The sequence below is a fragment of the Telluria sp. PB2R4 genome (assembly GCF_059685695.1).
This window is the reverse complement of sequence record NZ_JCASIC010000012.1, coordinates 1-54698: the sequence shown is the minus strand read 5'-3', so window position 1 is coordinate 54698 and position 54698 is coordinate 1. Positions and strand designations below refer to the sequence as shown.

Below are 54698 nucleotides of genomic sequence, written 5' to 3'. Positions count from 1 at the left end.
GCGTAGTTGGCCTGGCCGCGCGCTCCCTGCTGCGCGCTGACCGAAGCGATGTTCACGATGCGCCCCCAGCCCTGCGCGACCATCGGTTCGATGGCATGGCGCGCCATATTGAAAGCGCCGTCGAGGTTGACGCCCATGACTGCGTGCCAGTCATCCACGGCCATCTCGCGCAGGGTGCGGTCACGCGTCAGTCCGGCGTTATTGACCAGCACGTCGATGCGGCCGGTATGGGCCAGCAGCCGCTGCACGGCGCGTGCCGCCCCGTCGAAGTCGGCCACGTCGGCCTCGAGGGCGATGAAGTCCATGCCCTCGCGGCGCTGGCTGGCCAGCCATTCGCGATGCTGGTGGTTGGAAGGCGAAAAAGTGGCGGCGACGGTAAAGCCGTCGAGGTGCAGGCGGCGGCACAAGGCCGTGCCTAGTCCGCCCATGCCCCCGGTGATGAGGGCGACGCGTTTGCTCATGAAAGAATCCCCTGGACTTGGTTGTCGGCATCTCTCGGGGACAGTCCATGCCGGACCGTCCCCGCGGACGCGATCTACCGAGTGTAGGGAAACAGCCCCTGCAACTTTTTGACCGAAATCAAGCCAGAATGGGGGCGGACACCGTCAAGCGATGAGCTGGGGACGGCTGGCCGGGTCGAAATCGGCCCAATCGCCATCGACGATGTTGCCCTCGGCACGCTCGATATGGTGGGCGCCGAGCCGGCGCAGCACGTCGACCGCGCGCTCGGCCATGCCGGCGTCGTCGAAGGCCACGGCCACCAGCATGCCGGCTTCGCGCGGCGGCACCCGGTTTTCGTTGCTGCCTTCTTCGGATTCGCCGCGTTCCTTCATCTTCGAAAAACTGAACAGCGAGCCGACGTGGCCGCCGACCAGGCCGCCGACGACCATGCCCAGCGGCCCGGTGACCGGTGCGGTGGCCGCGCCAATCACGGCGCCGACCGCGCCGCCGGTGGCGACGCCCTGCACGACGCCCTCCGGCGTCTCCTTGGCGCCGGGGGACTGCAGATGGTCGCCGCCGATCGGGGTCTGGTCGTGCTGGCCCGGTTGGCTCAGGTAAAAGCCGCTGATGCGGCCGGCGTCGAAACCGGCATCGGCGAGCGCATGGCGCGCGCGGTCGACGTCATCCTGAAGCTGAAAACGCCCTGCAATAATAGTGGACATATGGATCTCTCCTGGATCGTGGTAACCCAACTATGCCCGCCGCCCGCGTATTGCTCTGTACGGACACGCACGCAGGCCGTCAGCGCCACTGCCCGTAGACCACCTGCGTACCGAAGGGTTCGTCGAACACGGGCTGGGGCTGCGCCGCCCAGTTGCGCGGATCGATGCGGAAGTATTTCAGGAACTCCTCGTACAGGTCGGGGTGGCGCGCGGCCAGCTCCCAGGGCTGCTCGAAGAAGCTTTCGGTGGCGACCGCGAAGAACTCGGCCGGGCTGCTGGCGCCGTAATGGTCGAGCACGCCCCGCTGTCCCCACATCGCGTCGCGCCGCAGCTCGGCGAAATTGCGCGACAGGACTTCCGACCAGCTGCGGTAGCGCGCGCTGCTGCCCAGGTAGGGGGCGCCATTGGTGCTGCCCGATTCGCTGTCGAGCTGGTGGGCAAACTCGTGCAGCACGACGTTCTGTCGGTCCGGCGCTCCGGCTGGCGAGGCATCGCTGTCTGCGCGCCGCACATGGTCCCAGGACAGGATGACGCGGCCGTCGCCCCAGGATTCGCCCAGCAGGTCCTGGCGCTGCTCGGTGACGACGCCGGCGGCGTCGACCTCGCGCCGCGGCACCAGGAAGGCGCCGGGATAGACCAGCACCGCATGCAGCGAAGGATAGAGAATGGCGGGCGCGGCACCGCCGGCGCGTCCCAGCACCAGCATGCAGGCCTGGGCCGCGATGGTGACGCGCATCTCGTCGGTCACCTCGAGGCCGGCGCAGCCGACAAAGCTCTTCTCGTGCAGGAACTGCTGGACCAGGCGCTGCAGGCGCTGCCGCTCCCCGGCGTCCATGCCGGCATACTGGGCCAGGTTGCGCTCCAGGATGGCGACCAGGGGCGGCGCCAGCGGGCGTGCCAGCGCGCGCCGCAGCCGCCACCGCGGCAGCAGCCAGGCCGCCAGCACTCCGGCCGCTACCAGGCCGGCGATGATGCCTTCCATGTCAGGCTTTCTGCGAAGAGGCGATCCAGTCCAGCACGTCGTCGGCGCCGCCGATCAGCCTGCCGCCGACGAATACCTGCGGCCAGGTCAGGCGGCCGGTCAGGCCGCGCAGCACGCTCGTCGTGATCTTCTGGTCTTCCGAAATCTCGGTGAACACGATCCCATTCTCGCTCAAGGCAGACTTGGCGCGCGCACAATGCGGGCAGCCGGGCCGCGAGAACACCACGACCGGCTCGGGAATCTTCGCATCCGGGTTGATGTAGCTCAGCATTGTATCGGCGTCGGAAACCTCGAACGGGTCGCCTTCGCGCTGGGGCTCGATGAAGATTTTGTCGATCACGCCGTCTTTGACCAGCATCGAGTAGCGCCACGAGCGCTTGCCGAAACCGAGCTCGCGCTTGTCGACCAGCATGCCCATACCCTCCGTGAAGTCGCCGTTGCCGTCCGGGATGACGGTGATGTTGGCGGCATCCTGCCCGGTCTTCCACTGGTTCATCACAAAGGCGTCGTTGACGGAAATGCAGAGGATGTCGTCGACACCGTTCTCGCGCAGTACCGGGGCCAGCTCGTTATAGCGCGGCAGGTGGGTCGAGGAGCAGGTGGGGGTGAATGCGCCCGGCAGCGAGAACACGATCACGGTCTTGCCCTTGAACAGCTCGTCCGTGCTGATGTCGCGCCACTCGTCGTCGGGGCGGGCCTTGAAGCTCACGCGCGGAACAGGTCTGCCCTGCAGGGACGCCGCGGTGGGTAATGAAACACTGGTTGGCATCGGTCTTCCTTTCCATGAAGCGGCAGCCTGGGCCGCGTTGGAAGGAAGTAGGGATTATTGACCGGATTTCAACGCATCGAGCTCAAATAATTGTTCAGCTGAAAAAAGAATAGCCGCGCTAGGCGCGGCTCGAATGACGACAGCGATCGTCGGACCGGCTTCACCGCGGGTCTCTGCCGCGGCGCGCCGGGGGCGCTATGAAGCGCGTTACTTGGCAGTCTGGCCCGGCGGCGGGCCGAACAGGGCTGCGACCAGCGGATCGCGGGTGACCGGGCTGCGGTTCACGCGGATCGCATAGTGGGTGTCGTCCGCCAGGATGTGGAAGTGGCGGCCGCTGCCGGCCATGTTCTGCTCGCGCAGGCCCGGACGCTCCTTGCGCGGGGCGGCGCCTTCGCGCTTCGGCTGGCAGATCGCGGCCAGGAAGGCCTTGACGCGGTCCTGGTCAGGGCAGATCTGGTACACGGCCTTGCCCAGGTAGGTGGCGGTGCCTTCGATGTAGCGGGCCAGTTCGATGACGCCGGCTTCGCGCAGGTCGCGGATGTACTTGCGCGCGCCCGACGGCGAGAATTTCAGGAACCAGGCGATTTCGTCGGCCAGCATTTCGTGGGTCGAGAGTTCGTTGATCAGCTTCTGCATGTTTTCGATCCGCCGCTGCGTGGCCGAGGTCGAACGGACACGTTCGATCGGCGCCAGCGAGATCGGCGCGCGCTCGGTCGGTTGTGGAGGAACGCGTTCGATCAGCGCAGAGTTGCTGGAAGTGTGCACCGCGCCGATGTCGCCTTGCACCGCGTTGTGATGGGTCGTTGCATGCATATTAGTGAGCTCCGTTATAGAGTGAGACTGTGTGGTCCGGGTCGCTGTGTGTCGTTTGACACCCTGACAACACCACGGGTTCCGCTTAACTGGCCTCAAGATTGCCTGCGTCAGCACTTACGGTCTGTGCGCCATCCAACATTCGGAATTATTCCAGCAAGCACTTTTGACATGCTCGCTTGCAAGATATGCGCAGTGGTGCATGTTTTGGCAGCAATAAAAAGACGCACCACAATGGTGCATGCACTGGTGATCTGTGGCTTTTTTACTACTGTTGTAAATTTGCACACGACCAGTTTGATGGGTGCGGTACCGCACCGAGACCGTGGAACTCGCACTGTTATTCTTTATCCAACAAACGTGTCAACGCATTCGATGTCAACAACCCTTCAACTTATGGGAGTTACCTGTGAATAACACGAAGAAGATCGCCCTGGCTGCGGTCATGCTCTGCGCGGCTGGCACCACCATGGCCCAAGAAATCAACCCGTCGTGGTATGTGCAGCCGAACCTTATCTACGCGAAGCCGGACGACCGCTTCGGGCTGGACAAGAAAGACTGGGGTGGCGGCCTGAAGTTCGGCAAGGCCGTGTCGCCGATGTGGGACATCCAGTTCGGTGGCAGCCAGATTCGCGCAGAAGACGGACCTGCCGAGTATCGCCAGACCCTGCTGGGCGTGGACGGCCTGCTGATGCTCTCGCGCGAGCGCTTCCGTCCCTTCGTGCTCCTCGGTGCCGGCGTCGGGCGCGACAAGGTGCAAAACCCGTTGCGCAACGTAGAAAAGAATTCACCCTACCTCACCGCCGGTCTCGGTTTCCAGGCTTCCCTGAGCCCGCAATGGTCGCTGCAGGCCGATTTCCGCGCGGTGCGCAGCTTCCTGCGTGACGACGAGCTGTTCGGCTTCAAGCGTGCCAACAACAAATACCTGACCATCGGCCTGAACTATGCGTTCAACCCGCCGCCACCGCCGCCGGCACCGCCGGCGCCGCCACCGGTCGTGGAACCGCCGCCGCCAGCTCCGGAGCCGGTCGCGCCGCCGCAGCCACGCTTCGAGAAAGTCACCCTGGAAGCCACCAAGCTGTTCAACTTCGACAAGGCCGACCTCATCATGCCGTCGCCGAAGCTGGACGAAATCGCCGCCGCGCTGCAGGCCGATCCGAGCATTACCGACGTCGACATCACCGGCTACACCGACCGCCTGGGCTCGGAAAAGTACAACCTCAAGCTGTCCGAGCGCCGCGCCAACTCGGTGCGCGACTACCTGGTCAGCAAGGGCGTGGACGCCAACCGCCTGAAGGCCTACGGCAAGGGCGAGGCCAACCCGCTGGTCCAGTGCAGCGAGAAGAACCGCAAGGCGCTGATCGACTGCCTGGAGCCGAACCGCCGCGTCGAGGTCGAGCAGATCACCGTCGAGACGCGTGTTCAGTAAGCGCCGGCATCCCATGCCCCACTGCCCGGCCGCCCAGCGCGGCCGGATCGGCGGTGCATGAGGTTACCGTGTAGATCGGAGGGGGCTGCGGCCCCCTTTACATTTGGAGAATGAAACATGGCTGTCAAAGATTGGCTCCCGTATTCGCGCCGGCTGGCGCACGTGATGCGCTGTGCGGTGTCGGAATGGCTGGATCACCGCGCATCCAGCAAGGGCGCCGCGCTCGCCTTCTATACCCTGTTTTCGCTGGCGCCGGTCCTGGTGCTGGTGATCGCCGTTGCCGGCTTCTTCTACGGCGCCGAGGCCGCCCAGGGGCAGTTGATGTCGCAGCTGCGCGGCCTGGTCGGCGCCCAGGGCGCCGAGACGATCCAGGCGATCCTGGCCGGCGCCCAGAACAAGGAAACCGGGCGCATCGCGACCATCGTCGCCACCGTGCTGCTCCTGATCGGCGCCACCAGCGTGTTTGCCGAGCTGAAGGACAGCCTGGACGAGATCTGGGACGTACCGGCGCCGAAGAATGCCGGTGTCTGGAACGTGATCCGCACCCGCCTGCTGTCCTTCGGCCTGATCCTGGTGCTCGGCTTCCTGCTGATGGTGTCGCTGGTGGTCAGCGCCGCATTGGCGGTGGTCGAGACCTATATCGGCGGCATGTGGAAGGAAGCGGCCGTGATCATGGGCTGGGTCGCCTGGGCCGTCAGCTTCCTGGTCATCGCCACGCTGTTCGGGGTGATCTACAAACTGCTGCCGCGCATCAAGCTGTCCTGGCGCGACGTCACCATCGGCGCGCTCGGCACGGCGGCCTTGTTCACCCTCGGGAAATTCGGCATCGGCCTGTACATCGGCAACAGCGGCGCCGCCGACAGCTTCGGCGCCGCCGGCTCGCTGATCGCCCTGCTGCTGTGGGTGTACTACTCGGCGCAGATCTTCTTCCTGGGGGCCGAGTTCGCCCGCCAGTACGCGCTCAAGATGGGAAGTCTGAAACACAAGCCGGCGCATGAGACCGGGGACAAGAAGGCCGTGAACGCAAAGTAAACTGCAGGGTGTGCGGCCCCGCCGCACCCCCGTTCACCATCTCAACCACCCTACTCACCGAGTAGTTCAGCCAGCACTTCCATCCCTTCGACCCGCTCGGCCACCACCTTCAGCACCACCACCACCGGCACGCCGAGCAGCAGTCCCCAGGTCCCCCACAGCCAGCCCCAGAACAGCAGGCTCACGAACACGGCTGCCGGGTTCATCTTGGCGATGCGGCCGGTCATCCAGGTCGTGACGACCATGCCGACCAGGGTCGCGATCCCGAGCGACGCCCCGGCCACCAGGATGACCATGCGCAGCGACTCGAACTGGAAGAAAGCCACCGCGCCGGTCGCGATGGTGATCAGGAGCGGGCCGAAGTACGGCACGACGTGGGCCACGCCGGCAAAGGCGGCCCAGGCGCCGGCGTTCTCGAGCCCGATGGCGCGCAGCGCCGCCCAGGTCAGCAGCGCCAGCAGGACGTTGGTCACCAGCAGCATGAACATGTAGTTCTGGATCGCGTTGTTCATGTCGTCCAGGATATGGACGGTCACTTTCTTACGTGTCAGCGAGGGACCGGTGAGCTTGACCAGCTTGCGTTTGAAGGTGTCTCCGGCGAGCAGCAGGAAAAACACCAGGAATACCACCATGGTCGCCTGCGACAGGAAGGTCGCCAGGCTGACCGAGCCGGCCAGCACCCAATCCATCACGCGGATGTTGGAGGCGGCGGCGGCCGGCACCGGCGGCACGGACTGGGTGCGCTTCTGGATCGCGCGGCGCTGTTCGCCGCCGGTGGCGTCGGAGGCAGCGCGCTCGATCTCGGCGGCGGCCGCCTGCACCTGCTGGATGGTCGAGCGCTCGCCGCTGCTGTTGGTCAGGATCTTGGTGACCTTGGTCGTCAGCGTCGGCAGTTCGTCGATGATGTTGAAGAATTCGTCTTGCAGGCGGTACAGGGTGCCGCCCATCGCGCCCATGATCAGCACGGTGACGAGCGTGGCGCCGATGACGCGCTTGATGCGCCAGCGTTCGAGCCAGCGTACGACCGGGTTGAGGGTATAGGCGATGAAGATGCCGAGCAGGAGCGGCACCAGGAACTTCTGCGCCCACTGGAGCGCGAAGATGCAGGCAACAGTGGCGAGGATGCCGAGCGAAAGTCCGCGGGCATTGACGTGGATTGGCAGCCGCAGGCCGCCCACGTGCATGGTGAGATCGTCGCCAGCCTGGCTTGGCTCGGCGCCCGGCTCCACCGCCGGTGGTTCGACACCGGAGCTGGTGGAGGCTGGCGCCGCCGGGGCGGCATTGTGAGGCGCGCTGCCAGCGCGGGTACCCTTCTCTGCAGCAGGTTCAACAGGTTCGGATGGTGCAAGCTGCATGGATCGTGCCTTGACAATGGAGCCGGGCCGCCCCGGCAAGGGGGATTACTTGACGCGGATGTCGTTCTTCACCGAGCTTACACCTTTCACACCGCGTGCGATTTCAACGGCACGCTGTGCGTCGCCAGGCTGGGCCACGAAGCCCGACAGCTGGACGTCGCCCTTGAAGGTTTCGACGTTGATTTCGGTGGCCTTGACGGTCGGGTCGGCAGCGAAGGCTGCTTTCACCTTGCCGGTGATCACGGTGTCGTCGACGTACTCGCCTGCGCTGGCGCGGTCAGGCGTCGAGGCGCAGCCGACAGCGGTGACAGCGACGACGGCGGTGAAGGCGGCGGTAACGAGGCGTTGTGCGATTTTCATGGTAGCTCCTTAACAAAAATAAACTGCGTAAAACTGCGATGGTGGAACAACAAGGTAGCCCATGCGGGCAAGGGGCGGTACCGGCACGCCGGCCCGCAATTCAATTCAAATCAATTATTTCCCGAACGCGGTCTTGGCGGTGTTCACGCACTGGTCCTTGACCGCACCGGCATAGGCGTCGCACTTCTCGATCGCGACACGGTATTCGGCGGCGAGCTTGTCGGCGCGCGCATCCTGGCGCGCTTCGATGCTCTTGCGGTCGGCCTTGGCATCGGCCTGTGCGGCGATCAGGGTGGCCTTGGCCTGCTCCAGGCAGACGTCGCGATCATTGCCGGTGACGGCGGCGCAGCGCACCTTGTCGCGGTCAAAATTGGCCGACGCGATGCGCATGCGGGCCTGGGTATAGGCCGACAAGGTATTCTTGTAGGCCGCCTCGGCTTCTTCCTCGACGCGCACCCGCGCCGCGCGGGCTTCGGCCATGCACAGGTCATGCGGATTGCCGGCGATCTGGTCGCAGCGGGCGCGGGCCGCCTTGTAATTCGTTTCGGCCGTGCCCCGGGCCTGTGCAAAGACCGCCTTTGCGTCCGGCATGACCTGGGCATGTCCCGATCCAGCCCAGGCGAGCGCGGCGCCGACGAGCAGGAATGCATGGGATGTTTTCATTTTTTATTCTCCATTTGTCAACACGCTAATGACGTTTTACACGTGTGCTGCCGAGCTTTCTGTTCGGTGCCGAACACAGCAGCGGAGCTGCAACAATCGCGCCGGATTTGCATCGACACCCGGGTTTAAATACATGGAGCAAAGACCGTTAGGCAACGCACAGACCCGCCATACGGCTGTGGCTAAGCTTGACTCACATTTTTGTCAGGAGAACAACATGAAAGCAACCCGTACCCTTGCTGCTGCTGCACTGGCAACCACAGCCCTCCTCACCGGCTGCGCCAGCACGTCGTCGGATCCATACGCATCCAACAACGGCTACAACAGCGGCTATAACAATGTGTCGATGGGCTATGGCACGATCGAGTCGATCCAGGTGACCCAGGGCGCCAACCGCACCAGCGGCGCCGGCGCAATCCTTGGCGGCGTGGTCGGCGCACTGGCCGGCAACCAGGTCGGCAGCGGCAGCGGACGTACCGCGGCCACCGTGGCCGGCGGCGTGGCAGGCGCGGCAATCGGCAACAACGTCGAGCGCAACCGCCAGGCCGGCAGCGGAGAGATGTACCAGATCAATGTGCGCATGGATAACGGCGAATACCGCGCCGTGAACCAGGACAGCGTCTACGACCTGCGCGTGGGCAACCGCGTGCGCATCGTGGACGGCCGCGTCTACCGCTACTGATCACGCTGTCGGATCCGACCGGCGACGTCTTCCGGTCGGCCCGACTGCGGCACTTCCTACCGTAACGCCGGAGGACACCATGCGAACCTTCCCTACCGTACTGCGTGCGGCCTGCGCCTGCCTGCTCGGCAGCGCCCTGCTCGCCCACGCCCAAACGCAGCCCCGGACCAGCAGCGACGCCCTCGTCGAGCCTGCCGCCGCCAGTAAACAGGCACGCGAGATCGCCCAGGGCGACCCGGCGCGGTGGTACCGCGAAGATGCGACCCGACAGGCTCAGTTGCGCACACTGCACAAGGAGATGGGTGCGGCATTGCAGGAAGCAAAGAACGCCTGCAAGAAGGCGCCGGCCGCCGAGCGCAGCGCCTGCCTGCAGGAAGCGCGCACGGTCTACCAGCAGGACATGGCGCAGGCCAAGGCACGGCTGGACGGGCAGATGCCCTGAGTTGATCTACACTGGTCATGTAGACGGCTCGTCACCCGGTCCCTCGCTGGGTCCGGTGTACGGCCGTTGGTCGAACACAGGACCGCCCTCCCCCCGATAACACACGCACGCTCTGCGCCGACGCGCGCTTTGACGCATCCAGTCCAGCGAAAAAAAACGGCGCGCAATCGATGATTGCGACGCCGTTCAAGCCCCACCATATTCAGTTTGACTTTGCTCCGGCTGTACCCGCCGAATGTGTCGGGTGAATCACTGGCGCTGGTGACGGCGCTTGTTCAGGTACCAGCCGGCCACACCGAGCAGGATGGCGGCAGCGCCCACCGGCTTGCCCAGCCGGCGCTGGCGAATGAAGTTGTAGGCCGCCATGCCATAAGGCATCAGCATGGAGACGCTGGTGCCGGTCGGCCGCAACAGGGCGTCGGCGCGCGAACGCAGTGCCCAGGTGGCGTGGTCGATCGCACCGTGCAGCATGACGTCAGGCCGCGCCGCGTGACGGATGTGCGCCCGCGCATGCGCCACGCTGCTACGGAAAAACTCGCCTTCACGCAGCAGTTCCTGTTTGCGCCGCACCGGATCGATGCTGTGCTTGTGGCCGGCCAGTCCGGTGGTTCCCTCTTGATTGTGCATGTTTCCCCTCCTTCGTGTCGCTGCCTAGAGCAGCATGTCGCGGTCGTTCTTGAGTTCCTTCATGGTCGCAGGGAACGAAAGCTTGTTCTGCTTGAGCAGTGCCAGTCCTTTCGCCACCAGGACGCCCGTAATGACCAGGAACACGACGAACAGGATCAGCAGGATCTTCCAGCCCATGTCGTCCCATGCCAGCGCGACGATGGTCGCGGTGCCATAGGCGATGGCGAACCAGATGGCCAGGATGGCGGCGCCGAACAGTGCCACCAGTTCGATTAGGTGGTTGCGCACGTCGGACAGTTCGAGCGCGGCCAGTTCGACACGCGACACGACCAGTCCGAACAGGCTCTTCATCAGGCTGGAGATCCCGCCCATGAGGCCGGGGTTATGCACGACGTTGTCGTCATTCTGCATGTCGGTCCCCGGCCGCACTTACGGCTTACGGCTCAGGAGGACGCCGAGCAGCACGCCGATGCCGGCAGCGACTGCCAGCGTACGGTAGGGGTTGTCCCTCACGTAGACATCGGCGTCGTGCGCCAGTTCCTTGCTGCGCTCGATGGCCTGGCCCTGGTATTGGCTGGCGCGGCCCAGCGCACGGTCGAGCATGTCCATGCCGCGGTTGCGCAGTTCCTCGGCCTTGTCGCCCGTCAGCGCGGCGGCGGCGGTCAGCATCGACTGGGCGTCGCGCACCAGGGCCTTGACGTCTCCCGAGGCTTCCGACGCGTTGCGGTCGAACTCGTAGCCATGGGCTTGGGATTTGTAGTTGCTGCGGGTGGTGTCTAGCATGTTCTGCTCCGTTGTTATTGATGGGTGATTAATGTGTAAACGGCGGTGGAACCGGCGGCGAAGCCGGCCTCAGGCCAGCAGGTCGCGCATGTCGTCGGCGTGCTCTTCTTCGACGGACATGATGTCGACCAGCAAGGCGCGGGTGGTCGGGTCCTTGTCGCCTATCGCCAGGATCATTTGACGGTAGGACTCGATCGCCACGCGTTCGGCGATCAGGTCGGCGCGGATCATCGCCTGCACGTCGTCGGAATCATCGTACTCGGCATGGCTGCGCGCGGTCAGCGTGGCCGGGTTGAAGTTCGGCGAACCGTTGAGCTGCACGATGCGCTCGGCGATGCGGTCGGCGTGATCCTGCTCCTGCTGGGCGTGTTCGAGGAACTCGGCCTTGATGTGGCCGGTGTTCGGGCCACTCACGGTGTAGTAGTGCCGCTTGTAACGCAGGATACACAGCAGTTCGGTGGCCAGCGCGTCGTTGAGCATCGCGATGACCGCCTCGCGGTCGGCCTGGTAACCCTCGGTGACGGCGCCGTCGTCGAGGTTGGCCGCCGCCCGGCGGATGGCCCCGACGTCGAAGCCATGCGCGAGGTGTTTCGATTCTTCCATGACTCAATTCCCCTAATTCAAAAGCCAGCTCAGCGCCCCGCGGTACGCGGCGGGATTTGCGCGTTCTCGTTCGACAGCACGATCTCGACACGGCGGTTGAGCTGGCGGTTGGACGCCGTATCGTTCGCGGCAACCGGGAAGGCCTCACCGTACGCCTTCATGGCGATGCGGTCGCGCGGCACACCCATGCTACCCAGCGCCGAGGCCACGGCTTCGGCACGGCGCTGCGACAGCTCCTGGTTATACGATGAGCTGCCGGTACTATCCGTAAACCCTTCGACCAGCACGGTACGGTTCGGGTTCTGTGCCATGACGTCGGCCAGTTTGCGCAAGGTCGACATACCGTTCGGCGTCAGCGTAGCCTGGTCGGTGGCGAACAGCACGTCACCAATCGTCACGATATAGCCGCGCTCGGTCTTGACGGCCTGCAGCTCGACCAGCAGCGCTTCGAGCACGGCGGCGCGCTGGACCAGCGCGGCGTTCTGCTCCTGGGCGGCGGCAGCCTGCTGCTGGGCGGCCTGGGCCTGCATCTGGGCGCTCTGCGCCTGTTGCTGGGCCTGCGCGGCCTGGTTCTGCGCCGCTTCGGCGTCGCGCCTGGCGCGGTCGGCTTCCGCGGTACGCGCGGCCAGGCGGACCTGGTCGCGTTCGCGCGAGGCGTTCGCGATGTCGGCTTCCGCCGCCTTGGCCTTGGCCACCTCCATCGCGGTGGCGATACGCTGCTTGGCCACATAGGCCAGGCGGTCGACATCGCTCAGGCTTTCGCGGCGTGCGGCCGCGGCATTGGCCTGTTCGAGCGCGTCGCTGGCCTGCTTGAATTCCAACGGCGCATATTGGGCGATCTGCGGGTTGTTATTGGCGGAAACGAAATCGGCGCGCGCCTGGTCCAGCGTCGGCGTCGTCATCGGAGAGGTGGCGCAGGCCGTGGCCAGCACAGCGGCGGCCAGCAGCGACATCGTGGAACGGGTTTTCATGGGTTTGTCCTTTTTTCCTGGGCGCCGCGTTCGCGCGGCGGTCAACGAAGGGAACTTCTTGTTATTGCTCGTATCGGCTTACTGGGTCGAGGTCGTCGCCGATGGCGCGTTGGCGCGTTCGACTTCCTCGCGCAGCACGCGCAGGTCGGCGTCGAGGGCATCGGCAGCCGATGTGGCCTTGGCCGACCTGGCCTTGCTCTGCGCCAGCTTGGCATCGGCCTGGGCCTGGATCGCCAGTTCGCGCGCCAGCTTGTAGTCTTTCGCCGCCAGTGCCGCATTGGCGCGCATCATCTTGTCGCGCGCAGCCGTGATCTCGGCCGGGGCCAGTTCGGCAGCGCCGGCCGACACCGCGTTCTCGACCGCATTGCGCGAGACCGCCACGTCGGCGGTGGCAGGGGCTTTCTGCGGGCTGGTACAGCCGGCCAGCACCAGCACGCCGGCGGCTGCAGCCGCGCCGGCAACCGATTTCAGGAGCCGGGTCATCGGGTCTTGTTGGTCCATCGCTTTATCTCCTGTTGATCAATCCTGTTAATAAGGAAATGTCCTTAGTAACGTTATAAACCTGTTATCTCTTGCCTTCGGTTCGCTGCCGCACATTGTTCGGTCCGTATCGTTTACCTCAATGGCAGAGCGTTAGGCACCGCACATTGAACGAAACGGGCTTTGCGCTAAGCTGGACTGAGTCTCCCCACAAATTAACGAAAGTCCGCCATGGCCGAGCACGACATGCCGGCAGCGCAGGTCCGTCATCCGGCGCGCCGCAAGAAAGTACTCCTGAGCATATTGGGGATCGTGATCGCGATCCCGCTAATCGCCATCGTGTTCATCCTCACCTTCGACTGGAACCGCGCCCGTCCCTGGATCAATGCCAAGGTGAGCGACGCCATCGACCGCCCGTTCGCGATCCGCGGCAAGCTCGATGTCGAATGGGAGCGCCCGGCCAGGAACATGGCGCCGGCCGAACGCACCTGGCGCGACCACATCCCCTGGCCGCACCTGATCGCCAACGACACCCACATCGGCAACCCGGCCGGCCTGCCGGCCCAGGATTCGGGCAGCGCACGCCAGTTCTCGTTCTCGGTCAATCCGTTCGCCCTGCTGTCGAAGACAATCAATATTCCGCTGCTGCGCTTCGACGGTCCGCGCGTGGACCTGCTGCGCCTGGACGAGGACCGCAATAACTGGACCTTCAAGCGCAAGGAAAAGTCCAAATGGACACTCGACCTCGATCGCGTGGTGCTGACCGATGGCATCGTGCACATCCGGGATGCGGTCACGAAGGCCGACGTGACAGCCCGGGTCCGCACCCTCGAGAACGACGCCCGCTACGGCGTCGGCTGGACCCTCGACGGCACCTACAACGGCGCCAAGGTCACCGGCGGCGGCAAGGCGGGGGCGGTGCTCTCGCTGAAACAGCAAAGCACGCCCTACCCGATCCAGGCCGATATGCGCTCGGGCAAGACGCGGATTGCGGTCGAAGGAACCGCCACGCGCCCTTCGAAGCTGGCGGCCATCGACCTGAAACTGGAATTGGCCGGCCCCAGCATGGACCAGCTGTATAACTTCACCGGGGTGGTGCTGCCGACCACCGGACCGTTCTCGACCGAGGGCCGCCTGACCGGCACCCTGGGCGAGGAAGGCGACGACGGCAAGCGGACGATGCGCTGGGTGTACGACCGCTTCAAGGGCAAGGTCGGATCGTCGGACATCGGCGGACGCCTCGAGTACGTCACCGGCGGGGCGCGGCCCAAACTGTCGGGCAATGTTCGCTCGCGGCAGCTGGTGTTCGCCGACCTGGCGCCGCTGATCGGCGCCGACTCCAACGCCGCCAAGAAAGAGCGCAACGCCGACGTCGTGCAGCCGGGCGGCAAGGTGCTGCCGGTCGAGGAATTCAAGACCGAGCGCTGGAACAAGCTCGATGCCGACGTCCGCTTCTCGGCCGACAAGATCGTGCGCGAAACGGCTTTCCCGATCAGCAAGCTGTCGACCCACCTGAAGATGAACAATGCGGTGTTGAACCTCGAGCCGCTGGAATTCGCGATGGCGGGCGGCACCGTGCGCTCGAATATCCGCCTCGACGGCCGCGGGCGCCAGGGACCGCAGGCGATCAAGGCCCAGGCCAAGGTCACCGCACGCAATATCGAGATCGCGAAGCTGTTCCCCAAGATCGAGCAGCTGCAGGCCTCGGTGGGCAGCATCAGCGGCGACGCCAGCTTGAGCGCGCAGGGCAACTCGGTGTCCAGCCTGCTCGCAGGCTCGAACGGCGAACTCAAGACCCTGATCAACCAGGGCCAGGTGAGCAAGCTGATGCTCGAGATGATGGGCCTGAACGTGGCGAACATCATCGTGACCAAGCTGTTCGGCGACAAGCAGGTGCAGCTCAACTGCATGGCCACGGATTTCGGCGTGACCAACGGCCTTGCCCGCACTCGTTATTTCGTGGTCGATACGAACGAGGCGCTGGTCAACATCAGCGGCAGCATCAACCTGGCCAACGAACAGCTGGATCTGCGCATCGACCCGAAGACCAAGGGACTGCGCCTGTTCTCGCTGCGCTCGCCGTTCTACGTGCGCGGCCCGTTCAGCGAGCCGGACATATCGGTCGACAAGGGTGTGCTGGCGATGAAGGCAGGCAGCGCCATTGCGCTGGCCGCCGTCGCACCGATCGCCGCCCTGCTCCCGCTGGTCAACGCCGGACCGGGCAAGGATAGCGACTGTGCACGCCTGCTGGCGCAGTCGCGCGAGAAGCCGACCGCGCCGCCGCCGGGCCGGACCGGGCGCCGCTGAAACATTTTTTACATGGCATTGTGTGTTGTCGAACAGATCATTAATTCGGTGGGCAATATCCTGTGTACATGGACTCGACGAACACTGCAGCATGAAACAACCTGGTATCGCGACCGCCCTGGCGCTCATTCTGGCCCTGGGCCAAATTGCAGGATGCGCGACGTCAGGCGGCGGGGGTCCGGTGGCGCAGTATGTGGACGATGCCACCATCACCGCCGGCGTCAAGGCTGCCATCGTTCGCGAACCGACACTGAAGGTATTCGAGATCGACGTCGAGACCGAGCAAGGCGTTGTACGGCTGAGCGGATTCGTCAGCTCGGCGGACAGTGTGGCGGCCGCAGCGTCGGTTGCCCGGACCGTAAAGGGCGTGAAGTCGGTCAGGAATGACCTGCGCTTGAAATAACCCACCCAAGGAGATCAACATGAAGAACATCAAACAACTGGTAATGACCGCAACCCTGGCAACCGCCGCCCTCGGCCTGACGGGCTGCGCCGGCATGTCGCAGCAGGATAAAGCCACCGCAGTCGGCGCCGGCGCCGGCGCCGTGGTCGGCGGCGCCCTCACCGGCGGCAGCCCAGTCGGCGTCGTTGGTGGCGCAGCCGTGGGCGGCGTGGTCGGCAACCAGGTTGGCAAGACCAACTAATCGGTTCTCGAATGCGAAAACAGGAAAGCCTGGCGATGCCAGGCTTTTTTTTCGCTTGCTCGTGTGTCATTTACATGGCGCCGAGGACCGGCTGCGTGCCCGCTTCCTTCACGATCTCGTAGCAGGTGCACGAGGCCGTGGCAAGGCCTTCCGGATCGAGGATCTCGATATTCCCGCGGCTGTAGTTGATCAGGCCCTGCTGCTGCAGTGCGCTGGCGGCCTTCGTGACGCCGACGCGACGCACGCCGAGCGCATGCGCCAGGAATTCGTGGGTCAGGTGGAATTTTTCCGACTGAAGACGGTCGCGCGTGACCAGCAGCGAGCGCGCCAGCCGCGCCTCCAGCACATGGAAGCGGCTGCAGACCGCGATCTGGATCGCCTGCGCCAGCAGCGTATCGGTATACCGGTACAGCACCCGCTGCAGCGAAGGATTACGTCCCACTTCGAAGCGGAAGCGGCTGCTGTCCATGCGGCTGGCGCTGCCGGCACGCTGGACGATGGCACGCACCTGGGCAGTCTCGTGGCCCAGCGCTACCGTGGCGCCGACCATGCCCTCGCGCCCAACCAGCCCCACTTCGAGCGTCATGCGGCCTTCGGCGACGCCCATCAGCGAGATCAGGCAATCGTGCGGAAAATAAATATAGCGCAGTGGATCGCCGGCCTCGCACAGTACCTCGCCGATCGCGACGGGAACCGGGTCGAGCAGCGGCAGGATCTGCCCCAGTTCCTGCGGCGGCAGTGCGGCAAGCAGCAGGTTGCTGTTGTGCTCGGCAATCGGCGGCGGTACGGCAAAATTCATCGGATTCTCGCGTGGGGGATGCATAAGCCAGGCCGTCGGATACATTTGCAAACAATTTAGACCAGCGTAACCGCCCCGCTGACCCGTGGTATGTACGGTGACGCACGGAACCGCTTGTTGTTCCTGAGGACAATCTGGCAATGCACAGGCTGCCCGCACCGTACAACGTCGGGCTCGACAAGAACACACCGGAAGGACACGCATGAACACCTCACCCACCCCATCCGCGCGCGGACGCATGCATCCGCTGATGATCCTGGCCGCACTGGCCGTATTGCTGTTCTGCCTGGTCGGCACCGCAGCCATCCTGGGCTGGATTCCGACTTCCGTCGGCAGCAACAAGGAGCGCCAGCTGAGCGAAGCCGAGCGCCTTGCGCTTGCCTCGACCCTGCCGCAGGCGACGCCTGGCTATGTGCAGCCGGACGGCAGCGCCCCCGCTGTCTACCCGGCCCAGCCCGCTGTTCCGGCCCAGGCCTATGCACCGGCACCTGCACCGAATTATGTGCCGGCGCCAGCGGCGGCCGCGGCGGCGGCGGCCCCGGCGACCGTGGTCGAACGCGTGATCGAAGAACCGGTGAGGAAGCCGGCTCAGGTGGCGGCCGCCGATAACGGCCGTAACTGGTGCTCGAACTGCGGCAACGTCGAATCGGTCCGCACCATCAAGCAGCGCGCCGAAGGCAGCGGCCTGGGCGCGGCCGGCGGCGCCATCGTCGGCGGCCTGCTGGGCAACCAGATCGGCGGCGGCACCGGCCGTACCATCGCCACCGCGGCGGGCGCCATTGGCGGGGCCGTGGTCGGCAACCAGGTCGAAGGCAATATGAAGGCCAGCACCAGCTACGAAATCCGCGTGCGCCTCGACGACGGCACCCTGCGCACCTTCCGCCAGAACAATCCGCCGGCGTGGCGCAGCGGCGACCGCGTTCGCATCGTGAAGGGCCGCCTGCGCTCGGTCGCCTGAGTCCATCGACACTCGCTCGCAAGCCGGGATCTCGCAAGGGATCCCGGCTTTTGTTTCATTTAGATAATTTTCTAAAAGCAATGTGCGGCAGCGCACGGAAGAATGGATGAGCTACCCCGACAATAGACCAACGCTATCACTGCGTGCGGTGCAAAAAAATAACCACTCCAAGGGGAACGCATCATGAACAGCAAAGCATGGGTCGGCATTATCGTCTGGGGTTTCATCGTGGCAAGCTTCGGCCTGCTGTCGGCGCATCCGGCGGGCGACACGGCGGCAGGCGGGCTGCAACCGCAGGACGTGGTGTTCCTGGTGGCGGGCGGTCTTGTTACCTGCCTGATCGGGGTGACCGGTCTGCTTGGCTTCATGGGATGGATCCCGGGACTGCGCAAGGAAAATGGGCACGCTTGATCCCTACGGCAAATTTATTGTAGTAAGTACGCCATCGAACAGAGGCCAGCAGTAGGCGCCGGCATACTGGATTCATAACGCCGAAAGTGCGTGATTTCAGCAAAGGAGCCTCATCATGTTATATACCATTGCCGTCATCCTGATCGTTTTGTGGCTGCTCGGACTGGTGACTTCGTACACCATCGGCGGCTTCATCCATATCCTGCTGGTCGTTGCCGTGATCATGATCCTGGTGCGCCTGATCAGCGGACGAGGCATCTAGTTGTGGCAGATTTTTTGTAGGGCCAATCCGTTTCGCAGTCGTGCCTGCGGCCGTTTTCCGCGAGCATGACCGCGAAGCGGATTTTCGTTTCTAAGGAGAGTATATGAATACCAAACTGACCAAAACCATCATCGCCGCTTCGCTCGTGGCCTTTACCGCCACCGGCTGTGCCGACATGAGCGCGACCCAGCGCGGCACCGCGCAAGGCGCCGGTATCGGCGCGGCCCTCGGCGGCATCGTCGGCGCCAGCACCAGCGGCGGCGGCGGCAAGCGCACCGCCGGCGGCGCGGCCATTGGCGCGGCTGCGGGCGCCGTGATCGGCAATATCTGGTCCAAGCGCATGGAACAGCAGAAGCAGGCGATGGAACAGGCGACCCGCGGCACCGGCGTGCAAGTCAGCCAGACGTCGGACAACCGCCTGAAGCTCGATATCCCGAGCGACGTCTCGTTCGACACCGGCCGTTCCGACATCAAGTCGAACTTCCAGCCGGTGCTCGATCGCTTCGCCAGCACGCTGCAGGAAAATCCGGCCACCACCGTGGTCATCATCGGCCACACCGACAACACCGGTACCGATGCGATCAACCAGCCGCTGTCGGTCGACCGCGCGGCGCGTACCCGCGACTACCTTGCCGGCAGGGGCGTGAACCCGAACCGCGTCACGATCGAAGGCCGTGGCTCGCGCGAGCCGATCGCATCGAACAACGATGCGTCGAGCCGCGCACGCAACCGCCGCGTCGAGATCTATGTCGCGGAGCGTGCTCCGGGTTGATGCACGAATAGCGTGGACCAAAGCCGCCCTGGTGCAAGCCGGGCGGATTTTTTTACGTCGCGGCGCTATAGTCGTTTTCACACGCATCCGGAGCTGTGCATGCACGACGACCATGGCGACCCTGTTCGCATCCTCAGGCAGGAAGCCCTTTCTGCCAGCTACTTCGCATTGAAGAAGGTGACGTTCATCCAAGGCCGCCGCGACGGCGGCGCCCAGGAACAGACCCGCGAGGTCTACCACAATGCCGGCGGCGCCGCCGTGCTGCTCTACAACCCGGACCGCCGCACCGTGCTGCTGACGCGCCAGTTCCGCATCGGCGCGCATCTGGCCGGCCATGACGGCTTCATGATCGAAGTCCCGGCCGGCATGCTGGACGACACCGAGCCCGGCGAACGGGTGCGCGCGGAGCTGCGCGAGGAAACCGGATTCCGCGGGCACGGGCTGCGCAAGGTGATCGCATTCTTTTCGAGCCCGTCGTCGCTGACGGAGACGGTGCATTGCTACCTGGGCGAATACCGGGATGGCGACCGCCAGGGCGCGGGCGGGGGAAAGAAGGACGAAGGCGAAGACATCGACGTCCTGGAGATGGACGTCGACGGGGCGTTCAGGAGGGTGAAGGAAGGCGGCATCGTGGATGCCAAGACGGTGATCTTGCTGCTGTTTCTGCGGGAAGAACTCCAGCAATCAAGCGGATCGCATTTGTAGGGTGGGCGGCTTCGCCGCCCACGCGTTCACATTACCGTAATGCAGCCCGTTCGTTGATTCAAGCTGCAACGATCACCGCGTGGGCGGGAGCCCCGCGCACCCTACAGGTTACGTCAACTCGGTGAACGCCAGGTACAACTCCCGCGCACGGCGCGCCACTGGCCCCGCTTCCAGCGTGCGGTCTTCGTAACGGGTGCATGGCGTGACCTTGCCGTAGTTGCCGGTGCTGAAGATCTCACGCGCGCTCAAGAGTTCATCCGGAGCGACGCTGCGTTCTTCGACATGCACGCCTTCCGACGCCAGCAACGCGATCACGCGGGCACGGGTGATCCCGGCCAGGAAAGTGCCGTTCAGCTTCGGGGTCACCACGGCGCCGTCGTGCGCCACGATGAACAGGTTCGAGGTCGCGAACTCGGCAACGTTACCGTCCGCATCGAGCATGATCGCCTGGTCGAAGCCGCGCGCCTTGGCTTCGCGCATGGCGCGGGTCGAATTGGCGTACAGGGCCGATGCCTTGGCGTCGGTCGGCGCCATATCCGGCTGGGGGCGGCGCAGCGTCGACAGGCAGCTTGAAAACCCCACGAAGGCAGGCAGCGGCGCGTCGAAAATCGTCAGCGCGAACTGGCTCGCCTCCGCCACGGGAATCAGGAAACCCTCGGTGCCGAACACCAGCGGGCGGATGTACAGCTCGGCATCGGCCGGGAATTTCGCCACACCCTCGCGCACCAGCGCTTCCATCTCGGCCACGCTCAGCGGGCAACGCAGGCCCAGCTTCTCGCTCGACGCGATCACGCGCTCCAGGTGCGGACGCAGGTCGGGCAGCTTGCCGCGCATTGCGCGCGCGCCGTCGAACACCGAGGAACCCAGCCACAGGCTGTGGTCCATTGCGCCATACAGCGGCACATTGCCTTCAGTCCACTGGCCGTTGAAATAAGTCAGGTACATGCTTCCCTCTTTTTTATTTTGAGTCAGCCCGTCAGTGTAACGCTTTCACCGGGTTCATTGTTCGGTGGCGAACCATCCGGTCGCGATGCCTCGCGTACACTGTAGCTTTCCAGTGTCAACAATGTTCATGCTTGCCATTCTCGAACGAATCGATCCCGACAGCGACCGCATCGACCTCCTGGTCGACCTGGTCGATTGCCTGCGCCCGCGCCATCGCTGGGTCTGGCAAAACGCGGACGATCCGGTGCAGGCCGTGCGCACCCTGACCCAGCTACTCAAGGGCAATCCGGCGCAGGCCTGGACGCTGCGCCGCTATATCACGACCCTGCTCGAGCGCCGCCGTCACACCAGCCTGTACAGCGACATCGGCATCCTGTCGAACGATGGCTTCGTCACGGAACTCAAACGGCGCGTCACCTACCGCTTCCTGCCGCCGGCACTGAACGACCTCTACCTGTCGGATGCGCTCGACCAGGTGCTGTACGACGAGGAAGATCATGCCTGGATCCGCATGGTGCCAACCGCCGACTGGATGGAACTGTTCGACGTCATCGCCGACGCTCCGCCGCCCACTGACCGCAGCGGCGGACCGCCCCCCTCCGACCGGGCGCGCTACGTTACCCTGATGGGCCTGCTGGATGCGATCCGCACCCTGTCCTGTCGCATCTGCGCGCTCGGCCTGGAACCGCGGCTGGTGCACAGCTACAGCGAGATCGAGAATTTCGATTCGCCCTTCCTGATGCAGAACATCGAGGTCAACCACTACCTCGACGAATACGCCCGCTACCTCGACGGCAAGAGCGCGGGGCCGGAGCCGGCCCGCCACCTCCTGGTGATGCTCGACCAGTGCGGCGAGGTGGTGGCCAAGATCCGCCGCGGCGCGCAGTCGAGCGGGACCAGCGTGGCCCTGACTTACCTGCTGGTGGCCCTGCAGCAGAGCATCGAGCGCCTTCACAAGCTGCTCTACCTGGTGGATGTGCGCGGTGAGCTGCCGAGCGCGCCGACGGTGGACCTGGAAGCGGTGGCCAGCTCGGTGGCGAACCCGGCGGGCGCAGTGGCGAGCGACCGCCGCCTGGCGGCGATCGCCCTGGCCGAAGAACTGATCGAGGCCCACAACACCAAGTATCAGGTGCGTGGCCTGTTGCGCGACAACGTCGACCTGCTGGCGCGCAATGTGACCGAGAATGCCAGCCGCACCGGCGAGCATTACATCGCCGAAACCCGGCGCGCCCTGCGCCACATGTTCGTGGCCGCCTCGGGCGCCGGTTTCATCGTCGGCTTCATGGCGATGTTCAAGATCATGCTGGGCTACCTGCACACGGCGCCCCTGGTCGAGGCCTTCCTGTTCAGCATGAACTACTCGCTGGGCTTCATCCTCATCTACGTGCTGCATTTCACGGTGGCGACCAAGCAGCCCGCCATGACGGCCCAGCACATCGCGGCCTCGCTGCAAAAGGCCGACAACGGCCGCGGACTCGACGTCGACAGCCTGGCCACGCTGGTCACCAAGGTGTTCCGCACCCAGATCGTCGCCGTGCTCGGCAACGTGGTGCTGGCCTTTCCGGTGGCCTGGCTGATCGCGGTCGGCTACAAGATGATCAATGGCAGCCACATGGTCAACCCGGTCAAGGCGCACCACCTGCTGATCGACATCGATCCCGTCCACAGCCCCGCCCTGTTCTACGCCGCGATCGCCGGCGTGTGGCTGTTCGTGGCGGGCCTGATCTCCGGCTACTACGACAACAAGGCGCTGTACACGCGCATGGGCCAGCGCGTGCGCCAGCTGCGCAGCCTGCGCCGCCTGATGGGGACGGCGCGCCTCGAGCGCTTTTCCGTGTATATCGAGGACAACCTCGGCAGCCTGATGGGTAATTTCTTCTTCGGTTTGATGCTCGGCATGACCGGCTTCGTCGGCTTCCTGCTGGGCCTGCCGCTCGACATCCGCCACGTCACCTTCTCCACCGCCAATTTCGCCACCGCCCTGGTCGCGCTCGACTACGCGCTGCCCTGGGAGGCGATCGGCAACGGGGCGGCCGGCGTGGCACTGATCGGCACGGTCAACCTCCTGGTCAGCTTCGGCCTGGCGCTGTGGGTGGCGATGCGCGCCCGCAAGATCCGCTTCAAGCGCGGCATCCTGCTGGTGCAGGCGCTGGGCCGCCGCTTCTTTGGCGCACCCGTTGAATTTTTCCTTGGACCCAAGGATCTCTCCCCTGGCAGCGAACTCATCGTAAGGGACACGAAATGAATAACAAGCGCTTCAGCTCTTTCCTGGCCTTCCTGGCCTTCGTCTGCGTGGTCGCCTCATGCAAGTCGCTGCCGGATGCGGAGACCCTGCCCGACAATCCCTCCAAGGCCACCCCCGCGGTGGCGACGCCGCGCGGCATGCTGCAGCCGAAGCAGGCGGCCCAGCTGCTGTCCAAGCGTTGGGCGAATGCCTCGCCCGACCTCAAGCAGCTGGCGGTGCTCGAAGAACAGGTCACCGGCGCCCCGCTCATCCCCGGCAACAAGGTGACGCTGCTGTTCGACGGCCCCGCCACCATGCGCGAGATGATGGCGGCGGTGCGCGACGCCAAATCCTCGATCAACCTCGAGACCTATATCTTCGACCGCGACCCGATCGGCCTGCAGTTCGCCGACCTCCTGATGGAAAAGCGGCGCCAGGGCCTGATCGTCAACATCATCGCCGATGGGGTGGGCACGCTGGCGACACCGAAGGAATTCTTCGAGCGCATGCGCGCGGCCGGGGTCAACGTGCTGATCTTCAACCCGGTGGACCCGACCAAGCGGCCCGGCAACTGGCAGCTGAACAACCGCGACCACCGCAAGATCATGGTGGTGGACGGCAGGATCGGCTTCACCGGGGGCATCAACATCAGCGAAACCTACGCCAACAGCTCGCTGTTCCGCTCGAAGCGCAAGCCCGAGAATGTCGACAGCGACGATGTCGGCTGGCGCGACACCCACATCCGCATCGAAGGCCCAGCCGTGGCCGCGCTGCAATATGCCTTTGTCGACAACTGGGTGCGCCAGGACGCCGGCGACTTGCCGGCCGCCGCGTACTTCCCGCGCCTGGCCCCGGCGGGCGACAAGGTGATGCGCGTGCTTGCCACTACGCCGGATCGCGATTCGGAGATCTACAAGTCGCTGATGGTGGCGATGAACGAGGCAAAGAAATCGATCAACATCACCTCGGCCTATTTCGTGCCGGACCAGCAGATCGTCGATGCCTTGACCGCGGCGGCGCGGCGCGGCGTCGACGTCAAGCTGGTGCTGCCCGGGGTCTCCGACCATGACCTGATCAAGTACGCCGGCCAGGCCTTCTACGACCAGCTGCTCGCCGGCGGCGTGAAGATCTACCAGCTGCAGGTGGCCGTGCTGCACGCCAAGACGGCGGTGATCGACGGCATCTGGTCCACCATCGGCTCGGCCAACATCGACCGGCGCAGCTTCATCCACAACTACGAACTGAACGTCGTGGTGCTGGACGCGGCCTTCGGGAAGGACATGGAGAGCGCCTTCAACGAAGACCTGCGCCACTCGAAGCAGGTGACGCTGGAGCAGTGGCGCAACCGGCCGTGGAAGGACCGGTTGCGCGAGCTGATGGGCCGCCTCGCTGAATACTGGATTTGATGTTGTAGCGTGGGCAGCGTCAGAAAGTCGAAGTGCGCCAACTCACCGTGTAGTTGAACGCGTGGGCGGCAAAGCCGCCCACCCTACAGCCCCGCGGCCATCAGGCCGTCGTTATGCGGCGTCCAGACACTCCCGGCCCGCATGAACTTGTCGGTATCGACCAGCTCGAAGTGGCCGTGCACCACGTCCCAGCCGTAGCGGTCGATCTCGACCTTCTCCGGCTCGACCCGCAGCACATTGAAGGAATTCACCTCGCCCCGCCCGCGCGTGGAGGTCGCGGTTCCCGCCTGCACCACCAGCGCCGCGTATTCGCTCATCTGGTAACGCGTTGCCGTGCTGCCGGCGTGGCTGGCGTGCATGTGGCCGCCCATCAGGATGTCGATCCCGCATTCCGAAAAGGCCTGCATCGCCCGCGGCGCCCGGTTCACCAGGTCCTGTTCCTCGAAATGGTCGGGCAGGTCGAAGGGGTGGTGGGCCACGATAATGCGCGTTACCGAGGCCGGCACGCCGGCCAGCTGCTGCCTGACCGTGGCCAGCTGGTCGCGGCTCACCTTGCCGTCCTTGATCGTGAACGAACGCGCCGTGTTGACGCCGACCACGGCGATCTCGTCGTCGAGGTAGAACGGATCGAGGTCGTCGGTGATATAGCGCTTGTAGCGCTCCAGCGGCTTCACGAAGCGGCGGAACACGTTATAGAGCGAGATGTCGTGGTTGCCTGGCACGATGATCTGCGGCCCCGGCAGGGTATCGAGATAAGCGCGCGCTTCTTCGAACTGCTCGGCTTTGGCGCGCTGGGTCAGGTCGCCCGAGACCACCAGCACGTCGGGCGCGATGCGCTCGATGAGCGTGCGCAGCGGCGCCAGCAGGCTGTGATCGACGCGGCCGAAATGCAGGTCCGACAGGTGTACGAGTGTGCGCATCCGCTGCTTCCTCTATGCTTTCCGATGGTCAGATGTCCTGCGGCTCGACCGGCTCGCCGGCCCGCCGCTCACGTGCACGCCGGCGCCGGTTCAGGGTGGCGGCGCCGGTGATGCAGATCGCCAGCCAGCCGCAGCCCTCGGCGGCAGCGGCCAGCACGTCGGACAGGTAATGGACTCCAAGATACATCCTTGAGAACGCGACCGTCGCCACCATGGCCAGCGCCAGCACGAAGGGCAGTACCCTGCCCCACCACGAACGCGCGTGGCGCGCCGCATAGCAGGCGATGAAACCGTACAGCACGGTCGCTCCCATGGCGTGGCCGCTGGGGAAGCTATAGGTGCTCAGCTGCAGCAGCGGCTCGGCGAAATGCGGGCGGGCGCGCTCGAAGCTGTGCTTCAGCAGCACGTTCAGGATCTGGCCACCGGGCACGCTGGCGACCAGCGCCACGGTCCAGTAGCGGTGTCCTCCCCTGTACAGCCAGATGCCGGCCACCAGCGCCAGAATCAGGATGCCCGGCGTGCTGTGCATGTGCGTGACGGCAAGCAAAACGTCGCGCAGACCCTCGTTGGCGCGCGCGTGCAGGTGCAGCCAGTTGGCCACCTCGACGTCGAGCTGGGTGATCGGCGCGCCGGCGACGACGGCGCCGGCCATGTGGGCAAACATCGCGGTTGCAAGCAGCAGCATCGCCACGCCGGCGGTCAGGTGCAGGCCATATTGGCCCTCGGGGGAAAAGCGGGCTGCCGTAAAGCGGTGGAGCCGGGGAAGAAGGTCGTTCTGCATATCAAAGTCTCGTGTTTCGCCAATGCCCTTTCAGATGGGGTCATTGGCGAAAAAACCACAGAAATAAAATTTCACTGTACATCCACACAGTAACTGTAGATTTATACAGTGGTTGTGATATTCTTTACTCACTCCAACGTTTTTAATAAAAGGAAACACCATGACCACTCTGAACAGCTCCTTCGGCCTGGAATATGTACCTGTCCCTTTTATGGTCCGCATCGGCCGTCGCGAGGTGCTGATCACGCGCGATTTCCGCAAGCGTTTCTATGCGGTGAACCCGATCATCGAATGCGATACCGGCGTTGAGCCAGGTCATCTGGAAATCCTGGTCTGCAAGCGCTGGCTGCTCATCCTCTCGAAGGCGCACTGAAAAACGCATATTGTTAAGCGAATAAATTCGTTCCTTTGGGGGGAGCTGAGCCGTAGTCTAGAGGCTCCAAACCTGCCCTCTGAAAGAACGATATGCTTCGCAAAACCTTCCTGCGCTCGCTTGCCGCACTCACGCTGCTGGCCCCCCTGCTGAACGGAACCGCCGCAGCAGCGGATATCACCCTGCTCAACGTGTCCTACGATCCGACCCGTGAGCTCTACCAGGATATCGACGCCGCCTTTGCCCGCCAATGGAAGGCCAGGACCGGCGACAGCGTCACGGTCAAGCAGTCGCACGGCGGCTCGGGCAAGCAGGCGCGCGCCGTCATCGATGGCCTGTCGGCCGACGTCGTCACGCTGGCCCTCGCCTACGACATCGATGCTATCAGCGAACGCGGCTTGATCGCGCCCGGCTGGCAGGGTCGACTGGCTCACCGCAGCGCGCCCTACACCTCGACTATCGTGTTCCTGGTCCGCAAAGGTAACCCGAAACAGATCCGCGACTGGGGCGACCTGGTCAAGCCGGGTGTCGCCGTGATCACGCCGAACCCGAAGACCTCGGGCGGCGCGCGCTGGAACCACCTGGCCGCCTACGGCTACGCGCTGCGCCAGCCGGGCGGTTCGCCCGCCAAGGCCAAGGCATACCTGGCCAAACTCTACAAGAACGTGCCGGTGCTCGACTCGGGCGCCCGCGGCGCCACCACGACCTTCGTCGAGCGCGGCATCGGCGACGTGCTGCTGGCCTGGGAAAATGAAGCGCTGCTGGCCCTGCGCGAACTCGGCCCGGACAAGTTCGAGATCGTGGCGCCGTCGATCAGCATCCTGGCCGAACCGCCGGTGGCCGTGGTCGACAAGAACGTCGACAAGAAAGGCACCCGCAAGGTGGCCCAGGCCTACCTCGAGTTCCTGTACACCGACGAAGGCCAGGACATCGTCGCCAAGAACTACTACCGCCCTGCGGTGGACAAGTTTGCCAAGAAATATGCGTCGCAGTTCCCGAACGTGAAGCTGTTCCCGATCGCCGAGCTGGGCGGCTGGACGCAGGCGCAGAAGGCGCACTTCGCGGATGGCGGATTGTTCGACCAGATCTACCAGCCGGGCCGCTGACCCGCGACCTTCACTGGCGGCCGCCGTCGGGCGCCGCCTGCCACTGCGGGCCGACTTGCAGCAAGCCGCAATAGACGGCGATCCGCCGGGCCGTGACGCTGGCCCTGTCCTCGTCGAGCCCGGCGCCGAAGCGGTAGCAGCCATCCACCGTCTCGATCTCGATCAAGCCTCTCCCGATGCCCATCGCGGTGTACTGGCCCTCGGCCGAATACGAACCCATTGCCGGCATCGGCGCGACGCGCACCGCGCGCACGCTGCCCGCGGCCAGCGCCAGCACGTCTTCATCCTCCAGCGCCCATGCTTCGGCCTTGTCGCGATACACCACGAGCTCGTCCCGCACGAACAGGTTGCGGTAAAGGATCGCAAACAGGGCGGTCGCCATCAGCACCAGCACCCATACCTTGAACCAGGAAAAACGTTCCGGCGGCCCGTCGAACAGCTTGAGCGCAAGCCAGGCCAGCGTGGCCAGGCCGGCGCCGGACACGGCGATCATCGGCGGCTGTTTCGACGGTGGGCAGACGATGTGCAGCGGTTCGGGAGACGAGGGGGACGGGTATCCGGTCATGATGGTGGTTTGCGGGAGTCGGCCACACTCTAGGACATCCCCGCCGTCCTGGCAAGAAAGAAGTATCTGAACGGCAACCGAAAACGCCGAATTTTCCAGCCGGGCTAGCATGGTGACCGTTCATTAACGGCCTGTCCTGCGGCCGGACGCCGCGGGCAGTCCTCTTCCCCTAGAAAAGGACGTACGTCATGGCAATCAGACTCAGGAAACTTCACGACCAGGTCATGGTCATCACCGGCGCCACCAGCGGCATCGGCCTCACCACCGCCCGCATGGCAGCCGCCCGCGGCGCCCGCCTGGTGCTGGCTTCGCGCAGCAAGGATGCGCTCGCCGAGCTGGCCGACGAGATGCGCAGCCGCGGCGTCATGGTCGAGACCGTGGCAGCCGACGTGGGCGCCCCCGGCGACGTCGAGAAGATCGGCGAGCAGGCCATCGCACGTTTCGGCCGCATCGACACCTGGGTCAACAATGCAGGCATCTCGGTGTTCGGCCGTCTCGAAGAAGTCAAGCCCGAAGACCACCACCGCCTGTTCCAGACCAACTTCTGGGGCACGGTAAACGGCTCGCTGGAAGCGGTGCGGCGCATGAAGCACCGCGGCGGCGGCGCCATCATCAATGTCGGCAGCGAAGTGTCGGAGCGCGCGATCCCGATGCAGGGCATGTACGCGGCCTCGAAGCATGCGGTGAAGGGTTTCACCGACGCGCTGCGCATGGAGCTCGAAAAGGAAGGCGCGCCGCTGCAAGTCACGCTGGTGCGCCCGGCCGCGATCGACACCATGTTCGCGGTGCACGCGCGCAACTACATGGACAAGGAACCGGCCCTGCCGGCGCCGATCTACGCCCCGGAAGTGGTAGCCGACGCCATCCTGTATTGCGCCGAGCACCCGAAGCGCGACGCCTATGCGGGCGGTGCCTCGAAGATGATCTCGGCCGGCTCCAGGCTGATGCCGGCCCTGTTCGACCGCTACATGAACGCGAGCATGTTCAAGCAGCAGAAGTCGGAGCGCCCGACCGCGCCGAACCGCCGCGACGCCCTCTACAAGCCGGATCCGTCGACCGAACTGCGCCAGCGCCAGGGCATGCCGCAGAACGTGCATGAGCGCAGCCTGTACACCAAGACCAGCCTGCGCACCTCTCCCCTGACCACCGCCCTGGTGGGCGGCGGTGCGCTGTTAGCCGCCTTCAGCCTCTCGCGGCGGTTTGGTCGATAGGAAGTCGGTGTCCTCCTCGGTCAGCGGAAGATCGGGGATGGACACGATCTGGTCGGTGTCGATGTCGGCGCCGTCCCTGGCCACGTTGTCGCGCCCGGCCGACGCGCGTTCGCCGGTGCCGCCCATGTCGCTGTCGCCGGAGAAATCGGCGTCGCCGACATCGGGACCGGCGGTGCCGCCGGCATGGCTTTGTTCCAGGTCGGAGGTGGTGCCCTGGTCGAAATCGAGGGTCTGCTCGGGGTCGATTGCGTCGGCAAAGCCGGGGCCGCCTACCACGTCGCTGCCGGTGTCGGAAATGTCGCTCGGACCGAGCGAATCGATGCCGTGTCCTTTACCCAGACTGCGGTCTGGACCTTCTGGGAAGTTATCCGGATCAAGTGTGCTTGCGCCTGTCATGTTGCCTCCAAAACGTTGTGTGCCATGGCTACAGGCTAACGCTTTTTGCAACACGGCGTCGCCGCGCACACCCGCGGCGCACAGGGTCAGAACGCTCGTCGCATTCCGAGATTGATGGCGCCGCCACTGCCATTACGCACGCCGGCATTCTGGATCCCGCTCTTGTGTTGTATGTGCGAATAGGCGGCGTAGAAATCGAGCCGGCGCGATACCGCATACGTGGCGCCGACCGCGATCTGGCGCGCGTCGCGGTTGGCCGCGTCGCGATCGTTCTTGCGGATGTAGGAAGCCAGCAGCGTGGTCGCATGACCGACCGGCACCGCCACCCCGGCCAGCACGTCGCGGCTGTCGGTCGATGGAATGGAGGTGATGCCGGCGCCGTAGGGATTGTCCGGATTGAACAGCGGCGAGCTGCCCCAGCCGCGGCTGGCGCTGTATGCCGTGTAGGCAGTGCCCCAGTCGAAACGCATGTTGGCGGCGATGATGGAATTCTTGGCGGCCATGCTGATGTCGACCGGGTTGATCCGGGTGACCTTGGCCACGTTGCGGTTCTGGTGCGCCGCGCGGATCGTGATCGGGCCCGCCTTGAAACCGACCGACATGCCCCAGGCGCGTCCCGAGGGCGAGCCGTCCAGGTCGCCCTTGCCCCAGGACGAGCCGGCCGTGAAGCCCTTGTAGCGGCCTTCGTAGGCGACACTGTCGCCGCGCCGGAGTGCGCCGGCGCTGCCCATGCCGTCGGCGCTGGCACTGCCGGCCAGGCCGCCGTGGAAGGGGTCGCCGACATCGGTCAGGGCGAGGAACTCGAGGTTGTACTGGCGGCCCACGGTGAGCGGCTGCGATACGCCGGTGCGGCGCTGCTCCGCCTCGTGCGCGGTTTCCAGTGTGAAAATGGCGGTCCCGTCGCCATCGCGGCCGCTACCGGAGCCACCCTGCGCAGACGCGCCCTTGCCGCCGGCTTCCGCAGACGGCGTCGCGCAGCCCCTGGCGCAGTCGGTTCCCCTGACTTCTGCTACAACTTCGCCCCTGCCGCCCTGCCCCTCCAGGGCAGCGCTGTCTGCGGCCGAGGCGCACGCCGCGCTCGCTCCGAGCACGGCACATGCGATGATTGACATCTTCATGGCGTCATTCCCTCTTTGAAGCCATCATTCCCTTCTTTGACGAACTGATCTGTCTAATAACGCACATAAAGCAGCTGTCCATCCAAGCCGAACTTTCCGACCTGTCTCAGGTTCTACACCGTAGAATGAGTGGGCACAAGAGGCTTTTACAAACTTAGGAGACCCGATGCCATCTGCTGCCCGCGCGCTGAGCATTCTTGCCATGGCGCTAGGCGCCGCCCTCAGCGCCGCTCCTGCGCTGGCCCAGCAGCCCGACGCAGCGCCCATGGCCCATGCGGCCTGGACGCGCAGCGCCAACATTTATGAGGTCAATATCCGGCAGTACACGAAGGAAGGCACGTTCAATGCCTTCGCGCAGCATCTGCCGCGGCTGCGCAGGATGGGCGTGGACATCCTGTGGCTGATGCCGGTGCAGCCGATCGGGGTCAAGAACCGCAAGGGCACGCTCGGCAGCTATTACGCGGTGCGCGACTACACGGCCGTGAACCCGGAATTCGGCACGATGGACGACTTCAAGCGCCTTGTGAAGCAGGCCCAGGGCCTCGGCATGCGCGTCATCATCGACTGGGTCGCCAACCATACCGCTTTCGACAATCCGTGGACCGTGCAGCACAAGGACTGGTACCTGAAAGATGCGAAAGGCGAGCTGTTCCCGGTGACCTATACCGAGGGCGCCGAACCCGAATACTGGACCGACGTGACGGGCCTGGACTGGAAGCAGCCAGGCCTGTGGAAAGGCATGCGCGACGCGATGGCCTTCTGGGTGCGCGAGACCGGCATCGACGGCTTCCGCTGCGATGTGGCAGCGAAGGTGCCGACCGCCTTCTGGGAAGGCGCGCGTGCCGAGCTGGAGCGAATCAAGCCGGTGTTCATGCTGGCCGAAGCCTGGCAGCCCGCGCTGCACACACGCGCCTTCGACATGAGCTATGGCTGGGATACGCTGGGCGTGTTCAAGGATGCCGCCAAGGGCAAGGCCGACGCGCGCACGCTGCGGGCGCTGTTCGAGAAGCCGCCGGTGGCCTACCCAAGGCATGCCTACCGCATGCGTTTCACCAGCAACCACGACGAGAATTCCTGGCAAGGCAGCGACCCGGAGCACTACGGACCGGCGTTCAAGGCGATGGCGGTGCTGGCGGCGACGCTGCCGGGCATGCCGCTGATCTACGGCGGACAGGAGGCGGGACTGGACAAGCGCCTGGCCTTCTTCGAGAAAGATCCGATCGCGTGGCGCGAGCATCCGAACGAGGCGCTGTACACCTGGCTGCTGAAGCTCAAGCACGACAACCCGGCGCTATGGAACGGGCAGTATGGCGGGACCATGCGGGTGCTGGAGACGGGTAATGACAAGGTGTTTGCGTTCCGGCGCGAGAAGGACGGGAACGTGGTGGGCGTGACGGTAAACCTGTCGGGGGTCGAGCAGCGGTTTGCCGTGGCGGGACGGGAGGAGTCGTTGGGGGCGTGGGAGTATCGGGTGGTGGCGCCGGTCAGGTAAGGCTCCGCAACGAATACGTCGTTCCCGCGCCGGCGGGAGCCCAATCTCGACCAGGCGCTTGGGCGTGGCGACGAGCTGGATGATCTCGGACGTCTCAGACCCGGGCGGCGAGCGCGACGCCGTTCTTCCCGGTGCGCTTGACCGCATACATGGCGTGGTCGGCGCGCGCCATCCAGGCGTCGACGTCGGGCGGGTCTTCCGGGCCATGCAGCGCGATGCCGATGCTGGCGCCCACCGTCACGCCGACGCGGCCCAGCAGGTAGGGTTCCCCGAGGCGATCGAGCAGCTTGCGCGCGGTGTCCTCGGCATCGGCCGCGTCGGCCAGCATCTCGAGCACGACCACGAATTCGTCGCCGGCCAGGCGCGCCACCATGTCGGTCTTGCGCACGCCTGCCGACAGGCGCCCGCCGAACTGGCGCAGCAGCTCGTCGCCCTGTTCGTGGCCGTGACTGTCGTTGACCGCCTTGAAGCCGTCCATGTCGAGGAACAGCAGCGCGCACGGGCGGCCGACGCGGCGTGCGCGGCTCATCGCCTCGGGCAGCGTTTCCAGCAGCGCACGCCGGTTCGGCAAACCGGTCAGCACGTCGCGCAGCAGCAGCGCCTGCAGTTCGGCGGTGCGCTCGGCCACCGCCAGCTCGAGGCGCTCGTTCAGCGCCAGCAGCGCCTGGCGATGCGTGGTCTCGCTGTGCACCAGTTCGCGCATCGTGCTGGAGAGGATCCGGGTTTCCAGGAAGCCGTCGACCTGCGGTATCGGCGGCGGCTCCTTGCCGGCCCTGGTGGCTTCGGTCGCGCGCTCGATCGCCTCGCGCAGCGCCGCCATCGGCCGCACCAGATGGCGCGCCATCAGCGCCGCCGCCCCGGCCAGGGCCAGCGCCAGCAGCGCGCTCCAGCCGAGCATGCGCCGTTTCAGGCCCTCCGCGCCTTCCATCGCCCGTTCCTCGGTCTGGCGCACCAGCACGGTCCAGCGCAGCGAGGCCGGATCGAGCATGTCGCCGGTCTGGCTGTAGCCGGTCATGTAGGCGCGGCCATCGGGCCAGACCTCGCGCAGCGATCCGGTCATGCCCTTCTGCGCCAGGCGCAGGCTGGTGGTGTCCACCTTGGTCTCGAGCAACGGCTGCGGGCCGAGCATGACGGTGCCGTCTTCGCGGATCACGAGGATCTCGGCCCCGTATCCGCGCAGCGCCGGCGTGAGCAGCTTGCCGGCATGCCGGCGCGCCCACTCCCAGCTCAGGTGCACGCCGAGCACGGCGACCGGCTTGCCGCTGCGGTCGACGATCGGCCCGGAGATATCGACGAAGCGCCAGGGATCGGGCTTGCGCGGCAGGATCTTCTCGAGCAACAGGGCAGGATGGTAATCGGTCGCGTGCACGCTCCGCATGCCGGCGGTGAACCAGGGACGCTTGGCGACATTGGCGCCCTCCAGCATGCGGCCGGTGGCGGCGACCACCTTGCCGTCCAGGTCGGCGATGCCGATCCAGGCATAGTCGGGGAAGGTGCGCTGCAGGCTCTCCAGCACGGCGCGCGTTTCCTCGGCATCCCTGGAGTAGCGCACCTGCGGCAGTTCGGCCAGCAACCGCGTATCGCCGGCGGCGCCCTCGATCACGCGGTTCAGCGCGTCGCGCATCTGCCACGACAGCTGCTGCAGGCGCAGCTGGGCTTCTTCACGCGCATGGCGTACCGCAAAGTGGTTGACGAGCGCCAGCTGGAGGGCGACCGCCAGCGCGACGGTGACGCAGACCGCCAGCGTCATCAGACTCGACAGGCGCATTTTTCCAAAGAAGCCGCTCATGGGTGAATCATCGCCAAAGGTGGGGAATTGTCGCACATTGTAACGACTTTCTGGCAATCAAATAAATACTTTGCAGCATCATTCGTTATCGTTTAAGCCAGTCTCGACAAATTTACAACGGTCGCGCCCAGTAAGCCGAACCGATCGGTGTACCATCAAGCGCCGTTGACCGCGGGAGCTTCCATGAACATCGCAATCGTTCCACTTGCATGCCTTTTGCTGGCCGGTTGCGCAGCCGCGCCTCCGGCATCCATTCCGTCAGAGCACGAAGTGCGCCGCCTGATGGCGCGCGAACATGTGCAGGGACTGGCCCTGGCGGTGATCGACCGTGGGGAGGTGGTCAGTGTGACGGCCTATGGCAAGCGCAATGTGGAGCGCGGCCTGCCGCTCACGCCGCAGACGGTCATGTATGGCGCTTCGCTCACCAAGGCGGCCTTTGCCTATATGCTGCTGCAGCTGGTGGACGAAGGAAAGCTCGACCTCGATGCCCCCTTGCCCGCCCTGCTGCCGAAGCCCCTGCCCGCCTACGACAAAGCGCCCTGGGATTTCTCGGCCCTGGCGAACGATGTCCGCTGGCGCAGGCTGACACCGCGCATCTTGCTTACCCACGCGTCGGGCTTCGCCAACTTCCGCTGGCTCGAGCCGGACCGCAAGCTGCGCTTCCACTTCGATCCCGGCACGCGCTACGCCTACTCCGGCGAAGGTTTCTATATGCTGCAGCTGGTCGTCGAGCGCGGTCTCGGCCTGGATACCGGACAGGAAATGCAGCGCCGCGTGTTCGACCGCTTCGGGATGCGCAACACCAGCATGCAATGGCGACCGGACTTCGCCGCCAACCTGGCCGACGGCTATACCCTGGAAGGCAGAATGGAGCCGCACGACGAACGCAGCCGCCCCAGCGCGGCGGGCTCGATGGACACCACGATCGAGGACCAGGCGCGCCTGTGGGCGGGAATCATGCGTGGGGAAGGACTGAGCGCGGCATCGCGCGCCATGATGGTGAGCGGCCAGCTGCCGATCAGGTCCGCCGGCCAGTTCCCGACGCTCACGGCCGGCGCGGCGGCGTGGCCGCAGTCGCTGGCGGCGGGCCTCGGGGTGGTGCGCTTCGTCGACCGCAGCGGGCCGGCGTGGTTCAAGGGAGGACATAACGACAGCACCGGCAACATGGTGCTGTGCCTGGAAACCGGGCGGCGCTGCGTGGTCATGCTGGCCAACGATGTGCGCGCCGAGCGGATCTATCCCGAACTCGCGCGCCGCGTGCTGGGGGCCACCGACATGCCGTGGCAGTGGGAGTACGGCTGGTTCAAGCCGTAGAAGGCTCAGTTGCCGAAATAGCGGCCGGGGCGATGCCAGGCCATCACCATGCTGCTCATGGCGATCGCGCTCAGCGACGACCAGCCCACCAGTTCCGGCGCCACGATCGCCAGCGCCGCCAGCAGGATCACGCCGTCGATCGCCACCTGCGTGCGGCCGGCATTGATGCCGTACTTCTTTTGCAGCCACAGCGTGACGATGCCGGTGCCGCCCACGCCGGCGCCGTGGCGTGCCAGCGCCAGGATGCCCATGCCGCAGAAGGTGCCGCCGCCGAGCGCGGCGACCATCGGGTCGACGTGGCCGATCACCAGGCCGTTCGGGATCAGCTTGAGCATCGCCATCACCAGCACGCTGACCGCGAGCGACTTGACCGTGAAGCGCGCACCCATGAACAGGTAGCCGAACAGGAAGAATGGCAGGTTGATCAGCATGAACAGCATGCCGACCGTGTAGTCGGTGGTGTAGGACAGCAGCAGCGAGATGCCGGCCACGCCGCCCGTGATCAGGCCGGCTGCCTGCAGCAGCAGCACGCCCATCACGACGAACAGCACGCCCACGGCGATGCCGTAGACGTCGTCGAACACCGTATGCGGCTTGATGGACGCCACCTTCTTGGCCTGGGCGGGCTGGTTCCGCAGGGCGCCCTGCATCATCGCGCCACCTCGACACCCGGCGAACGCGTTGCGCGTCCGTCGAATCGGTAAGAAGTCGAGCCGGGCAGAAGATGATGCTTCATATTCCTCACAGTGCATGGGCGGATGGCGGGTGTAGCCCGCCATTATTACGCATGTTGCACTGCAATGAAAATTCGCGTTCCGCATGACCGCCATTCGCGAAACGCATAATTACTTGTAGAGCAACTCGGGCAGCCACATCCCGATCGCCGGGAACGTATACAGCAGGATAATCCCCAGCACCTGCAGACCCATGAAGGGCAGCATGCCCAGGAAGATCTGGTTCAGGGTGACGTGCGGCGGCGACACGCCCTTCAGATAGAACGCCGACATCGCCACCGGCGGCGACAGGAAGGCGGTCTGCAGGTTCATCGCCACCAGCAGGCCGAAGAACAGCGGATCGATGTTGAAATGGGCCAGCAGGGGCACGAAGATCGGCATGAAGATCACGATGATCTCGGTCCACTCGAGCGGCCAGCCGAGCAGGAAGATCACCACCTGGGCCAGGATCATGAACTGCACCGGGGTCAGGTCCATTCCCAGCACCCAGGCGTTGATGATCTCCTGCCCGCCCAGCAGCGCGAACGCGGCCGAGAAGATGCTGGAGCCGACGAACAGCCAGCACACCATCGCCGTGGTCTTGGTGGCAAGGTGCGCGGAGTCGCGCAGCAGGTTGAAGTTGAAGCGGCGGTAGGCGATCGCCAGGATCAGGCCGCCTAAGGCGCCCATCGCCGCGGCCTCGGTCGGCGTGGCCAGCCCGAACACGATGCTGCCCAGCACCGCCAGGATCAGGATCACCAGCGGGAACAGCGAGCCGAGCAGCATCTTGAAGATCTCGAGCCGCGCAAAGCTGAAGTACAGGTAGAAGACGAGCAGCGCCGCGCCCAGGACCGCCAGCGTGATCCAGAAGGCCTTGGGTGCCGGCTTGGCGACGGGATCGAACGCTGGGACGGGTGCCGTGGCAGCCGCGGCGGCGGCCGGCGCCGACGCCGGCGTTTCCGCGACAGCAGGCGCCGCCGCCTCCCCTTCCACCGGAGGTTCGGCCAGGTCGCCTTCGACCGGCGGCTCCTGCAGTCCGCCCGCGTCCGGTGCTTCGGACGATGCGAAATCCTGCTGGGCGCCCATCTCGACCAGCTCGGTCGGCGGCGCCTCCGGCGCGGTGACGATGCGGTAGCTCAGGCCCATGACGGCAGCGAAGGCGAGCGCCGGCAGCAGCGCGACGAACAGGTTCGACGCCAGCGTGCGGCCCGCGACGCCTTCTGCGCGCGGCCCCTTGAACGCGCGCACCAGGCCGGCGACGGCGCCCTTGCCGTAGGCGTCGGGAATCGCCTGCGTATAGGCAGGCAGCGCGACGATCCGCTCGGACGCCGGCAGCGGCGGCGCCAGACTCGGCTTGAGCTTGGCGAGGATCAGCACATAGCCGATATACAGGCCGGCCAGCATGAGTCCCGGGAAAAAGGCGCCCGCATACAGCTTGACCACCGAGACCCCGGCCGTCGCGCCATACACGATCAGCAGCACCGAGGGCGGAATCAGGATACCCAGGCAGCCGCCTGCCGTGATGCAGCCTGCCGACAGCTGGGTGCTGTAGCCGGCCTTGAGCATGGCCGGCAGCGCGAGCAGTCCCATCAGGGTGACGACCGCGCCGACGATGCCGGTGGCGGTGGCGAACACCGCGCAGGTGACGATGGTGGCCACCGCCAGCGAGCCGGGGACGCGCGCCATTGCCAGGTGCAGGCTCTTGAACAGGCGTTCGATCAGGTTGGCGCGCTCGACCAGGTAGCCCATGAAGATGAACAGTGGGATCGAAATGAGCACGTCGTTGGCCATCACCGAATAGGCCCGCTGCACCATCAGGTCGAGCGTGAGCTGTACCGCCTGACCGGGATCCTGGCTGCGGAAGGCGAGCCAGGCGAACATCACGCCCATGCCCATCAGGGTGAAGGCGGTGGGGAAGCCGAGCATGATCGCGACCACGACCAGCGCCAGCATCAGCAGGCCCAAGTGGCCGTTGCTCATCTCGGCGGGCGCCGGCATCAGGGCGAACAGGCCAATGACGATCGCCACCAGGATCGACAGGCCGAACCAGATTTCCTTCCTCATCGCGCGCCCTCCTCGCCGCCAACCTGCGCCTTGAGCTTGTCGACGTCGACTTCCTCGACGTCCGGTTCGCGTGCGGGCCACGCGCCGTTGCGCAGGCAGACGATGCAACGCACGATTTCGACGCAACCCTGCAGCAGCAACAGGATGCCGGCGAAGGGAATGACCATCTTGAACGGGTACAGCGGCGGGCCGTTGGCGGTGAGGGTCGAGTGCTCCTTGATGGCGAGCGACTCGGCGGCGTAGGTAGTGCCGGCCCAGACCAGCGCCACCACGCCGGGAATGAAGAACACGAAGTACAGGATCAGGTCGAGGCCGGCCTGCAGGCGCGGCGGGAAGAAGCTGTACAGCACATCGCCGCGCACGTGGCCGTTCTTGGCCAGCGTGTAGGCCCCGGCCATCATGAAAGCGGCGCCGTACATCATGATCATCAGGTCGAAGGCCCAGGGATTGGGCGTATTCAGGACATAGCGGGCGAACACTTCCCAGCTGATGAGGAAGGTCAGCCCGACGATCAGCCAGGAGAAGGCCTGGCCGACCCAGCTGCTGACCCGGTCGACAAAAAACAAGACGTTTTGCATGGAACCGCTCCGGTCGAACGCACAGGGTCCCCCCCTCGTCATGAGGGATGGACGCCCAGGAAGTGTCAGGTGAGGCTTACGCTTTTTTCGCGGGCGCCTTACGACCGAAGTAGTGGTTGTAGGCCATGCGGCGCGGATTATTCGTGTCCATGTCCCATTTCATCGCGCGCTCGGCAAAGGCGCGCATCGACGCCTCGACCTTCTTGAAGAGCGGATTGCCGGCGCCCTTCTTGGCCACCACCTGGTCCCACACGGCCAGCTGCGCCTGCAGCACCGAGTCCGGCGTCTTGTAGAACTTGACGCCGTTCTGGGCCTGCATGCCGGCATAGTCCTTGGAGTAGCGGTCGACCGCCTTCCACGACATGTCGGCCGATGCCGCTTCGACCGCGTTCTCGATGATCGACCGCATCATGGCCGGGAGCGCGTCGTACTTGGTCTTGTTGAAGGTGATCTCGAAGGTCTCGGAGCTCTGGTGGAAGCTTTGCAGCATGCAGATCTTGGACACGTCCGGGAAGCCGAGCACGCGGTCGGAACTGGCGTTGTTGAATTCGGCCCCGTCCAGCAGGCCGCGGTCCATGGCCGGGACGATCTCGCCAGCCGGCAGCGCGTTCACTGCGGCGCCCATGGCGGTGAACAGGTCGATCGCCAGGCCGTTGGTGCGGAACTTCAGGCCTTTCAGGTCTTCGGTCTTGCTGATCGGTTTCTTGAACCAGCCGAGCGGCTGGGTCGGCATCGGGCCGGTGAGGAAGGACACGACGTTGGCGCCGATGCCCTTGTACAGCTCGGCCAGCAGCGCCTTGCCGCCGCCGTACTTGTGCCAGGCCAGCACCATGTTGGCGTCCATGCCGAAGGCCGGGCCCGAGGTCCACAGCGCAATGGCGCTCTGCTTGCCGTAGTTGTAGCCCATGACGCCGTGGCCGCCGTCGAGGGTGCCCTTGGAGACGGCGTCCAGCAGGCCGAAAGCGGGGACCACGGCGCCGGCCGGCAGCACCTCGATCTTCAGCTCGCCGCCGGTCATGTCGTTGACCTTCTTGGCGAAGTCGAGCGCGTATTCGTGGAAGATGTCCTTGCTGGGCCAGGTGCTCTGGAAGCGCATCTGCTTCGGTGTTTGTGCGCTTGCGATCATCGGGACCGCGAGGGTGGCGCCGGCGGTGCCGGCGGCTGCGGTTCCCAAAAACTTTCGACGGTTCACTACTGCCTGCTTCGAATCCTTGCCATCCTTCTTCATCGTATGTCTCCTGTTTTATCTGTTTTGATTACACGGACCGACTACATGAAATACGTGGATTGAATCGCTGACGCACAAACTGGTATGGACACTCCTCCTTGACGAATTAGCCGGAAAGCGTTCACAGGATTCTCCTGTTTCCTTACAGATTGCTTACTACCGGGCCATTCAGATAGTACCGTGTTGTTGTATTGATCGCCAGTTCACTTTTCCGAGCGGAACATATCTCCGCTGCCGGTCTGCAGGTCGGGATCGGCGTCCACCAGCGCCGTCAGCCAGCCGATGAAGGCGGCCACTTTCGGTACGGCGCTGCGGCCCTTCGGGTAGACCAGCGAGACCGGCATCGGCACCGGCGGCGTCGAGGGCAGCACTTCCACCAGGCGCCCATGCGCCAGGTGTTCGCGCACCTGGTAGCGGGCCAGCTGCGCGATGCCGAGCCCCTGCAGGGCACATGCCAGGTTGGCGTCGGCGTCGTTGACGGCGACCGGCCCGGTGAGGCTGAACGTGCGCACGCCCGCGCCGTCCTGCAGCTCCCACGAGAACGGGCGGCCGCTGCGGCCCGAGAAATGCACCACGCCCTCGTGCCCGTCGAGCTCGTCGACGGTGGCGGGCGTGCCGCGCCTGGTCAGATAGCCTGGTGCGGCGCAGGCGACGAAGCGCATGCTGCCGATCGTGCGCGCCACCATCGACGAATCCGCCAACGCGCCCACGCGCAATGCGCAATCGATGCCTTCCCCGGTCAGGTCGACCAGGCGGTCGGTCATGCTGATCGACAGCTGGATGTCGGGGTAGGCTTCGCGGAACTGGCCGATGCGCGGCACCACCAGGTAGCGTCCCAGCGCACCGGGCAGGTCGACCCGCAGCTTGCCGCCGGGACGCTGGCCGGTGGCGCCGCGCACCGCCAGCTCGGCGGCGTCGATCAGCCCGAGGATCTCGACGCATTGCCGGTAATACTCCATGCCCTCGGGCGTCAGCGACAGCCGGCGCGTGGTCCGCTGCAGCAGCCGGGTGCCCAGCCGGGCCTCGAGCTTCTGCATGGTGGCGCTCAAGGCCGCACGCGGCAGCTCGAGGGTTTCGGCCGCCTTGGTGAAACTGTTGGCCTCGACGATCCGCACGAATACCCCCATGGCCCTTACTTTGTCCATCACCGCTCCGATTGTTCACTTCATATGACAAATGTAGAGCGATTATGCCTTGATTATCTTTCAATGGATTGTCCGTAGACTGGATTCATTGTTCAACGCGCGAGGAATCCGCCATGCACTCCCATCAAAACGAAAAACCCGACATCTCCGCCGGCATGACCCTGTTGCTGGCCACCGCCTGCGGCCTGATCGTCGCCAACCTGTATTACGCCCAGACCCTGGTCGGCCCGATCGCAACGGCGACCGGGCTGTCGGCCGGGATGGCCGGCCTGGTGGTCACCCTGACCCAGATCGGCTATACGCTCGGCCTGCTGTTCGTCGTCCCGCTCGGCGACCTGCTGGAAAACCGCAAACTGGTCGTCAGCGCGCTATTGTTCACTGCCGGCGCCCTGCTGGTGGCCGCGCTGGCGACCGATGGCCGGCTGTTCCTGGCAGCGGCGCTGGTCATCGGCCTCGGCTCGGTGGCGGCCCAGGTGCTGGTGCCCTTCGCGGCGCACCTGGCGCGCGAAGAGACGCGCGGCCAGGCAGTCGGCAAGGTGGTCAGCGGCCTGCTGCTGGGCATCATGCTGGCGCGGCCGGCGGCCAGCCTGATTGCCGATCACGCCAGCTGGCACCTGGTGTTCGGCATCGCGGCGGCGCACATGCTGGTGCTGGCCCTGGTGCTGCACAAACGGCTGCCGCGCCGCCAGCCGGTGGCGGCGCTGCCCTACACGAGCCTGATCGCATCCTTGTGGAAGCTGTTGCGCAGCACGCCCCTGCTGCGCCGGCGCGCCGCCTACCACGCCGCCCTGTTCGGTGCATTCAGCCTGTTCTGGACCGTGGCGCCGCTGATGCTGGCCAGCCCCGCGTTCGGGCTGTCGCAGACGGGGATCGCGATCTTCGCCCTGGTCGGCATGGCCGGCGCGGTGGCTTCGCCGATCGCCGGCAAGCTGGCCGACCGCGGGCACACCCTGGTGGCCACTGCCGCCGCGCTGGTGCTGGGCGTTGCCGGCTTCGCCCTGCCGCTGGTGGCGCCGGCCTCACGCGAGGTGGCGCTGGCTTTGCTGGTGCTGGCCTCGATCATCCTCGACATGGGTGTAGCCGCCAACCTGGTGCTGGGGCAGCGCGCCATCTTCAGCCTCGCTGCCGACATCCGCAGCCGCCTGAACGGGATCTTCTTCGCCCTGTTCTTCGCCGGCGGCGCGCTCGGCTCGGCCCTGGGCGGCTGGGTGTTCGCCAGCCATGGCTGGCATGCCGCCCTGCTCACCGGCCTGGCGTTTCCCGCGGCGGCGCTGCTGTACTGGCTGGGCGAGTTCGGTGCCGCGCGCGTGGCTGCGCGCACGGCCGGCGATCCGGCCGATGCACGCTGTGGTCACTAGCATGCGCAAGGCGGCGCGCTTGGCGCTGCCGCATGACAGCATACCGACCTCCCTGTGCACCCTCAAACCGACCACGCAACTGACGGGCTACGATCCGAACGTTTGGCTGACAACCGGAGAGGGCGATGAATCCTGCAAGCACCATGCACATACGTCTGCTCGACCGGACCAACCTGAACGAAAGCTACCAGCATTCGGTCCTGATTTCGGCCCTGCGCAGCATCGCCGCCCTGCAGGTGGTCGCTGCCCATCTGCGCGGAGAATTGTTCCCGAGCCTGAAAACAGTGGCCGACCCATCGCTCTGGTACCAGGGGCTGGCCTTCCTCACCGGCTTCTCGCACATCGCCGTGGTGATCTTCTTCCTGCTGAGCGGCTGGCTGGTGGGCGGCAGCCTGCTGAACAAGCTGGGGGAGCCCCATTGCATGATGTCGTACGCGATCGACCGGATCACCCGCATGTGGATCGTGCTGGTACCGGCCTTCGTGCTCACGCTGGCCATCGGCGCCATCATGCAGACGGTCGATCCGAGCCGGATCAGTTACGCGCCGGACAACGAATACTCGTGGAGCACGTTCTGGGGCAATCTATTCGGCCTGCAAGGGATGGCAGTGCCTCGCTTCGGCAGCAATTTTTCGCTGTGGAGCCTGTCGAACGAGATGTGGTACTACGCGCTGTTCCCGTTGCTCCTGCTGCCAGTCATCGCGCAGAAGGCAAGCACCAAGGTGGCCGGCCTGGCCGCCTGCGCCCTCATCGGCTACCAGCTGCTGTTCGACCTCATGCTGTATTTCCTGGTCTGGCTGCTCGGTGTACTGTTTTCGCGCATCCGCATTGACACCACCCGCGCCGCGCGCCTGGTGTTGATCGTCGTGATCGTTGCGCTTGCCGTTCACCTTCGGCTAAAGGGCAGTATCGGCACCCTGGTTGCGGCCACGTTTGCCGAAGACCTGCTGTTCAGCGTGCTCTTCCTCTGCCTGCTGTCGAGCCTGCAGTTTCCCGCGAATCGCGCAGGCATCGGGAACCGGCTGGCGGGCCTTGCGGGACTGCTGGCGCCGTTTTCGTTCACCTTGTATGTGATCCACTACCCCTTGATCTACCTGGCCAAGTTCCTCCACGAACCAATCGGGTCGGCGCGCCTGTCGACCACGGACCCGGCATCGCTGCTGGTGTACGCGGCGGTGTTCACCGCTATCGTCGTGTTCGCTTACCTCTTCCACCTGCCCTTCGAGGCAAATACCTACCGCCTGCGGCGCTTCGTCAAACGGATGCTGCTGGCGCCTGCGTCCGCCCCGGATCACTTCAAAGGCCCCCATGCAGCGGAACGCCGGCAGTGACCAGCGGCCGCCGTTGATCCCCGAAGTGGCTGGCAATTCGCTCGTTGTGCAATCGACGAGGCGATCGGTGCAATATTCAGTTGGAAGCCCGCTTTAGAGGTCGCCGGAGGGCGGCGTCATCACCTGCGCCACGTGGGTGGAAAACGATCAGGTCCATGTCGAGATCGGAGACACGGGCATCGGCATCAAGAGGACCCTGCTCCCAGCCGGCTGCTCTTCGGCTTTTTACACTTCTCCTATGTAACGACGAAAAAAAGCCCCAACGTGTGGGGCTCTTGTTCAGTATGCTTGGCGGAAGCGGTGAGATTCGAACTCACGAACGGGTTCCCCCGTCGGCAGTTTTCAAGACTGCTGCCTTCAACCACTCGGCCACGCTTCCCTGAGGAACCGGCATTATACATAATTCATCAATGCCGGACAGCGAATCTGCCTAAACGCTCAGGCCACCAGCAGCCAGTTCTCACGCAGGCAACGCTCGAAGTCCAATGCCGGCAGCGGCTTGCTGTACAGGTAGCCCTGCACTTCATCGCAGCCCGACGCGCGCAGGAAGGCCAGCTGCTCCAGCGTCTCCACGCCCTCGGCGATCACGCGCAGCCCCAGTTGCTGGGCCATGCTGACGATCGTTCCGGCGATCGCGCAGTCGCTCGGGTCGTCCGGTATGCCCATGGTGAACGAGCGGTCGATCTTGAGCGTGTCGATCGGGAAGCGCTTCAGGTAGGACAGGCTCGAATAGCCGGTGCCGAAATCGTCCAGCGACAGCGCCACGCCCAGCTGGTTGATGCGGTCCATGATCGCGGTGACGCGTTCGAAGTCGTGCATCAGGGTGCTCTCGGTGATCTCCAGCTCCAGCCACGAGGCATCCAGCTGGTAGCGGGCCAGCGTCTCGGCCACGCGGCCTGGAAGCGACTGCGTGAACTCGCGTGCCGACACGTTCACCGCCAGGCGCAGCGGCGCAATGCCGGAACGCTGCCAGATCGCCGCCTGGGCACAGGCCTGTTCCAGCACCCACTCGCCCACCTGCACGATCAGGCCCGTGCTCTCGGCCAGCGGAATGAACTCGCTCGGGGGCACCACGCCGCGGGTCGGGTGCAGCCAGCGCACCAGGGCCTCGGCGCCGACGATGCGGTCGGTGCCCAGCTCGAACTTCGGCTGGTAGTACAGGATCAATTCACCGTTGCCGAGCGCCTGGCGCAAGCCGGATTCGATGCGCATGCGTTCCTGCATGCCCTGGTTCATGTCCTGGCTGTAGAAGGCGACGCTGCGGTCCGGGTTGGCATCGAGCTGCTTGGCCCGTTCCATCGCGATGTCGGCCAGTCCGAGCAGGATCTCGGCCTCGCTGCCGTCCTGCGGATAGACGCTGATGCCGATGCTGGCGCCCACGCGCAGGTCGTGGCCGCCGATCAGGAATGGCGCGTCGAGGGCGGCCTGCAGCTTCTGCGCCACCGTGGTGGCTTCGAAGTGCTGGCGGATGTCGAACAGGCCCACCGCGAATTCGTCGCCCGACAGGCGCGCCACCACGTCTTCGTCGCGCAGCGTGTCGCGGAAGCGCTGGGCCGCCTGGCGCAGCAGTTCGTCGCCGATGCGGCGGCCCAGGGTGTCGTTGATGCGCTTGAAGCGGTTCAGGTCGATGAACAGCACGCAGCCGGCGGCCTCGTTACGCTGCGCCACCATCAGGGCCTGGTCGACCAGGCGCGCGAACAGCGTGCGGTTCGGCAGGCCGGTGAGTTCGTCGTAGTAGGCCAAATGATGCAGCTGTTCCTCGGCCTGCTTGCGCTCGGTGATGTCGGTGAGGTAGGCGATCAGGCCGATCGGGCGCTCGGCCAGGTCGCGCAGCGGCGACAGCGACAGGCTGGCCCAGAACACTTCGCCCGACTTTTTCTGGCGCCGCACTTCCATCATGCGACCGCCCTGCTCCGCGAAGCTGCAATGGAAGCCTTCGTCCTCGTCGGCGTACAGGAACAGGATGTTGCGGCCGATCGCTTCCAGCGCGGTATAGCCGAACAGCTCTTCGGCGCCGCGGTTCCAGCTGGTGATGTAACCCATCTGGTCCATCGTCAGCACCGACTCGTGGATCTGGTCGAGGATCTGCGACTGGTGCGCGAGCTGGGCTTCCATCTGCGCGTAGGCATGGGTCGAGCGCACCGCCAGCGAATGCACCTGCAGCAGCGACGCGGTCAGGTGCGCGAGGCCGGCCAGCTGGCGCGCGTCGTCCGCCGTGTACGCCCCACGTCCAGCCACTTCGTAGATGCCGAATTGTTCCGAGGCGCCGGCCACCACCTGGCGCAGCAGCGCACCGGGGCAGGCTGCGCCGCCGATACCGGCGCCGGGCAGGAAGCGCCCCTGGGGGCTGTCCAGCAGGCCGGCGGCGATGCGGCCGAGTTCCTCGTGCAGGGCGTCGCCGCGCAGACGCAGGACGGCGTCGCCTGCGGCGGTGGTGGCGCCGATGAAATCGAGTGATGCCTCCACGGTCGCGGTGTCGTGCATATTACACATTTCGTCCCACCTGGATGGCCCAGTGATAGGCGTTCAACTGGCTGCTCCACCAGTCGACGCTGGCGATGCCCGCCGCGTCGAGGGCTTCGTGGGAGGGATGGGTTTCGGTCAGGCGCAGCCACGTGCCGAAGTCGCCGCTGCGCCCCAGCAGCGCGCCCGACACCTGCGGCGGCAGGCACAGCGCGCCGACGATGTCCGTCATCGGCATGTGCAGCAGCCGGTCGAGCAGCGAGAACACGCCGGTCATGAAGGCCTGGTCGCAGGCGTCGCGCGTGCCCCCTGCCCCTTTGCACAGCGCTTCCAGTTGCGCGGCGCGGCGCGCCGCCAGCGGCAGCAGCAAGTTTGGCGGGCCGTCCGGCTGCTGGCGCGCGTACAGCAGCAGCTGCAGCCAGCGCTGCAGCTGACGCCGGCCGAGCAGGCTGATGGCCTGGTTGAAGCTGGTGATCTGGGTGCTTACCGCAAAGGCGGCCGAGTTGACCAGTTTGAGCAGGTGCCAGGACAGCGCCGGGTCCTGCTTGAGCTGCTGCTCGATCTCGCGCGAATCGGCGTCGCGCGACAAGAGGCCCAACAGGGTCAGGATGCGGCGCTGGGAAGTGCCGTCGCCGTGGTCGCCGCCCGGTAGCGGATCGAGGGGATAGGCGCCGCTGAACCAGTCGAAGCCGGCCGCCTCGCATTGCGTCAAGCGCGCGCAGCTATCCACCCCGCGCGCCAGGTGCGGCCCGAACAGCGCCGCCAGCGGGCCTGCGGGCACGGGGTCGCGTCCACAGTCGCGCGCAATGGTGCGCAGCGCCGCCGGCATCTTTACGCCGGGCGCCAGCGCACCGTCGAGCCAGAGGCGATAGCCGGTCTCGTGCAGTTCGACGAGGCGCCGCGCCACGCCGTCGGTGCCGAGTGCGGCCGCGGCCACGACGAAGCCTATGCGGCTGGCCGGCATCAGGGCCAGCACGGGCGGCGTCAAGACCGCGGGATGGTCGATGAGCAGGAGCCCGTCGAGCGGGGCGATCGCGGCCAGCAGGTCGGGCGTCCCGAACACGGCCTGCAGCTGCTGCGCAGACGCGGCGCCGTTCCCGACCCGCAGGCACAACGCTACCCACTCGTTCTGCCCATTGGCGACCGGGTCGATTGCTACCAGCGGAAACGAGTCGGGGTCCAGCTCGGCCATGATGGGCTTTCGGTGCGCCCTCTCGAGGGGCGCTGAATGATTATTCGATCAATCTTATTCGAGCGATTATCAGAAAGCAACACCTTTTGTTTCTTTGAGGATACAAACTACGCATCCTCACGAATAACCACGGTTTTCCGCGCGCTGGACGGCGTAGCGGATCAGTTCTGCCTGTCCTTCGATGCCGAGCTTGCGCTTGATGTTGAGGCGGTGGGTTTCCACGGTGCGCACCGACAGGTCGAGCGTGCGCGCGATCTGCTTGTTCGACTGGCCGTCCGCGATGTGCGTGAGGACTTCCTGCTCGCGCACGGTCAGGACGTCGTCGGGCGCGGCCGGGTTGGCCAGCTGGCGCGCCAGCGCCGCGCTGTAATAGATGCCGCCGCCCATCACGGTATCGATTGCCAGCACGATGTCCTTGCCCGGCGCATCCTTCAGTACGTAGCCGCGCGCGCCGGCCTGCATTGCCTGGGTCACGTATTCCGGCTTGTCGTGCATCGACAACACCAGCACCGCGATGCCGGGAAAGCGCCCGGTCAGGCGCGCGGTGGCTTCGATGCCGCTGCCGCCCTTCATGTTCACATCCATCAGCACCAGGTCGGGCTGGCAGGCGCCGGCCTGCTCGAGGGCTTCCTGGCTCGAACCGGCCTCGCCCACCACGCGCAGGCGCGGCGCGGCTTCCAGGCGTGCGCGCAGGCCGTCGCGCACCAGGGGGTGGTCGTCCACCAGCAGAATGCGGATTTCCGAAGCGTTGCTCATGTGTGCTCCTCCAGATCGATGCTGGCCACCACGCGGGTGCCCAGCGGCGAAGAATCGATCGTCAGTTTGCCGCCGATGGCTTCCATCCGTTCCATCATGTTGCGCAGGCCGATGCCGCGCTGCGGGTGCCGGGCGATGCCGTGGGCATCGAAGCCCTTGCCGTCGTCGGCGATGTTCAAGGTGAGGCAGCGGCCGCGCCGTATCAGGCGCATCTCGACCTGGCGCGCGCCGGCATGGCGTTCGGCATTGGTCAGTGCCTCCTGGGCGATGCGAAACAGCACCGTGCCCGCCATCTCGGGCAGCGCGTCCACCGCTCCTTCGGCGCGGAAGCGCACCGGGGTGCCGCTGTGGCGGCCGAACTCGCTGGCCAGGTGGTCGAGCGCCGGCGCCAACCCCAGGTCGTCCAGCAGCGCGGGGCGCAGGTCGTGCGAGATGCGGCGCACTTCGCCCAGCACCGACTTGACCTGGTCCACCGTGCGGTCGAGCGCGCCGCGCGCCGCCTGCTGCTGGGCCGCGTCGCCGTCCAGCCGGATGATGCCCGCCTCCAGCTGCAGTTTGACCGAGACCAGCGCCTGGCTGATCCCGTCGTGCAGGTCGCGCGACAGGCGCGCCCGCTCTTCTTCCTGCGATTCAACCACGCGCTGGGCCAGCGCCCTGAGCTTGGCGTCGGCCACGCGCAGCTCGCGCAGGTTGAGTACCAGTCCGCCGCTCGCCACCGCGCTGGATGCCAGGATCGCCAGGCCGGCGATCCACAGCAAGGTCTCGTCGATGTTGCGCGACTGCTGGGCGTCGATCTGCGCCAGCGCGGCTTCGACATCGTCGAGGTAGATCCCGGTGCCCATCATCCAGCCCCAATGCGCCACCGGCACCACGTAGCCGAGCTTGGGCGCCGGCCGGTGCGAGGTCGGCTTGACCCAGGTGTAGCGGTGAAAGCCCCCGCCGGCGCGGGCGCGCTCGATCAGGCGCTGGATGGTCGGCACGCCGTTGGCGTCGAGCCAGTTCCACATCTCGGTGCCGACCAGTTCCGGCTGGCGCGGATGCATCAGGCTGCGGCCCCGCATGTCGTACACGAAGAAATAGCCGTCGTCGCCGAAGCTCAGGGCGCCGAGGATGCGCTTGGCCTCGTCCAGCGTGGCGGGGTCGCTGCGGCCCGAGCGGGTCAGGTGGCCGATCGACTGCGTCGCCAGCGCCACGTAGTGGCGCAGCTCGGCCTCCTTGCTGGCCAGGTAGGCGCGCTGGATGGTGGCGCGCTGCTGCTGGGCCAGCTCGACGGCCTGCTGGCGCACGAACAGGGCGATCGCGCACAGGGCGACGATCAGTGGTCCGATGGCCAGCACAATCAGCTTCTGCCTTAACTTCATCAGGGTTCTGTTTTCGCAGGGTGGGCGGCTATGCCGCCCACGCGGTGATAGTCAGCGGTAAAAAATACCGCGCACAATGATTCGGCCACTGGTTGAACGCGTGGGCGGGAGACCCGCCCACCCTACGGTACGAGTTTCTCGCAACAAATCAGCTTGGCATTCTACGGCTGAAACTGCTTGGCTGCAGGAGCCGCCTTCTACGTATTAGTACGCAGGCACTGCGTAATGGTGCGCTTGTGGTGCTGATAATCGTGCAACATACTTGCCGGTACGCTGTCCAAAAAACCGCCGGTCAAGACAAACCACGACCGGCCACAACAAGTATCAATCCATCCTCGGAGGAGCACCATGAAAAGCATGTCGAGTGCGCTCGGCTGGATCGCACTGTCGATCGTCGGCGCATTTTCGCTCGGGTACGTCGCCGTCAAGCAGGGCGAGACCATCAATGCGATCTGGATCGTCGCCGCAGCCGTCTGCGTCTACCTGATCGCCTACCGTTTCTACAGCAAGTTCATCGCCTACAAGGCCTTGCAGCTCGACGAGAAGCGCCAGACCCCCGCCTACAAGTATAACGACGGCCTGGACTATGTCCCGACCAACAAGTACGTGCTGTACGGCCACCACTTCGCCGCGATCGCCGGCGCCGGCCCGCTGGTCGGCCCGGTGCTGGCCGCCCAGATGGGCTATTTGCCGAGCATGATGTGGATCCTGGCCGGCGTCGTCTTTGCCGGCGCCGTCCAGGACTTCATCGTGCTGTTCATGTCCACCCGCCGCGACGGCCGCTCGCTCGGCGACCTGATCAAGTCCGAAATGGGCGAGGTCCCGGGCCTGATCGCGCTGCTCGGCACCTTCATGATCATGGTGATCATCCTGGCGGTGCTGGCACTCATCGTGGTGAAGGCGCTGACCCATTCGCCATGGGGCAGCTTCACCGTGATGGCGACCATCCCGATCGCGCTGTTCATGGGCCTGTATTCGCGCTATGCGCGCGTCGGCCGCATCGGCGAAGTCTCGATCATCGGCTTCGTGCTGCTGATGCTGGCCATCGTCGGCGGCCAATGGGTGCACGATTCGCCCACCCTGTCCCCGATGTTCGACTTCACCGGCACCCAGCTCACCTGGATGCTGATCGGCTACGGCTTCGTCGCCTCGGTCATCCCCGTGTGGCTGCTGCTGGCGCCGCGCGACTACCTGTCCACCTTCCTGAAGATCGGCACCATCGTGGCGCTGGCGATCGGCATCGTGATCGTCGCCCCCGAGCTGCGCATGCCCGCGGTGACCAAGTTCATCGACGGCAGCGGCCCGGTCTGGTCGGGCAACCTGTTCCCCTTCCTGTTCATCACCATCGCCTGCGGCGCGGTGTCGGGCTTCCACGCCTTGATCTCGTCGGGCACCACCCCGAAGATGATCGAGAACGAGACCCACGCCCGCTTCATCGGCTACGGCGGCATGCTGATGGAATCCTTCGTGGCCATCATGGCGCTGGTGGCGGCGTCCACCATCGACCCGGGCGTCTACTTCGCGATGAACAGCCCGGCCGCCGTGCTGGGCAGCACCGCGCAGTCGGCGGCGGCTGCGGTGTCGCAGATGGGCTTCGTGATCACGCCCGAGACCCTCGAGCAGATGGCCAGGGACGTCGGCGAGAACACCATCATCTCGCGCGCCGGCGGCGCCCCGACCCTCGCCGTGGGCATGGCCCACATCCTGTCGAACGTGGTCGGCGGCCAGGCCATGATGGCCTTCTGGTACCACTTCGCGATCCTGTTCGAGGCGCTGTTCATCCTCACCGCGGTGGACGCGGGCACCCGCGCCGGCCGCTTCATGCTGCAGGACCTGCTGGGCGCCTTCGCCCCCTCGCTCAAGCGCACCGAGTCGCTTCCGGCCAACCTGCTGGCCACCGGTCTGTGCGTGGCCGCCTGGGGCTACTTCCTGTACCAGGGCGTGGTTGATCCGCTGGGCGGCATCAATACCCTGTGGCCGCTGTTCGGCATCGCCAACCAGATGCTGGCCGGTATCGCGCTGATGCTGGGCACCTGCGTGCTGTACAAGATGAAGCGCGCACAGTACGCCTGGATCACGGTCGTGCCGACCCTGTGGCTGCTGGCCTGTACCCTCACCGCCGGCTGGCAGAAGATCTTCGCGGACGATCCGAAGGTCGGATTCCTGGCCCACGCCGACAAGTTCCAGGCCGCGCACGATGCCGGCACGGTGCTGGCCCCGGCCAAGACCATCGAGCAGATGGAGCGCATCATTTTCAACGACTACGTCAATGCGACGCTGGCGGGCTTCTTCATGTTCGTGGTGCTGGCGGTGCTGGTGTACGGCGTGCGCACCGTAATGGCCGCCCGTTCGAGCAGCGGTCCGACCGCGAAGGAGACCCCGTACGTGGCAATGCCTGCTCCACAGGTGCAGTGATGTTCAGCAATCTGCTCGATGCCGGGCTTGAAGCCACGAAGCAGGCAGGCAAGTACCTCGGGCAGAGCATGCGCCTGATGGTCGGCCTGCCCGAGTACGACACCTACCTGGCCCACATGGAACGTACCCATCCGGACCAGACGCCGATGACGTACGAGGAGTTTTTCCGTGAGCGGCAGGAAGCGCGGTATGGGGGCAAGCGGGCCACCTGCTGCTGAGGCTTGTAGTCGACACCATGGAGGGGCGCTAGTGGCGCCCCTCTGCTTTTGCGCCCTCCCCTGCGTCCTTCCCCCGCACGTTGACCTCCATCAACGCTTCCCCCTCCCCTTGAACGTATATTTTTTTCTTGCGGGAATTTGCATTCCGCAAAGGAAGCCCTGCGTCGTCCGGCGCCGGGCCGTTCCGCCGTGCCTGCGGGATCAGAATGCCGAACTTCGAGCGCTCCAGCCTGAACCAGAAGCTGACCATCATCTCGCTGCTCTCGACCGCGACCGCGCTGGCATTCGTGTTCGCGGCCTTCGCCGCGACCTCGGTGGCCAACCATCGCAAGGACGAGGCGACCCAGCTGTCGACCTTTGCCCAGGTGATCGCGGCCAGCAGCGCCGATTACCTGCTGCTGCGCGACGGCGCCCGCGCCCGCAACGCCCTCGGCGCGCTGGCGGCCAAGAGCGACATCGCCACCGCCGTCCTGTACGACCGCAACGGCCAGCCGTTCGCGCAATACGTCACCAGCAGCGACAGCGGAACCGAAGACCTGGTTCCGCCCGCGGCGCTCGACGGAATCGACGCCGACGCCCTGGCGGCCGTCAATGCCAGGAGCCGGACCCTGCTGGCGCGCCACGTGCGGCTGTACCAGCCGGTGATGGCCGGTGAGCTCCAGGTCGGCGTGGTCATGATCGAGACCGACCTGGTCGCGACCTGGATCGACATCTTCGTCGGGCTGGTCGTGATGGGCCTGGCGATGTGCGTCTCGCTGGTGGTCGCGGTGGCCATGGCGGGCCGCTTCAAGCGCAGCATCGCCGAGCCGGTGACCAAGCTGATCCAGGCCGCGCAGAAGGTCTCCGCAAGCCAGAACTACAGCCTGCGCATCGCCCACCAGCGCACCGACGAACTGGGCCAGCTGATCGACAGCTTCAACACCATGATGGCCCAGATCGAGGACCGCGGCGCCGCCCTGCTGCACCACCGCGACGAGCTGGAACGCCAGGTCGGCGTGCGCACCGAACAGCTGGAGAAGGCCAAGAACGCCGCCGAGGCCGCCAGCCGCGCCAAGAGCGCCTTCCTGGCCACCATGAGCCACGAGATCCGCACCCCGATGAACGGCGTGCTCGGGATGACCGAAATGCTTCTCGCGACGGATCTCTCCGAGAGCCAGCGCAACTACACCACCCTGGTCAAGCGCTCGGGCGAGCACCTGCTGGTGATCATCAACGACATCCTCGACTTCTCCAAGATCGAGGCCGGCAAGCTGACCATCGAGTACATCAACTTCAACCTGTGGGACCTGCTGGACGACATCCACAACGTCTACACCCCGCAGGCCGCCGGCAAGGGCATCGGCTTCGATTTCGACATCGCCAACGACATCCCGGTGGCGATCTGCGGCGACCCTAACCGGCTGCGCCAGATCATGGCCAACCTGCTCGGCAACGCCATCAAGTTTACCGAAGAGGGACGCATCCTGGCGCGGGTTCGGGTGGCCGGCGAAGACACGCAGTCGGTGATGCTGCGCTTCGAAGTGCACGACACCGGCATCGGCATCTCGCGCGAGGCGCGCGCGCGCCTGTTCGAGGCCTTCTCGCAGGCCGACGATTCCACTACCCGCCGCTACGGCGGCACCGGCCTGGGCCTGGCGATCTCGAAGCAGCTGGTGGAGCTGATGGGCGGCGCGATCGGGGTGGACAACGCGCCCACGCCCGGTTCGATCTTCTGGTTCACGGTCAGCTTCGACAAGCGCCGCGTCGATCCCGATGCGCCGGACGCGCCCGGCCGCCGCCAGCACCCGCTCGAAGGCCTGCGCGTGCTGGTGGTGGACGAGCAGGAAGAGAACCGCGAGGACCTGGTCCAGCAGCTGCAGGCCTGGCGTGCGACCTGCGACGGCGCCGCCAGCGCCGCCTCGGGCTACGAGCGCCTGCTGAGTGCGGCCCGGGCCGGCCGCCCCTACGACGCGGCGGTCCTGGACATGGAACTGACGCATACCAGCGGCCTGGCGCTGGCGGCGTCGATCAAGGCCGACGCCGGTGCGCGCGCCACCCACCTGGTGCTGGTGAGCCCGGAGCGGCTGGCGGCCGATCCGGTCCAGCGCCGCGCCGCCGGGGTCGCCTACCAGCTGGTCAAGCCGGCGCGCGCGGCCGACCTGTACGCCTGCCTGGGCGCCTGTGCGGCACGCCTGCACGCGCCCTGCGCCACCCAGGCCGCCCCTGCGGCCGCCCCCGGCGCAGC

55 protein-coding genes and 1 tRNA gene (1 of these 56 running past the window's edge) are annotated in these 54698 nt (G+C 65.6%); 24 read left to right on the top strand and 32 right to left on the bottom strand.

Translation table 11 applies throughout. The features are described from left to right. The 5 genes from phbB to AC56LU_RS18615 all read right to left on the bottom strand — a co-directional run. Positions 1 to 461, bottom strand: partial view of an acetoacetyl-CoA reductase gene (gene phbB / locus AC56LU_RS18635; RefSeq protein WP_497177105.1) — the 5' portion only. Its footprint begins 283 nt before the window's first position; 461 of the gene's 744 nt are visible here — the first part of the coding sequence; the start codon lies at positions 459 to 461; its stop codon lies off the left edge, out of view. Between the two features lie 144 nt (positions 462 to 605). After that, positions 606 to 1163, bottom strand: coding sequence for a hypothetical protein (locus tag AC56LU_RS18630; protein WP_497177104.1), 558 nt, complete (start codon positions 1161 to 1163; stop codon positions 606 to 608). Between the two features lie 79 nt (positions 1164 to 1242). After that, positions 1243 to 2145, bottom strand: coding sequence for a M90 family metallopeptidase (locus tag AC56LU_RS18625; protein WP_497177103.1), 903 nt, complete (start codon positions 2143 to 2145; stop codon positions 1243 to 1245). A gap of 1 nt (position 2146) precedes the next feature. After that, complete coding sequence (locus AC56LU_RS18620; protein WP_497177102.1) at positions 2147 to 2914, bottom strand: glutathione peroxidase; 768 nt, start codon at positions 2912 to 2914, stop codon at positions 2147 to 2149. A 207-nt stretch (positions 2915 to 3121) separates the two neighbouring features. Further along, a complete protein-coding gene (locus tag AC56LU_RS18615; protein ID WP_159695665.1) occupies positions 3122 to 3727 on the bottom strand; it encodes a winged helix-turn-helix domain-containing protein in 606 nt (201 codons plus the stop codon). 409 nt (positions 3728 to 4136) lie between these two features. On the opposite strand from AC56LU_RS18615, the gene AC56LU_RS18610 reads away from it, so the two are divergent. Next, positions 4137 to 5156, top strand: a complete 1020-nt coding sequence (locus AC56LU_RS18610) for an OmpA family protein (RefSeq protein WP_497177101.1) — start codon at positions 4137 to 4139, stop codon at positions 5154 to 5156. Between the two features lie 117 nt (positions 5157 to 5273). Continuing rightward, the gene (locus tag AC56LU_RS18605) at positions 5274 to 6188 is read left to right on the top strand and encodes a YihY/virulence factor BrkB family protein (protein ID WP_497177100.1); all 915 of its coding nucleotides are present in this window, start codon (positions 5274 to 5276) and stop codon (positions 6186 to 6188) included. A gap of 50 nt (positions 6189 to 6238) precedes the next feature. On the opposite strand, the gene AC56LU_RS18600 is transcribed toward AC56LU_RS18605, so the two are convergent. The 3 genes from AC56LU_RS18600 to AC56LU_RS18590 all read right to left on the bottom strand — a co-directional run bounded on the left by AC56LU_RS18600 (position 6239) and on the right by AC56LU_RS18590 (position 8566). Then, positions 6239 to 7543 carry an AI-2E family transporter gene (locus AC56LU_RS18600; protein WP_497177099.1) on the bottom strand — a complete coding sequence of 435 codons (1305 nt, stop codon included), beginning with the start codon at positions 7541 to 7543 and terminating at the stop codon, positions 6239 to 6241. A 45-nt stretch (positions 7544 to 7588) separates the two neighbouring features. After that, positions 7589 to 7903, bottom strand: a complete 315-nt coding sequence (locus tag AC56LU_RS18595) for a BON domain-containing protein (RefSeq protein WP_497177098.1) — start codon at positions 7901 to 7903, stop codon at positions 7589 to 7591. A gap of 114 nt (positions 7904 to 8017) precedes the next feature. Next, positions 8018 to 8566, bottom strand: coding sequence for a hypothetical protein (locus tag AC56LU_RS18590; RefSeq protein ID WP_497177097.1), 549 nt, complete (start codon positions 8564 to 8566; stop codon positions 8018 to 8020). A gap of 217 nt (positions 8567 to 8783) precedes the next feature. Here AC56LU_RS18590 and AC56LU_RS18585 point away from each other — a divergent pair, with 217 nt between their 5' ends. Continuing rightward, positions 8784 to 9248 carry an outer membrane lipoprotein gene (locus AC56LU_RS18585; RefSeq protein WP_497177096.1) on the top strand — a complete coding sequence of 155 codons (465 nt, stop codon included), beginning with the start codon at positions 8784 to 8786 and terminating at the stop codon, positions 9246 to 9248. 79 nt (positions 9249 to 9327) lie between these two features. Continuing rightward, the gene (locus AC56LU_RS18580) at positions 9328 to 9690 is read left to right on the top strand and encodes a hypothetical protein (RefSeq protein WP_497177095.1); all 363 of its coding nucleotides are present in this window, start codon (positions 9328 to 9330) and stop codon (positions 9688 to 9690) included. Between the two features lie 249 nt (positions 9691 to 9939). Here AC56LU_RS18580 and AC56LU_RS18575 read toward each other — a convergent pair whose 3' ends face one another. The 6 genes from AC56LU_RS18575 to AC56LU_RS18550 all read right to left on the bottom strand — a co-directional run bounded on the left by AC56LU_RS18575 (position 9940) and on the right by AC56LU_RS18550 (position 13175). Further along, positions 9940 to 10317: a hypothetical protein gene (locus AC56LU_RS18575; protein ID WP_497177094.1), complete on the bottom strand. Its 378-nt coding sequence runs from the start codon at positions 10315 to 10317 to the stop codon at positions 9940 to 9942. A gap of 24 nt (positions 10318 to 10341) precedes the next feature. Beyond that, the gene (locus AC56LU_RS18570; RefSeq protein ID WP_497177093.1) at positions 10342 to 10728 is read right to left on the bottom strand and encodes a phage holin family protein; all 387 of its coding nucleotides are present in this window, start codon (positions 10726 to 10728) and stop codon (positions 10342 to 10344) included. A gap of 18 nt (positions 10729 to 10746) precedes the next feature. Continuing rightward, positions 10747 to 11100, bottom strand: a complete 354-nt coding sequence (locus tag AC56LU_RS18565; RefSeq protein WP_497177092.1) for an ElaB/YgaM/YqjD family protein — start codon at positions 11098 to 11100, stop codon at positions 10747 to 10749. A 69-nt stretch (positions 11101 to 11169) separates the two neighbouring features. Continuing rightward, positions 11170 to 11703 (bottom strand): ferritin-like domain-containing protein, encoded by a 534-nt coding sequence (locus tag AC56LU_RS18560; RefSeq protein WP_497177091.1) that lies wholly within the window; start codon positions 11701 to 11703, stop codon positions 11170 to 11172. Positions 11704 to 11732: 29 nt separating this feature from the next. Then, entirely contained in the window at positions 11733 to 12674 is a 942-nt protein-coding gene (locus AC56LU_RS18555; protein ID WP_497177090.1) for an OmpA family protein, read from the bottom strand. Positions 12675 to 12752: 78 nt separating this feature from the next. Continuing rightward, a complete protein-coding gene (locus AC56LU_RS18550) occupies positions 12753 to 13175 on the bottom strand; it encodes a DUF4398 domain-containing protein (RefSeq protein ID WP_497177089.1) in 423 nt (140 codons plus the stop codon). 210 nt (positions 13176 to 13385) lie between these two features. On the opposite strand from AC56LU_RS18550, the gene AC56LU_RS18545 reads away from it, so the two are divergent. The 3 genes from AC56LU_RS18545 (at position 13386) to AC56LU_RS18535 (ending at position 16105) form a co-directional block, all read left to right on the top strand. Then, positions 13386 to 15461, top strand: a complete 2076-nt coding sequence (locus AC56LU_RS18545) for an AsmA family protein (protein ID WP_497177088.1) — start codon at positions 13386 to 13388, stop codon at positions 15459 to 15461. Between the two features lie 91 nt (positions 15462 to 15552). Continuing rightward, positions 15553 to 15864, top strand: a complete 312-nt coding sequence (locus AC56LU_RS18540; protein ID WP_497177087.1) for a BON domain-containing protein — start codon at positions 15553 to 15555, stop codon at positions 15862 to 15864. 19 nt (positions 15865 to 15883) lie between these two features. Beyond that, on the top strand, positions 15884 to 16105 hold the full coding sequence (locus AC56LU_RS18535) for a YMGG-like glycine zipper-containing protein (RefSeq protein WP_497177086.1): 222 nt from the start codon (positions 15884 to 15886) through the stop codon (positions 16103 to 16105). A 70-nt stretch (positions 16106 to 16175) separates the two neighbouring features. Here AC56LU_RS18535 and AC56LU_RS18530 read toward each other — a convergent pair whose 3' ends face one another. After that, on the bottom strand, positions 16176 to 16904 hold the full coding sequence (locus AC56LU_RS18530; protein ID WP_497177085.1) for a Crp/Fnr family transcriptional regulator: 729 nt from the start codon (positions 16902 to 16904) through the stop codon (positions 16176 to 16178). Positions 16905 to 17106: 202 nt separating this feature from the next. On the opposite strand from AC56LU_RS18530, the gene AC56LU_RS18525 reads away from it, so the two are divergent. The 5 genes from AC56LU_RS18525 (at position 17107) to AC56LU_RS18505 (ending at position 20012) form a co-directional block, all read left to right on the top strand. Then, on the top strand, positions 17107 to 17862 hold the full coding sequence (locus AC56LU_RS18525; protein ID WP_497177084.1) for a glycine zipper 2TM domain-containing protein: 756 nt from the start codon (positions 17107 to 17109) through the stop codon (positions 17860 to 17862). Between the two features lie 183 nt (positions 17863 to 18045). Next, positions 18046 to 18273 (top strand): hypothetical protein, encoded by a 228-nt coding sequence (locus tag AC56LU_RS18520; protein ID WP_497177083.1) that lies wholly within the window; start codon positions 18046 to 18048, stop codon positions 18271 to 18273. Between the two features lie 115 nt (positions 18274 to 18388). Then, positions 18389 to 18535: a lmo0937 family membrane protein gene (locus AC56LU_RS18515; protein WP_020652694.1), complete on the top strand. Its 147-nt coding sequence runs from the start codon at positions 18389 to 18391 to the stop codon at positions 18533 to 18535. Between the two features lie 103 nt (positions 18536 to 18638). Beyond that, complete coding sequence (locus tag AC56LU_RS18510) at positions 18639 to 19307, top strand: YiaD family glycine zipper/OmpA-like lipoprotein (protein WP_497177082.1); 669 nt, start codon at positions 18639 to 18641, stop codon at positions 19305 to 19307. A gap of 99 nt (positions 19308 to 19406) precedes the next feature. Then, the gene (locus AC56LU_RS18505; RefSeq protein ID WP_497177081.1) at positions 19407 to 20012 is read left to right on the top strand and encodes an NUDIX domain-containing protein; all 606 of its coding nucleotides are present in this window, start codon (positions 19407 to 19409) and stop codon (positions 20010 to 20012) included. A gap of 108 nt (positions 20013 to 20120) precedes the next feature. Here AC56LU_RS18505 and AC56LU_RS18500 read toward each other — a convergent pair whose 3' ends face one another. After that, positions 20121 to 20957 (bottom strand): branched-chain amino acid aminotransferase, encoded by an 837-nt coding sequence (locus tag AC56LU_RS18500; protein ID WP_497177080.1) that lies wholly within the window; start codon positions 20955 to 20957, stop codon positions 20121 to 20123. Between the two features lie 127 nt (positions 20958 to 21084). On the opposite strand from AC56LU_RS18500, the gene AC56LU_RS18495 reads away from it, so the two are divergent. Together AC56LU_RS18495 and cls are read left to right on the top strand one after the other, a co-directional pair. Further along, on the top strand, positions 21085 to 23202 hold the full coding sequence (locus AC56LU_RS18495; RefSeq protein WP_497177079.1) for a site-specific recombinase: 2118 nt from the start codon (positions 21085 to 21087) through the stop codon (positions 23200 to 23202). Beyond that, positions 23199 to 24587 (top strand): cardiolipin synthase, encoded by a 1389-nt coding sequence (gene cls, locus AC56LU_RS18490; protein WP_497177078.1) that lies wholly within the window; start codon positions 23199 to 23201, stop codon positions 24585 to 24587. Before AC56LU_RS18495 ends, cls begins: the two co-directional genes overlap by 4 nt. 83 nt (positions 24588 to 24670) lie before the next feature. On the opposite strand, the gene AC56LU_RS18485 is transcribed toward cls, so the two are convergent. Together AC56LU_RS18485 and AC56LU_RS18480 are read right to left on the bottom strand one after the other, a co-directional pair. After that, positions 24671 to 25507 carry a metallophosphoesterase family protein gene (locus tag AC56LU_RS18485; protein ID WP_497177077.1) on the bottom strand — a complete coding sequence of 279 codons (837 nt, stop codon included), beginning with the start codon at positions 25505 to 25507 and terminating at the stop codon, positions 24671 to 24673. 28 nt (positions 25508 to 25535) lie between these two features. Then, positions 25536 to 26288: a phosphatase PAP2 family protein gene (locus AC56LU_RS18480; protein WP_497177076.1), complete on the bottom strand. Its 753-nt coding sequence runs from the start codon at positions 26286 to 26288 to the stop codon at positions 25536 to 25538. Positions 26289 to 26448: 160 nt separating this feature from the next. Here AC56LU_RS18480 and AC56LU_RS18475 point away from each other — a divergent pair, with 160 nt between their 5' ends. Then, a complete protein-coding gene (locus AC56LU_RS18475) occupies positions 26449 to 26661 on the top strand; it encodes a hypothetical protein (protein ID WP_497177075.1) in 213 nt (70 codons plus the stop codon). Positions 26662 to 26753: 92 nt separating this feature from the next. Further along, positions 26754 to 27767 (top strand): sulfate ABC transporter substrate-binding protein, encoded by a 1014-nt coding sequence (locus AC56LU_RS18470; protein ID WP_497177074.1) that lies wholly within the window; start codon positions 26754 to 26756, stop codon positions 27765 to 27767. A 10-nt stretch (positions 27768 to 27777) separates the two neighbouring features. Here AC56LU_RS18470 and AC56LU_RS18465 read toward each other — a convergent pair whose 3' ends face one another. Next, positions 27778 to 28332, bottom strand: coding sequence for a hypothetical protein (locus tag AC56LU_RS18465; RefSeq protein WP_497177073.1), 555 nt, complete (start codon positions 28330 to 28332; stop codon positions 27778 to 27780). Positions 28333 to 28520: 188 nt separating this feature from the next. Here AC56LU_RS18465 and AC56LU_RS18460 point away from each other — a divergent pair, with 188 nt between their 5' ends. After that, entirely contained in the window at positions 28521 to 29543 is a 1023-nt protein-coding gene (locus AC56LU_RS18460) for an SDR family oxidoreductase (protein WP_497177072.1), read from the top strand. Here the strand turns inward: AC56LU_RS18460 and AC56LU_RS18455 are convergent. Together AC56LU_RS18455 and AC56LU_RS18450 are read right to left on the bottom strand one after the other, a co-directional pair. After that, positions 29505 to 29939, bottom strand: coding sequence for a hypothetical protein (locus AC56LU_RS18455; protein ID WP_497177071.1), 435 nt, complete (start codon positions 29937 to 29939; stop codon positions 29505 to 29507). The genes AC56LU_RS18460 and AC56LU_RS18455 overlap by 39 nt on opposite strands. A gap of 86 nt (positions 29940 to 30025) precedes the next feature. After that, positions 30026 to 31057 carry a porin gene (locus AC56LU_RS18450; RefSeq protein ID WP_497177070.1) on the bottom strand — a complete coding sequence of 344 codons (1032 nt, stop codon included), beginning with the start codon at positions 31055 to 31057 and terminating at the stop codon, positions 30026 to 30028. Between the two features lie 166 nt (positions 31058 to 31223). Between AC56LU_RS18450 and AC56LU_RS18445 the strand changes: the two genes are divergently transcribed. Continuing rightward, positions 31224 to 32549 carry an alpha-amylase family glycosyl hydrolase gene (locus AC56LU_RS18445; protein ID WP_497177069.1) on the top strand — a complete coding sequence of 442 codons (1326 nt, stop codon included), beginning with the start codon at positions 31224 to 31226 and terminating at the stop codon, positions 32547 to 32549. A 94-nt stretch (positions 32550 to 32643) separates the two neighbouring features. Here AC56LU_RS18445 and AC56LU_RS18440 read toward each other — a convergent pair whose 3' ends face one another. Then, complete coding sequence (locus AC56LU_RS18440; RefSeq protein WP_497177068.1) at positions 32644 to 34338, bottom strand: diguanylate cyclase domain-containing protein; 1695 nt, start codon at positions 34336 to 34338, stop codon at positions 32644 to 32646. Between the two features lie 183 nt (positions 34339 to 34521). On the opposite strand from AC56LU_RS18440, the gene AC56LU_RS18435 reads away from it, so the two are divergent. Next, entirely contained in the window at positions 34522 to 35652 is a 1131-nt protein-coding gene (locus tag AC56LU_RS18435) for a serine hydrolase domain-containing protein (protein ID WP_497177067.1), read from the top strand. A gap of 5 nt (positions 35653 to 35657) precedes the next feature. On the opposite strand, the gene AC56LU_RS18430 is transcribed toward AC56LU_RS18435, so the two are convergent. The 5 genes from AC56LU_RS18430 to AC56LU_RS18410 form a co-directional block, all read right to left on the bottom strand. Then, positions 35658 to 36305, bottom strand: a complete 648-nt coding sequence (locus tag AC56LU_RS18430; protein ID WP_497177066.1) for a YitT family protein — start codon at positions 36303 to 36305, stop codon at positions 35658 to 35660. 192 nt (positions 36306 to 36497) lie between these two features. Then, on the bottom strand, positions 36498 to 38429 hold the full coding sequence (locus AC56LU_RS18425; protein ID WP_497177065.1) for a TRAP transporter large permease: 1932 nt from the start codon (positions 38427 to 38429) through the stop codon (positions 36498 to 36500). Beyond that, a complete protein-coding gene (locus AC56LU_RS18420; RefSeq protein ID WP_497177064.1) occupies positions 38426 to 39007 on the bottom strand; it encodes a TRAP transporter small permease subunit in 582 nt (193 codons plus the stop codon). The genes AC56LU_RS18425 and AC56LU_RS18420 overlap by 4 nt, the downstream gene beginning before the upstream one ends. Before the next feature lie 76 nt (positions 39008 to 39083). After that, on the bottom strand, positions 39084 to 40235 hold the full coding sequence (locus AC56LU_RS18415; protein ID WP_497177063.1) for a TRAP transporter substrate-binding protein: 1152 nt from the start codon (positions 40233 to 40235) through the stop codon (positions 39084 to 39086). A gap of 203 nt (positions 40236 to 40438) precedes the next feature. Next, positions 40439 to 41380 carry a LysR family transcriptional regulator gene (locus AC56LU_RS18410; RefSeq protein ID WP_497177062.1) on the bottom strand — a complete coding sequence of 314 codons (942 nt, stop codon included), beginning with the start codon at positions 41378 to 41380 and terminating at the stop codon, positions 40439 to 40441. 113 nt (positions 41381 to 41493) lie between these two features. On the opposite strand from AC56LU_RS18410, the gene AC56LU_RS18405 reads away from it, so the two are divergent. Continuing rightward, positions 41494 to 42738 carry an MFS transporter gene (locus AC56LU_RS18405; protein WP_497177061.1) on the top strand — a complete coding sequence of 415 codons (1245 nt, stop codon included), beginning with the start codon at positions 41494 to 41496 and terminating at the stop codon, positions 42736 to 42738. Between the two features lie 125 nt (positions 42739 to 42863). After that, on the top strand, positions 42864 to 44069 hold the full coding sequence (locus tag AC56LU_RS18400) for an acyltransferase family protein (protein ID WP_497177060.1): 1206 nt from the start codon (positions 42864 to 42866) through the stop codon (positions 44067 to 44069). 289 nt (positions 44070 to 44358) lie between these two features. Here AC56LU_RS18400 and AC56LU_RS18395 read toward each other — a convergent pair. The 5 genes from AC56LU_RS18395 to AC56LU_RS18375 form a co-directional block, all read right to left on the bottom strand. Beyond that, positions 44359 to 44448: transfer RNA gene (locus tag AC56LU_RS18395), tRNA-Ser, on the bottom strand. 59 nt (positions 44449 to 44507) lie between these two features. Continuing rightward, positions 44508 to 46553, bottom strand: coding sequence for a putative bifunctional diguanylate cyclase/phosphodiesterase (locus AC56LU_RS18390; protein WP_497177059.1), 2046 nt, complete (start codon positions 46551 to 46553; stop codon positions 44508 to 44510). A 1-nt stretch (position 46554) separates the two neighbouring features. Then, positions 46555 to 47724 (bottom strand): EAL and HDOD domain-containing protein, encoded by a 1170-nt coding sequence (locus tag AC56LU_RS18385; RefSeq protein WP_497177058.1) that lies wholly within the window; start codon positions 47722 to 47724, stop codon positions 46555 to 46557. 117 nt (positions 47725 to 47841) lie between these two features. Beyond that, complete coding sequence (locus tag AC56LU_RS18380) at positions 47842 to 48480, bottom strand: response regulator transcription factor (RefSeq protein WP_497177057.1); 639 nt, start codon at positions 48478 to 48480, stop codon at positions 47842 to 47844. Continuing rightward, a complete protein-coding gene (locus AC56LU_RS18375) occupies positions 48477 to 49841 on the bottom strand; it encodes a cache domain-containing protein (RefSeq protein ID WP_497177056.1) in 1365 nt (454 codons plus the stop codon). Before AC56LU_RS18375 ends, AC56LU_RS18380 begins: the two co-directional genes overlap by 4 nt. A gap of 348 nt (positions 49842 to 50189) precedes the next feature. Here AC56LU_RS18375 and AC56LU_RS18370 point away from each other — a divergent pair, with 348 nt between their 5' ends. From AC56LU_RS18370 to AC56LU_RS18360, 3 genes are all read left to right on the top strand, one after another. Beyond that, positions 50190 to 52256 (top strand): carbon starvation CstA family protein, encoded by a 2067-nt coding sequence (locus tag AC56LU_RS18370; RefSeq protein WP_497177055.1) that lies wholly within the window; start codon positions 50190 to 50192, stop codon positions 52254 to 52256. Further along, entirely contained in the window at positions 52256 to 52474 is a 219-nt protein-coding gene (locus AC56LU_RS18365; RefSeq protein WP_497177054.1) for a YbdD/YjiX family protein, read from the top strand. Before AC56LU_RS18370 ends, AC56LU_RS18365 begins: the two co-directional genes overlap by 1 nt. 206 nt (positions 52475 to 52680) lie before the next feature. Next, on the top strand, positions 52681 to 54698 hold a 2018-nt coding region (locus tag AC56LU_RS18360; protein WP_497177053.1), incomplete at its 3' end, for an ATP-binding protein.

What these genes read in the sequence shown, in the direction of transcription:
- AC56LU_RS18445 (WP_497177069.1), top strand. Translation starts at nt 31,224, where the DNA reads ATGCCATCTGCTGCCCGCGCGCTGAGCATTCTTGCCATGGCGCTAGGC.
- AC56LU_RS18480 (WP_497177076.1), bottom strand. Translation starts at nt 26,288, where the DNA reads ATGCAGAACGACCTTCTTCCCCGGCTCCACCGCTTTACGGCAGCCCGC.
- AC56LU_RS18390 (WP_497177059.1), bottom strand. Translation starts at nt 46,553, where the DNA reads ATGCACGACACCGCGACCGTGGAGGCATCACTCGATTTCATCGGCGCC.
- AC56LU_RS18530 (WP_497177085.1), bottom strand. Translation starts at nt 16,904, where the DNA reads ATGAATTTTGCCGTACCGCCGCCGATTGCCGAGCACAACAGCAACCTG.
- AC56LU_RS18590 (WP_497177097.1), bottom strand. Translation starts at nt 8,566, where the DNA reads ATGAAAACATCCCATGCATTCCTGCTCGTCGGCGCCGCGCTCGCCTGG.
- AC56LU_RS18515 (WP_020652694.1), top strand. Translation starts at nt 18,389, where the DNA reads ATGTTATATACCATTGCCGTCATCCTGATCGTTTTGTGGCTGCTCGGA.
- AC56LU_RS18570 (WP_497177093.1), bottom strand. Translation starts at nt 10,728, where the DNA reads ATGCAGAATGACGACAACGTCGTGCATAACCCCGGCCTCATGGGCGGG.
- AC56LU_RS18520 (WP_497177083.1), top strand. Translation starts at nt 18,046, where the DNA reads ATGAACAGCAAAGCATGGGTCGGCATTATCGTCTGGGGTTTCATCGTG.
- AC56LU_RS18545 (WP_497177088.1), top strand. Translation starts at nt 13,386, where the DNA reads ATGGCCGAGCACGACATGCCGGCAGCGCAGGTCCGTCATCCGGCGCGC.
- AC56LU_RS18555 (WP_497177090.1), bottom strand. Translation starts at nt 12,674, where the DNA reads ATGAAAACCCGTTCCACGATGTCGCTGCTGGCCGCCGCTGTGCTGGCC.
- AC56LU_RS18450 (WP_497177070.1), bottom strand. Translation starts at nt 31,057, where the DNA reads ATGAAGATGTCAATCATCGCATGTGCCGTGCTCGGAGCGAGCGCGGCG.
- AC56LU_RS18500 (WP_497177080.1), bottom strand. Translation starts at nt 20,957, where the DNA reads ATGTACCTGACTTATTTCAACGGCCAGTGGACTGAAGGCAATGTGCCG.
- AC56LU_RS18565 (WP_497177092.1), bottom strand. Translation starts at nt 11,100, where the DNA reads ATGCTAGACACCACCCGCAGCAACTACAAATCCCAAGCCCATGGCTAC.
- AC56LU_RS18495 (WP_497177079.1), top strand. Translation starts at nt 21,085, where the DNA reads ATGCTTGCCATTCTCGAACGAATCGATCCCGACAGCGACCGCATCGAC.
- AC56LU_RS18540 (WP_497177087.1), top strand. Translation starts at nt 15,553, where the DNA reads ATGAAACAACCTGGTATCGCGACCGCCCTGGCGCTCATTCTGGCCCTG.
- AC56LU_RS18475 (WP_497177075.1), top strand. Translation starts at nt 26,449, where the DNA reads ATGACCACTCTGAACAGCTCCTTCGGCCTGGAATATGTACCTGTCCCT.
- AC56LU_RS18575 (WP_497177094.1), bottom strand. Translation starts at nt 10,317, where the DNA reads ATGCACAATCAAGAGGGAACCACCGGACTGGCCGGCCACAAGCACAGC.
- cls (WP_497177078.1), top strand. Translation starts at nt 23,199, where the DNA reads ATGAATAACAAGCGCTTCAGCTCTTTCCTGGCCTTCCTGGCCTTCGTC.
- AC56LU_RS18400 (WP_497177060.1), top strand. Translation starts at nt 42,864, where the DNA reads ATGAATCCTGCAAGCACCATGCACATACGTCTGCTCGACCGGACCAAC.
- AC56LU_RS18375 (WP_497177056.1), bottom strand. Translation starts at nt 49,841, where the DNA reads ATGAAGTTAAGGCAGAAGCTGATTGTGCTGGCCATCGGACCACTGATC.
- AC56LU_RS18365 (WP_497177054.1), top strand. Translation starts at nt 52,256, where the DNA reads ATGTTCAGCAATCTGCTCGATGCCGGGCTTGAAGCCACGAAGCAGGCA.
- AC56LU_RS18405 (WP_497177061.1), top strand. Translation starts at nt 41,494, where the DNA reads ATGCACTCCCATCAAAACGAAAAACCCGACATCTCCGCCGGCATGACC.
- AC56LU_RS18595 (WP_497177098.1), bottom strand. Translation starts at nt 7,903, where the DNA reads ATGAAAATCGCACAACGCCTCGTTACCGCCGCCTTCACCGCCGTCGTC.
- AC56LU_RS18415 (WP_497177063.1), bottom strand. Translation starts at nt 40,235, where the DNA reads ATGAAGAAGGATGGCAAGGATTCGAAGCAGGCAGTAGTGAACCGTCGA.
- AC56LU_RS18470 (WP_497177074.1), top strand. Translation starts at nt 26,754, where the DNA reads ATGCTTCGCAAAACCTTCCTGCGCTCGCTTGCCGCACTCACGCTGCTG.
- AC56LU_RS18580 (WP_497177095.1), top strand. Translation starts at nt 9,328, where the DNA reads ATGCGAACCTTCCCTACCGTACTGCGTGCGGCCTGCGCCTGCCTGCTC.
- AC56LU_RS18505 (WP_497177081.1), top strand. Translation starts at nt 19,407, where the DNA reads ATGCACGACGACCATGGCGACCCTGTTCGCATCCTCAGGCAGGAAGCC.
- AC56LU_RS18425 (WP_497177065.1), bottom strand. Translation starts at nt 38,429, where the DNA reads ATGAGGAAGGAAATCTGGTTCGGCCTGTCGATCCTGGTGGCGATCGTC.
- AC56LU_RS18605 (WP_497177100.1), top strand. Translation starts at nt 5,274, where the DNA reads ATGGCTGTCAAAGATTGGCTCCCGTATTCGCGCCGGCTGGCGCACGTG.
- AC56LU_RS18430 (WP_497177066.1), bottom strand. Translation starts at nt 36,305, where the DNA reads ATGATGCAGGGCGCCCTGCGGAACCAGCCCGCCCAGGCCAAGAAGGTG.
- AC56LU_RS18560 (WP_497177091.1), bottom strand. Translation starts at nt 11,703, where the DNA reads ATGGAAGAATCGAAACACCTCGCGCATGGCTTCGACGTCGGGGCCATC.
- AC56LU_RS18435 (WP_497177067.1), top strand. Translation starts at nt 34,522, where the DNA reads ATGAACATCGCAATCGTTCCACTTGCATGCCTTTTGCTGGCCGGTTGC.
- AC56LU_RS18380 (WP_497177057.1), bottom strand. Translation starts at nt 48,480, where the DNA reads ATGAGCAACGCTTCGGAAATCCGCATTCTGCTGGTGGACGACCACCCC.
- AC56LU_RS18525 (WP_497177084.1), top strand. Translation starts at nt 17,107, where the DNA reads ATGAACACCTCACCCACCCCATCCGCGCGCGGACGCATGCATCCGCTG.
- AC56LU_RS18460 (WP_497177072.1), top strand. Translation starts at nt 28,521, where the DNA reads ATGGCAATCAGACTCAGGAAACTTCACGACCAGGTCATGGTCATCACC.
- AC56LU_RS18510 (WP_497177082.1), top strand. Translation starts at nt 18,639, where the DNA reads ATGAATACCAAACTGACCAAAACCATCATCGCCGCTTCGCTCGTGGCC.
- AC56LU_RS18385 (WP_497177058.1), bottom strand. Translation starts at nt 47,724, where the DNA reads ATGGCCGAGCTGGACCCCGACTCGTTTCCGCTGGTAGCAATCGACCCG.
- AC56LU_RS18370 (WP_497177055.1), top strand. Translation starts at nt 50,190, where the DNA reads ATGAAAAGCATGTCGAGTGCGCTCGGCTGGATCGCACTGTCGATCGTC.
- AC56LU_RS18615 (WP_159695665.1), bottom strand. Translation starts at nt 3,727, where the DNA reads ATGCATGCAACGACCCATCACAACGCGGTGCAAGGCGACATCGGCGCG.
- AC56LU_RS18410 (WP_497177062.1), bottom strand. Translation starts at nt 41,380, where the DNA reads ATGGACAAAGTAAGGGCCATGGGGGTATTCGTGCGGATCGTCGAGGCC.
- AC56LU_RS18485 (WP_497177077.1), bottom strand. Translation starts at nt 25,507, where the DNA reads ATGCGCACACTCGTACACCTGTCGGACCTGCATTTCGGCCGCGTCGAT.
- AC56LU_RS18535 (WP_497177086.1), top strand. Translation starts at nt 15,884, where the DNA reads ATGAAGAACATCAAACAACTGGTAATGACCGCAACCCTGGCAACCGCC.
- AC56LU_RS18620 (WP_497177102.1), bottom strand. Translation starts at nt 2,914, where the DNA reads ATGCCAACCAGTGTTTCATTACCCACCGCGGCGTCCCTGCAGGGCAGA.
- AC56LU_RS18420 (WP_497177064.1), bottom strand. Translation starts at nt 39,007, where the DNA reads ATGCAAAACGTCTTGTTTTTTGTCGACCGGGTCAGCAGCTGGGTCGGC.
- AC56LU_RS18440 (WP_497177068.1), bottom strand. Translation starts at nt 34,338, where the DNA reads ATGAGCGGCTTCTTTGGAAAAATGCGCCTGTCGAGTCTGATGACGCTG.
- AC56LU_RS18600 (WP_497177099.1), bottom strand. Translation starts at nt 7,543, where the DNA reads ATGCAGCTTGCACCATCCGAACCTGTTGAACCTGCTGCAGAGAAGGGT.
- AC56LU_RS18630 (WP_497177104.1), bottom strand. Translation starts at nt 1,163, where the DNA reads ATGTCCACTATTATTGCAGGGCGTTTTCAGCTTCAGGATGACGTCGAC.
- AC56LU_RS18585 (WP_497177096.1), top strand. Translation starts at nt 8,784, where the DNA reads ATGAAAGCAACCCGTACCCTTGCTGCTGCTGCACTGGCAACCACAGCC.
- AC56LU_RS18625 (WP_497177103.1), bottom strand. Translation starts at nt 2,145, where the DNA reads ATGGAAGGCATCATCGCCGGCCTGGTAGCGGCCGGAGTGCTGGCGGCC.
- AC56LU_RS18550 (WP_497177089.1), bottom strand. Translation starts at nt 13,175, where the DNA reads ATGGACCAACAAGACCCGATGACCCGGCTCCTGAAATCGGTTGCCGGC.
- AC56LU_RS18455 (WP_497177071.1), bottom strand. Translation starts at nt 29,939, where the DNA reads ATGACAGGCGCAAGCACACTTGATCCGGATAACTTCCCAGAAGGTCCA.
- AC56LU_RS18465 (WP_497177073.1), bottom strand. Translation starts at nt 28,332, where the DNA reads ATGACCGGATACCCGTCCCCCTCGTCTCCCGAACCGCTGCACATCGTC.